Annotated in this window: 49 protein-coding genes; 17 read left to right on the top strand and 32 right to left on the bottom strand. The window is 54.2% G+C overall.

Annotated features, from left to right (window positions below):
* The first annotated feature begins 152 nt into the window (after positions 1-152).
* Together JE47_RS0100905 and holA are read left to right on the top strand one after the other, a co-directional pair.
* Positions 153-1,298 (top strand): hypothetical protein, encoded by a 1,146-nt coding sequence (locus tag JE47_RS0100905; RefSeq protein ID WP_031457958.1) that lies wholly within the window; start codon positions 153-155, stop codon positions 1,296-1,298.
* Positions 1,273-2,244 carry a DNA polymerase III subunit delta gene (gene holA, locus JE47_RS0100910; protein ID WP_031457959.1) on the top strand — a complete coding sequence of 324 codons (972 nt, stop codon included), beginning with the start codon at positions 1,273-1,275 and terminating at the stop codon, positions 2,242-2,244. Before JE47_RS0100905 ends, holA begins: the two co-directional genes overlap by 26 nt.
* A 155-nt stretch (positions 2,245-2,399) precedes the next feature.
* Here holA and rpsT read toward each other — a convergent pair whose 3' ends face one another.
* Positions 2,400-2,693: a 30S ribosomal protein S20 gene (gene rpsT, locus JE47_RS0100915; protein WP_031457960.1), complete on the bottom strand. Its 294-nt coding sequence runs from the start codon at positions 2,691-2,693 to the stop codon at positions 2,400-2,402.
* 101 nt (positions 2,694-2,794) lie between these two features.
* Between rpsT and murJ the strand changes: the two genes are divergently transcribed.
* On the top strand, positions 2,795-4,360 hold the full coding sequence (gene murJ, locus JE47_RS0100920; RefSeq protein WP_031457961.1) for a murein biosynthesis integral membrane protein MurJ: 1,566 nt from the start codon (positions 2,795-2,797) through the stop codon (positions 4,358-4,360).
* 85 nt (positions 4,361-4,445) lie between these two features.
* Here murJ and JE47_RS0100925 read toward each other — a convergent pair whose 3' ends face one another.
* Positions 4,446-5,930 carry a phytoene desaturase gene (locus tag JE47_RS0100925; RefSeq protein WP_031457962.1) on the bottom strand — a complete coding sequence of 495 codons (1,485 nt, stop codon included), beginning with the start codon at positions 5,928-5,930 and terminating at the stop codon, positions 4,446-4,448.
* Positions 5,931-6,678: 748 nt separating this feature from the next.
* Between JE47_RS0100925 and JE47_RS0100930 the strand changes: the two genes are divergently transcribed.
* The 6 genes from JE47_RS0100930 (at position 6,679) to JE47_RS0100955 (ending at position 12,330) form a co-directional block, all read left to right on the top strand.
* Positions 6,679-7,341 carry an SCO family protein gene (locus tag JE47_RS0100930; RefSeq protein WP_031457963.1) on the top strand — a complete coding sequence of 221 codons (663 nt, stop codon included), beginning with the start codon at positions 6,679-6,681 and terminating at the stop codon, positions 7,339-7,341.
* A gap of 14 nt (positions 7,342-7,355) precedes the next feature.
* A complete protein-coding gene (locus JE47_RS21505; protein ID WP_152555975.1) occupies positions 7,356-7,517 on the top strand; it encodes a hypothetical protein in 162 nt (53 codons plus the stop codon).
* The gene (locus JE47_RS0100940) at positions 7,514-8,002 is read left to right on the top strand and encodes a cytochrome c oxidase subunit II (protein WP_031457964.1); all 489 of its coding nucleotides are present in this window, start codon (positions 7,514-7,516) and stop codon (positions 8,000-8,002) included. The genes JE47_RS21505 and JE47_RS0100940 overlap by 4 nt, the downstream gene beginning before the upstream one ends.
* A 39-nt stretch (positions 8,003-8,041) precedes the next feature.
* Entirely contained in the window at positions 8,042-9,721 is a 1,680-nt protein-coding gene (locus JE47_RS0100945; protein WP_031457965.1) for a cbb3-type cytochrome c oxidase subunit I, read from the top strand.
* A gap of 472 nt (positions 9,722-10,193) precedes the next feature.
* Complete coding sequence (locus JE47_RS0100950; RefSeq protein ID WP_031457966.1) at positions 10,194-11,210, top strand: ABC transporter ATP-binding protein; 1,017 nt, start codon at positions 10,194-10,196, stop codon at positions 11,208-11,210.
* 16 nt (positions 11,211-11,226) lie between these two features.
* Entirely contained in the window at positions 11,227-12,330 is a 1,104-nt protein-coding gene (locus JE47_RS0100955; protein ID WP_031457967.1) for an ABC transporter ATP-binding protein, read from the top strand.
* Between the two features lie 137 nt (positions 12,331-12,467).
* Here JE47_RS0100955 and JE47_RS0100960 read toward each other — a convergent pair whose 3' ends face one another.
* Both JE47_RS0100960 and JE47_RS0100965 read right to left on the bottom strand, forming a co-directional pair.
* Positions 12,468-15,512 carry an ATP-binding protein gene (locus JE47_RS0100960; protein WP_031457968.1) on the bottom strand — a complete coding sequence of 1,015 codons (3,045 nt, stop codon included), beginning with the start codon at positions 15,510-15,512 and terminating at the stop codon, positions 12,468-12,470.
* Complete coding sequence (locus tag JE47_RS0100965; RefSeq protein WP_031457969.1) at positions 15,509-16,198, bottom strand: phosphoribosyltransferase; 690 nt, start codon at positions 16,196-16,198, stop codon at positions 15,509-15,511. Before JE47_RS0100965 ends, JE47_RS0100960 begins: the two co-directional genes overlap by 4 nt.
* 180 nt (positions 16,199-16,378) lie before the next feature.
* On the opposite strand from JE47_RS0100965, the gene JE47_RS0100970 reads away from it, so the two are divergent.
* Both JE47_RS0100970 and JE47_RS0100975 read left to right on the top strand, forming a co-directional pair.
* Entirely contained in the window at positions 16,379-16,621 is a 243-nt protein-coding gene (locus JE47_RS0100970) for a cyclic-di-AMP receptor (RefSeq protein ID WP_031457970.1), read from the top strand.
* 6 nt (positions 16,622-16,627) lie between these two features.
* Positions 16,628-17,809, top strand: a complete 1,182-nt coding sequence (locus tag JE47_RS0100975) for a glycosyltransferase family 4 protein (protein WP_031457971.1) — start codon at positions 16,628-16,630, stop codon at positions 17,807-17,809.
* Positions 17,810-17,997: 188 nt separating this feature from the next.
* Here the strand turns inward: JE47_RS0100975 and JE47_RS0100985 are convergent, their stop codons facing one another.
* From JE47_RS0100985 to pdxS, 9 genes are all read right to left on the bottom strand, one after another.
* A complete protein-coding gene (locus tag JE47_RS0100985) occupies positions 17,998-19,773 on the bottom strand; it encodes a peptide ABC transporter substrate-binding protein (protein WP_031457972.1) in 1,776 nt (591 codons plus the stop codon).
* Between the two features lie 404 nt (positions 19,774-20,177).
* On the bottom strand, positions 20,178-21,149 hold the full coding sequence (locus tag JE47_RS0100990; RefSeq protein ID WP_031457973.1) for a P1 family peptidase: 972 nt from the start codon (positions 21,147-21,149) through the stop codon (positions 20,178-20,180).
* Complete coding sequence (locus JE47_RS0100995) at positions 21,146-21,658, bottom strand: zinc ribbon domain-containing protein (RefSeq protein ID WP_031457974.1); 513 nt, start codon at positions 21,656-21,658, stop codon at positions 21,146-21,148. Before JE47_RS0100995 ends, JE47_RS0100990 begins: the two co-directional genes overlap by 4 nt.
* 4 nt (positions 21,659-21,662) lie before the next feature.
* Positions 21,663-21,989: a cyclic-di-AMP receptor gene (locus JE47_RS0101000; RefSeq protein ID WP_031457975.1), complete on the bottom strand. Its 327-nt coding sequence runs from the start codon at positions 21,987-21,989 to the stop codon at positions 21,663-21,665.
* Positions 21,990-22,019: 30 nt separating this feature from the next.
* The gene (gene tmk, locus JE47_RS0101005) at positions 22,020-22,700 is read right to left on the bottom strand and encodes a dTMP kinase (protein ID WP_031457976.1); all 681 of its coding nucleotides are present in this window, start codon (positions 22,698-22,700) and stop codon (positions 22,020-22,022) included.
* A 68-nt stretch (positions 22,701-22,768) separates the two neighbouring features.
* Positions 22,769-24,388 (bottom strand): R3H domain-containing nucleic acid-binding protein, encoded by a 1,620-nt coding sequence (locus JE47_RS0101010; RefSeq protein ID WP_031457977.1) that lies wholly within the window; start codon positions 24,386-24,388, stop codon positions 22,769-22,771.
* A gap of 6 nt (positions 24,389-24,394) precedes the next feature.
* A complete protein-coding gene (locus tag JE47_RS0101015) occupies positions 24,395-25,390 on the bottom strand; it encodes a hypothetical protein (RefSeq protein ID WP_031457978.1) in 996 nt (331 codons plus the stop codon).
* A complete protein-coding gene (gene pdxT / locus JE47_RS0101020) occupies positions 25,387-25,959 on the bottom strand; it encodes a pyridoxal 5'-phosphate synthase glutaminase subunit PdxT (RefSeq protein ID WP_031457979.1) in 573 nt (190 codons plus the stop codon). Before pdxT ends, JE47_RS0101015 begins: the two co-directional genes overlap by 4 nt.
* A gap of 43 nt (positions 25,960-26,002) precedes the next feature.
* Positions 26,003-26,884, bottom strand: a complete 882-nt coding sequence (gene pdxS / locus JE47_RS0101025) for a pyridoxal 5'-phosphate synthase lyase subunit PdxS (RefSeq protein WP_031457980.1) — start codon at positions 26,882-26,884, stop codon at positions 26,003-26,005.
* 785 nt (positions 26,885-27,669) lie between these two features.
* Between pdxS and JE47_RS21750 the strand changes: the two genes are divergently transcribed.
* The 4 genes from JE47_RS21750 (at position 27,670) to JE47_RS0101050 (ending at position 31,316) form a co-directional block, all read left to right on the top strand.
* A complete protein-coding gene (locus JE47_RS21750) occupies positions 27,670-27,840 on the top strand; it encodes a hypothetical protein (protein ID WP_160173269.1) in 171 nt (56 codons plus the stop codon).
* A 214-nt stretch (positions 27,841-28,054) separates the two neighbouring features.
* On the top strand, positions 28,055-29,017 hold the full coding sequence (locus JE47_RS0101035; RefSeq protein WP_031457981.1) for a CPBP family intramembrane glutamic endopeptidase: 963 nt from the start codon (positions 28,055-28,057) through the stop codon (positions 29,015-29,017).
* 258 nt (positions 29,018-29,275) lie between these two features.
* Positions 29,276-29,662 (top strand): hypothetical protein, encoded by a 387-nt coding sequence (locus JE47_RS0101045; protein WP_236631096.1) that lies wholly within the window; start codon positions 29,276-29,278, stop codon positions 29,660-29,662.
* A gap of 472 nt (positions 29,663-30,134) precedes the next feature.
* On the top strand, positions 30,135-31,316 hold the full coding sequence (locus JE47_RS0101050) for a thiolase family protein (protein WP_031457983.1): 1,182 nt from the start codon (positions 30,135-30,137) through the stop codon (positions 31,314-31,316).
* Between the two features lie 121 nt (positions 31,317-31,437).
* Here JE47_RS0101050 and JE47_RS0101055 read toward each other — a convergent pair whose 3' ends face one another.
* The 7 genes from JE47_RS0101055 to JE47_RS0101085 form a co-directional block, all read right to left on the bottom strand.
* The gene (locus tag JE47_RS0101055; RefSeq protein ID WP_051871040.1) at positions 31,438-32,604 is read right to left on the bottom strand and encodes a PP2C family protein-serine/threonine phosphatase; all 1,167 of its coding nucleotides are present in this window, start codon (positions 32,602-32,604) and stop codon (positions 31,438-31,440) included.
* Positions 32,605-33,378: 774 nt separating this feature from the next.
* Positions 33,379-34,521 (bottom strand): glycosyltransferase family 4 protein, encoded by a 1,143-nt coding sequence (locus tag JE47_RS0101060; protein WP_031457985.1) that lies wholly within the window; start codon positions 34,519-34,521, stop codon positions 33,379-33,381.
* Complete coding sequence (locus tag JE47_RS0101065) at positions 34,521-35,909, bottom strand: FAD-dependent oxidoreductase (protein ID WP_031457986.1); 1,389 nt, start codon at positions 35,907-35,909, stop codon at positions 34,521-34,523. The genes JE47_RS0101060 and JE47_RS0101065 overlap by 1 nt, the downstream gene beginning before the upstream one ends.
* A gap of 454 nt (positions 35,910-36,363) precedes the next feature.
* The gene (locus JE47_RS0101070) at positions 36,364-36,615 is read right to left on the bottom strand and encodes a hypothetical protein (RefSeq protein WP_031457987.1); all 252 of its coding nucleotides are present in this window, start codon (positions 36,613-36,615) and stop codon (positions 36,364-36,366) included.
* Positions 36,616-36,639: 24 nt separating this feature from the next.
* Positions 36,640-37,386, bottom strand: a complete 747-nt coding sequence (locus JE47_RS0101075) for a type 1 glutamine amidotransferase (RefSeq protein ID WP_031457988.1) — start codon at positions 37,384-37,386, stop codon at positions 36,640-36,642.
* Positions 37,387-37,388: 2 nt separating this feature from the next.
* Positions 37,389-38,657 (bottom strand): glutamate-5-semialdehyde dehydrogenase, encoded by a 1,269-nt coding sequence (locus tag JE47_RS0101080; RefSeq protein ID WP_031457989.1) that lies wholly within the window; start codon positions 38,655-38,657, stop codon positions 37,389-37,391.
* Positions 38,650-38,985 (bottom strand): hypothetical protein, encoded by a 336-nt coding sequence (locus JE47_RS0101085; RefSeq protein WP_031457990.1) that lies wholly within the window; start codon positions 38,983-38,985, stop codon positions 38,650-38,652. Before JE47_RS0101085 ends, JE47_RS0101080 begins: the two co-directional genes overlap by 8 nt.
* A gap of 489 nt (positions 38,986-39,474) precedes the next feature.
* Between JE47_RS0101085 and JE47_RS0101095 the strand changes: the two genes are divergently transcribed.
* Entirely contained in the window at positions 39,475-40,893 is a 1,419-nt protein-coding gene (locus JE47_RS0101095; protein ID WP_031457992.1) for a malic enzyme-like NAD(P)-binding protein, read from the top strand.
* Between the two features lie 2 nt (positions 40,894-40,895).
* Here JE47_RS0101095 and JE47_RS0101100 read toward each other — a convergent pair whose 3' ends face one another.
* The 6 genes from JE47_RS0101100 to JE47_RS0101130 form a co-directional block, all read right to left on the bottom strand.
* Positions 40,896-41,735 (bottom strand): hypothetical protein, encoded by an 840-nt coding sequence (locus tag JE47_RS0101100; RefSeq protein ID WP_031457993.1) that lies wholly within the window; start codon positions 41,733-41,735, stop codon positions 40,896-40,898.
* A 23-nt stretch (positions 41,736-41,758) separates the two neighbouring features.
* A complete protein-coding gene (locus JE47_RS0101105; RefSeq protein WP_031457994.1) occupies positions 41,759-43,765 on the bottom strand; it encodes an immune inhibitor A domain-containing protein in 2,007 nt (668 codons plus the stop codon).
* Positions 43,766-44,095: 330 nt separating this feature from the next.
* Positions 44,096-44,983, bottom strand: coding sequence for a zinc metalloprotease HtpX (gene htpX, locus JE47_RS0101110; RefSeq protein ID WP_031457995.1), 888 nt, complete (start codon positions 44,981-44,983; stop codon positions 44,096-44,098).
* 442 nt (positions 44,984-45,425) lie between these two features.
* Positions 45,426-46,385, bottom strand: coding sequence for a ring-cleaving dioxygenase (locus JE47_RS0101120; RefSeq protein WP_035418790.1), 960 nt, complete (start codon positions 46,383-46,385; stop codon positions 45,426-45,428).
* A gap of 25 nt (positions 46,386-46,410) precedes the next feature.
* Complete coding sequence (locus JE47_RS0101125; RefSeq protein ID WP_031457998.1) at positions 46,411-47,070, bottom strand: response regulator transcription factor; 660 nt, start codon at positions 47,068-47,070, stop codon at positions 46,411-46,413.
* Positions 47,071-47,154: 84 nt separating this feature from the next.
* A complete protein-coding gene (locus JE47_RS0101130; RefSeq protein WP_031457999.1) occupies positions 47,155-49,467 on the bottom strand; it encodes an RNA-binding domain-containing protein in 2,313 nt (770 codons plus the stop codon).
* 1,040 nt (positions 49,468-50,507) lie between these two features.
* Here JE47_RS0101130 and JE47_RS0101135 point away from each other — a divergent pair.
* Entirely contained in the window at positions 50,508-51,461 is a 954-nt protein-coding gene (locus JE47_RS0101135; protein ID WP_031458000.1) for a tyrosine-type recombinase/integrase, read from the top strand.
* 65 nt (positions 51,462-51,526) lie between these two features.
* Here JE47_RS0101135 and JE47_RS0101140 read toward each other — a convergent pair whose 3' ends face one another.
* From JE47_RS0101140 to lepB, 6 genes are all read right to left on the bottom strand, one after another.
* Complete coding sequence (locus JE47_RS0101140; RefSeq protein ID WP_031458001.1) at positions 51,527-52,351, bottom strand: alpha/beta fold hydrolase; 825 nt, start codon at positions 52,349-52,351, stop codon at positions 51,527-51,529.
* 3 nt (positions 52,352-52,354) lie between these two features.
* On the bottom strand, positions 52,355-53,839 hold the full coding sequence (locus JE47_RS0101145) for a S10 family peptidase (protein WP_031458002.1): 1,485 nt from the start codon (positions 53,837-53,839) through the stop codon (positions 52,355-52,357).
* A complete protein-coding gene (obgE, locus tag JE47_RS0101150) occupies positions 53,836-55,155 on the bottom strand; it encodes a GTPase ObgE (RefSeq protein ID WP_031458003.1) in 1,320 nt (439 codons plus the stop codon). The genes JE47_RS0101145 and obgE overlap by 4 nt, the downstream gene beginning before the upstream one ends.
* A gap of 244 nt (positions 55,156-55,399) precedes the next feature.
* On the bottom strand, positions 55,400-55,588 hold the full coding sequence (gene tatA / locus JE47_RS0101155; protein WP_028457550.1) for a twin-arginine translocase TatA/TatE family subunit: 189 nt from the start codon (positions 55,586-55,588) through the stop codon (positions 55,400-55,402).
* Positions 55,589-55,642: 54 nt separating this feature from the next.
* Positions 55,643-56,791 carry a glycosyltransferase family 4 protein gene (locus JE47_RS0101160; RefSeq protein WP_031458004.1) on the bottom strand — a complete coding sequence of 383 codons (1,149 nt, stop codon included), beginning with the start codon at positions 56,789-56,791 and terminating at the stop codon, positions 55,643-55,645.
* A gap of 15 nt (positions 56,792-56,806) precedes the next feature.
* Positions 56,807-57,517, bottom strand: coding sequence for a signal peptidase I (gene lepB, locus JE47_RS0101165; protein ID WP_031458005.1), 711 nt, complete (start codon positions 57,515-57,517; stop codon positions 56,807-56,809).
* Between the last annotated feature and the right edge of the window lie 154 nt (positions 57,518-57,671).

Here is a 57,671-nt window from a genome sequence, read left to right on the forward strand (position 1 = left end):
CTGTAAACGTCCAGCATCGCCACTCCCCGGCTTGCCAGAAAATCCGCTGACACCACCAGCAACCTCAACACCGATTAGAGCACCGTGGGTTACTAATCCAACGAATACTCCATTACCACCAACACCAACACCGTAGAGGTAGTGACAAAACAATGCCGGTTAGAATGACAGATGGCGCCGGCTTGCTGGCTGAGTTGTCCGAGCAAATTGGTCCGCGTATCGCAACCTCGGCGGCAGAAGCGATTGCCGCAGCGCAAATCAATGCCCGCCTGCGTCAGGTGGGCTTTAGTGTTGACACCAGATCGCTGTCTACCGTTCATCGACCAGGGGTTCGACTGGTACCGGTAGCGATCCTCCTGATGGGAGCGGTAATGTTGGCCGCCTGGCAACCACCAATGAGCCTGATCCTGAGTCTGTGGCTGATGGGGTTGCTGCTGGTTGACGGGCTGTACGCACCATTGCCGGTATGGCAACGACGGCATACCAGTCAACATATTATTGCCGCTCGCCCCATCGTAGAAGCAACGACTCAAATGCCGCGCCTGCCCCGTTATCGCTTTGTGATCCTGGCGCCACTCGACACACCACCGGCCTGGCGCGGGCTGAGCATCCTGATTGCACCGACCCGTGCAGGATTGCTTGCGCGGCTAGGGATAAGTTGTTTGCCGGTCGTTGTTGCGTGCGCAACAATGGTGGGTTCAGAGTGGCGCTGGCTCTTGAGCGCTGGCGCCTTTGGCGGTAGCATGAGCCTGCTATGGGCAGCCTGGAACCAACCTCCATTAGCACACCCTGATGGCGGGCTGGCGGCGCTGGCCGCCCTGGTGCGGATCGGTCAACAGCTCCCCGAAACCCATCACGTTGAGGTATGGGCCATCGCGGTGGGGGCAGCCCACTGTGATCCGTATGGAATACCGGCTTTGCTTGATCGCTACCCGTTTGATCCGACGAACACCCTGGTGGTTGGGCTAGGCCCTCTCGCCGGCGATCAACTCATCGTGATCAGTCGCAGTGGTCTTCTTCACCAGGAACATGCCGATCCGCTGCTCTACCACCTGGCGATGATGGCCGACCGCAACGACCCGATCATTGATCTGGAGCCACGCACTCAGGCACGTTATGACGGCATCTTATCGCCTTTTCGGCGACGTGGATTCCGCACACTGAGTGTCCAGGCTGTATCGCAGGCACAGCCGGTGATCGAGCCAACGGTAATCGAGCGTGCAGCCCGATTGATGATCGCAATTGTGAAAGCCCTTGATGCAGAGCGGAACGATGATCTACCTGTTCTACGGTCCTAATGAGCTGGCGCGGAGCGAGGAGATTGCCAGCCTCCGCGCCCGGCTACCGGCAGAAGTAGCCGACCTGAACATGAGTGTGCTCGATGGTCGAAAGCTGACCATCGAACACCTGGTAGCTGCATGTGAAGCGCACCCCTTTTTGGCCGAACGACGGCTGGTAATTGTCTACGATGCATTAAAGCACAGTAAAGCCGGAAAAGCGCGCGAAGAGCTGCGCGATTATTGCGCACGGGTACCGGCAACCTGTGATCTGGTGTTTGTCGAACAAGAAGAGATTGATCGCCGTCATCTCCTCTTTACCTATCTCAGCAAACATGGCGTTGTTCGCGAATTTCCCTTGCTCACCGGTCAAGAACTTTTGCGCTGGATTGAGCAACGGGCACGGCTGCTGAACGTAAGCATTTCCTCTACGGCAGCACAATGCCTCGTCGATCTGGCAGGAAACGATAGTCGCCTGTTGGTTAATGAACTGACCAAACTGGCTAACTACGTTGGCCGCAATGGAACAATCGATCAAAGTGCTGTCGAACGACTGGTTGCCGATCAACAAGAGCAAAACCTCTTTGCCTTTATTGATGAACTGAGTTCACGACGGCTGGCCTCAGCGCTCCGTGGTGCACGGGCACTGATGGAAGATGGTGAAGCACCACAGTATATTCTGTTCATGCTGGCCCGTCAGATTCGTATCCTCTTGCATGTCAGACACCTGATCAGCCAACGCCGCAAACCTGAAGAGATCGCCGGTGAACTCAATCTGAAACCGTTTGTAGCGCGAAAGGCAACTGAACAGGCACGTAATTTTAGCATTGACGAGCTGATCAATGCCCACGACCGTTTGCTTGAACTCGATCACGCGATCAAAACTGGGCGAATGCAGGCCGAAACAGCGCTCGAACTGTTCGTAGTGGAACTATGTCAGGCTCAGCAGCCGAAGGGGAAGCGGTAACGGGGTCAAGTGGGCCGGGCGTGAAGATTGCGCTGCCCTCGCCTGAAAGCGGTACGGTTCGGTAGCGAAGCATGGCAGCGTGAAAGGAACTTCGCTGGCAGAAAAAAGCAACGCACAGCGAACTGTGCGTTGCCTCTGCTGTCATCGAAACAGTGTCAAGCGGCAGAACCGGACTGTGCAGCCTGCGCAGCCAGCGCCACTCGCTTTGCTTTTTGGGCCAGCCGTGACTTGCGACGAGCAGCGTTGTTTTTGTGAATAATCCCTTTTACTGCTGCCTTATCGAGGGTGCTGAACGCCATACGCAGAGCAGCTTGATCAACAACACCGCTTGCCAGAGCCTGCTCGGCCTTCTTGATCATCGTCTTCACCCGCGAGCGGTACGACTTGTTTCGCAGATGCTTCCGCGCATCGCTCCGAATACGCTTTTTTGCAGACTTTGTGTTCGCCAAGGCTAAACTCCTCGGATATAATTGGCGCGTAATGTGACACGTGAAGCGGCGAGCGCTTGCTCGCCGCGCTAATTGTGAAGTATAGCATAGGAATGCCAACCGTGCAACTAAGCTCTATCCTACGACGCCTGAGCACACAACGCTATAGCCTGATCGTCATGGCTGGATTCATCTTGAGTCGGTTGACGGGGCTCATCCGCGATATTGTTGCCTCTTACTATTTTGGCACCTCAGCCGAGATGGCCGCTTACGGAGCTGCTATCAGCACTGTCGATCTGTTGTATCTGGTCATTATTGGCGGGGCGCTCGGCAGTAGCTTTATCCCGGTCTTTATCGAACTGTGGGAACGAGAACATCCAACACGAGCATGGGACCTGACCGGTGCTGTGGTCACGTGGGCGCTGATTGCTTTAGGCATCGCCAGTATGGTACTCTTTGCCGTTGCGCCCTGGCTGGTACCAATGCTGTACGGCGGTGAAGGTTTCTCGGCGGCAACGCTTGATCTGATCATTGCCCTCACCCGACTGTTCCTGCTCTCACCGTTACTGTTGGGATTAGGAGGTTTGGCAATGGCGATCCTTAATGCCCGCGATCGCTTTACGATGCCGGCCATAGCGCCTAGCATTTACAACCTTGGGATCACCGGTGGCGCCCTGCTGGCGCCCTGGCTAGGCATCTGGGGTATGGCCTGGGGTGTCGTCATCGGCGCAGCAGGATACTTGCTGATCCAGATCCCAGTCCTTATGCAGTTGGGGATGCGCCTACGGCCACATTTAGGGCGTAATCTGCCCGAACTTGTGAAAGTAGCGCAGGCGATGGGTCCAAGAGTGATCGGACAGGCTGCAGCGCATCTAAGTATCGTAGCCACGTTGGTCCTGGCAAGCCGTTTACCTGATGGAGACGCCAAACTGGCTGGATTACGCTGGGCATATCAGTTGATGTTGCTACCATACGGCATCTTTGCACTTAGCCTGAGCACCGTGGCCTTCCCTCGTCTAGCCCGCCTGGTAGCAGATCAACAGTTCAGTGCCCTGATCGATGATGTACGATCAACGCTGGAACGTATTCTCTGGCTCACCTTGCCGGCAACCGTTGGTCTGCTCACCCTTGGCCCAGCACTGGCACGACTACTCTTTGAACGGGGGGCATTTGACACGATTTCGCTGAGTTATACAGCGGCTGCCCTCACCGGATATGCGTGTGCCTTACCGGCCTTTGCCGCTTCCGAGATTCTGATCCGTACCTTTTATGCGATGCAGCGCACCTGGCCTCCAGTATTAATTGGATTGGCGCAAGTAGCAATGAACATCGGGTTAGGTGTGGTATTGCTTGCCGGTGGCGGTGACATCGGCGGTCTGGCGATTGCCTTCAGCATTGCGAATTCGGCCGAGGCGTTGTTGCTGGCGATAGTGCTCGGTCGGATGCTGCCGGGTATCTGGCAGGCGCCGGGGCTATGGCAGCGCGTGCTCTATGCGCTCGTAGCCAGTATCGTCATCGGGCTGGGCTGGTGGTATGGGCGCGAGTTTATTCCCGGTGCTACACCTTCGGCTGTCTACCACTGGCCAGATGATCTGATCAGTTTACTCGTCGGTTTGGTGGGATTGGGAGGTATTGGTATCGCGTTTTACGTGTTGTTCCATGAGGTAGGGAAGAGACGAGATAAGTAAGCAGCGTTTACTCGCTATACAGAGGGTATAGAACAGGAGCACGCGAGTGAGGCAGCAGTAAAATTACTGCCCCACTACGATAGGCTTACGAGTGTTCCTGACCCACAAGGTTGGCAACAATCGCACCTGAAGCAATTACACCGGGTAAGCCAGCACCAGGATGGGTACCGGCGCCGACCAGGTAGAGATTATCAATGTCCTCCGAGCGGTTGTGCGGACGGAACCACGCCGATTGCGTTAAGAGTGGCTGGATAGAGAACCCTGCCCCCAGATAGCTATTTAGTGCATCACGGTAATACCTCGGATCGACCATATGTTCAACCACGATATGACGCCGGAGACCAGGCATATAATGCTCTTCGAGGAAGGTTAAAATCGCTTCACGCAGGCGCGGCCCGGCTACCGACCAATCGATTGGTGCAGCCAGATTGGGAACCGGCGTCAGGACGTAAAGAGCCTCGTGCCCAGGCGGCGCCAGCGTCGGATCATTGTGCGACGGACGGTGCAGATAGAGCGAGAAATCGTCGGCTAATCGCTTGCGGTTGAAAATATCGTCGAGCAGGCCTTTGTAGCGTTCGCTAAAGATGATGTTGTGCTGGACCAACCGACCATCGTCATAGCGGCGATTAATGCCCAGGTAAATCACCGCCAACGACATACTGTAGCGCATCCGGCGTAGCCGACGGTCAGTTTGCACTTTACGGTACCGTGGTGGGATCAACGCCATGTAGGTTTGTGGCACATCGGCGTTCGATACCACTACATCGGCAGGGAACATCCGCCCGTCTTGGGTACGTACAGCTCGTGCTCGACGGCCGTCAATCACGATTTCAACTGCTTTGGTGTTCAATTCGAGACGACCACCCAATTCGGTGAAGAGCTGCACCATTGCCTTTACGATTGAGCCAGTGCCACCGCGTGCGTGATAGACCCCCCAACGTCGTTCGAGATAATGTACCATGGCATAGATCGACGTGGCATCAAAGGGATTACCACCGATAAACAACGGATGGAATGAGAAACAACGGCGGAGAAAATCATCTTGGAAAAACTGGGAAACGAAGCGGTATACACTCTGATGCGATTTGAGCCGGATCAAATCGGGGGTAACGCGCAGCATATCACTAAAGTGAAGAAAGGGCTTGTCAATCAGACTGAAACCCTTTTCAAAGATAGGTCGCGTACTGGCAATAAAACGGCGATACCCCTCAACATCGGCGGGATTCCACTGCCGAATCTGATCGAGTAAAGCCTGCTCATCTTCACCGTATTCGAGATAGCGCCCCTCGTGATTAAACAGGCGATAGAATGGCCGACATGGTTCGAGGGTGAAATAATCTTCACGACGCTTACCGGCCAACTGCCAGAGTTCATCAAACATAAACGGGGCGGTAATGACGGTCGGACCACTATCAAATGTATAACCTTTGGTCTGATACACGTAAGCCCGACCACCAGGACGATCACGCTGCTCGAGAATTGTTACTTCATGGCCCTGAGCTGCCAGGCGAATCGCAGCACTCAAACCTCCAAAGCCACTCCCAATCACAACAATCTTTTTTTGCGTCATATCACTTCCTTCTAGCCGATTACTGGCGTGCCGGAATGCCGTACAGAGACCGGCCATACCGATTGTAACGATGTGAAACGGTATGTACAGAGAGAGCTTATTCGTTCTGAGTAGAGAGACAACAACTGAGGAGCAAATGGTAGCGCGTTTCAACAGGCTTCTCCAATGGGAGCGAAAGGGGCAAACGGTAACAGGACTGAAAAATGCAGCTCACCGCACGCCAGCACAGAACGTTTGCACAACGATGACTTTTCTATATTGCAAATACGCAGTCTGCTCTGGTGTTCGCCCGACGATCGTTACGGAAGGAACAGGTGTCAAACCTGTGTCCCAAGGTGTGCTGAACGCGAGCGACACAGGCAACTGCCAGGCAGGAAACTCTCAGAGGGTGTCTGAAAAATGTTGAGTTATGTACAACACTGAGACTTGATTTCAGCAAGCCAATCATTCCGTCAATCCCTGGACAGCAAGGGCACCAGATACATTTCAGACACTCTCTCAGATACGCCCGCTACGGGCTACGTGTTCTCAGACCTGGGATCGAGTCACACTTCATTCCTCACATATTGATGTAGCCAACACGAGCTTTCGAGAAAAGGAATTACTAGTACATCGTATGTGCATTCACTGTGAATACAGACACAAATTGTTGCAAGACTACAACTGTTTGTTATAACCGCTTTACTCCGCAAGGGAAAAGAGGCGGGTATACTCGGTTTGCAAGCAATAGAGCTAGACAGGTCACCGCATGCGCCTGGGAATAGCACTCATTTCAACAGTACTGGTTGGTCTGCTCACAACGATGCTCTGGTTTGTCATTGCCCGACCGGTCAAGGTATTGCCGCGTGGTGAACAGTTTCCACCATTCGCGCTTACCGACCAGCGGGGCAGCCGTTTGCTCGACAGTGATCTACGCGGGCGTATGGTATTCGTGAGCCTGATGCACCGGCGATGCGGGGAGGAATGTGCAGAGCAGACCCGACGTCTGCTTGAGCTACGTAAGGTACTTCAAAGCAGTGGTCGATTGGGGAGTGAGGTCATTTTCCTGACTATCACGCTCGATCCTGTTCACGACACACCCGCCGACCTGTCGGCACTGGCCGGCGAACTGGGGGTTGACCCGCAGAGCTGGCGATTTGTTACTGGTGATCCCCGCGAAATCAAAATGATCGTCGGTGGTGGGCTGGGGGTGTACTACACCGAACCTGACGAGAACGGCAAACTGTACGCCGAACGGCGCACATTTCTGATTGATCCCAGTGGGGTGATCCGCACCTCGTACCCAGCCGAAGGTCCACCCCTGGAGATTGCACTCCGTGACATCGACCTGATCGCACGTGAGATGAGTAGCCAGGGAGCGATGCGGTTCGTGTACGAAGCGTCTCATCTATTTGTGTGTTATCCGGAATAGAAGAGGAGGACAGGATGTCAAGCTATCGCCGCCCATCGGAAGACGAGCATGATGACGATCATGAGCCACCACGTGGCGCACTGATGATCACGCTCGGTTTCTTGCTCGCCCTGAGTATCTTGTGGATGCAGGTGTATCTGACCTTGTTGAACAACGGAGGGATACCAGCGTCATGAAAGACAAAAAGTTTATCAGCTACCTCTTCGAGGTAGCCTGGATTCTGCCCAGTGTTGCCATCCCTGTCTCGATGATGGTAGCCATCTTAGTTACCGCCTTTGCAGTTGGGGTTCGAGTACCGACGTCAGCCGGCCGGGTGAGTATCAGTGCGGTAGTGGCAGGTACTGATTCCACCTTCAGTCAGACCGGTTTACGTGAGATTGCGCCTGGGCGTTATGAGGCCATCATGCTGGCGCAAACGTTTATGTTTGTTCCCAATACGATAGAAATTCCGGCCGGATCTAAGGTCACATTCGTCTTGACCAGCAAAGATGTAATCCATGGCTTCAAGATCGAAGGTGTCCCTGTCAATGTGATGGTCATTCCAGGCCAGGTTTCGCGTGTAACAGCCACCTTCGACAAGCCCGGTGAATATCTGATTGTCTGCCATGAATACTGCGGCGCCGGTCATCATGTGATGTTCGGCAAGGTTATTGTGAACTGAGCATACGACTTGCTCGGCTGGAATAAAGGAGAGAGTTGCATGGCCAGTATTGCAGCACGTGCCCGCCCGTTAGCAATCAGCGCTGATTTAAGCGTCGAGCGCAAACTTGCCGGGATTAACATTTTTATCGCCCTTGCCGCACTGGCAGTAGGCGGATTGATGGGTGTATTGCAAATTTTGCGCTACAACGGGCTTGATCTCTACACACCGGCAAAACCACTCTTGCCCGGGGGCTATTATCAGGGCCTGACCGTGCATGGGGTGCTCAACGTTCTCGTCTTCACCACTTTTTACATTATTGGCTTTCTAACGTACATTTTTGCCAAGGCTCTCAATCGGCCATTGGCCAGTAGTCGGCTGGCGTGGGCCACGCTCTGGGTGATGGTTAGCGGTCTGTTGCTAGCCGCCATCCCGTTGCTCACCAACAACGCTACCGTGATGTTCACCTTTTACCCACCATTGAAAGCCGACTCACTCTTCTACATTGGGTTGACAATGGTGGTCGCCGGGACGTGGCTCTTGTTGGTGAACATGATCCTGACTCGGAATGCCTGGCTGGCCGATAATCCCGGTCAACGCACGCCGCTGCCAGCGTTTATGGCCATCGTCACCATGCTGATGTGGACGATCGCGACCATTGGTGTAGCCAGCGAAATGATCTTCCTGGTTATTCCATGGTCACTGGGCCTGGTAGGAGGGACCGATCCAGTATTAGCCCGTACCCTCTTCTGGTTTACCGGACACCCGATTGTCTACTTTTGGTTACTGCCAGCCTACATCTCGTGGTACACATTGGTTCCGGCCCAAGCTGGAGGTAAGCTGTTCAGCGACCCTATGGCACGGGTTTCGTTCATCCTTTTCCTGATTCTGTCAATCCCGATTGGGATGCACCATCAGGTGACCGACCCCGGTATTTCGGAGATGTGGAAACTAGTACACGCTGTCTTTACCTTCGGGGTCTTCTTCCCCAGTCTGCTGACCTTCTTTAACGTCGTGGCCTCACTCGAGTATGCCGGGCGTCGGAATGGCGGTGAAGGCTGGCTGGCCTGGATTTTCAACCTGCCATGGGGGAAACCGGAAATCTCGGCCCAGCTCGTGGCCATGATGCTCTTTGCCTTTGGGGGAATTAGCGGTCTGGTTAACGCTTCGTACAACGTCAACCTGGTTGTACACAATACTTCATGGATTTCGGGGCACTTCCATCTAACGGTCGGAACAGCAGTTGCACTGAGCTTTATGGGCATCACATACTGGCTGGTCCCCCATCTGACCGGACGTGCGCTCTGGAGTAGGAGCCTTGGCGTAGCGCAAGCCTGGCTATGGTTCGTTGGCATGGGTCTCTTCTCGCACTTCATGCATGAGCTGGGATTGCGTGGAATGCCACGTCGTTCCGACATTGGCGGTGCGCCTTACGTGCAAGATGAATGGCGCTTCTTCCTCTTCTTCGCCATGATTGGGGGTCTGATCATGTTTGTAAGCGCCATCTTCTACTACCTCAACATGATCATGACCCTGACAAGAGGCAAGAAGCTAGCCGAAGTGCCCGATATTACCTTCGCCCGTGCTCTTTCTGGACCCGAAGACGCACCGAAGGTTCTTGATCGCCTACTGGTGTGGGTGGCAGTCGCCGCTGTCTTGATCTTGATCAACTATCTACCGACAATTATTGATATTATCAGCACGGCAACCTTTGATATTCCGGGCCGACGTGTCTGGTAATTGGGTGAGTATTCCTCACTGTGCCCCAGGCTCCCTTTCTCTCAATCTAAGAGAGGAAGGGAGCGTTTATGGGGTGAAACCCACCCTTACAAGAGAGAAAAGAGAAATGAAGGAAGGGGTGAGCGGATCAGGGCTGGTCGCACACCACGTTCGGAACAGAAAGCTATTCAGTGCCTATCCGGCATACCCTGTCGCAGCAGCAGATCGTTGGGGCACAGCAGTACTGCGCCCGTACAGCTATCAGGTGTCATCTGCCGTACCGTGAGACGATTGCTCTTTCCTCTGCCCTTCATACCTCACCACTGCCAAAGAGGAGGCACCTGTTGACAACGCCGTGAACGTTGCCCCCTCCCTTGACACTAACTGATTTTTTGTGGTACTATCCTCAATATCCGCGTCATAGCAAGGTAAATCACATTTTCTTGCTGACATCAGCGTGATGTACAGAGTGGTACAGTAAAGGATCGGTCTTATGGCCCCGTTGCTTGAAGTGCGTGACCTGCGCACCTACTTTTATACCCAGGATGGCATCGTCAAAGCGGTTGACGGTGTTTCTTTTTATGTCAATCGTGGTGAGACACTCGGTATCGTCGGCGAGTCGGGGTGTGGCAAATCGGTGACCTCCCTCTCGATCATGCGGTTGATCCCCAATCCGCCAGGCAAGATCGTCGGCGGGCAAATTTTGTTTGATGGTGAAGACCTGCTCCAGGCCAGTGAAGAAGAGATGCGGCATATTCGCGGGAATCGGATTGCGATGATTTTTCAAGACCCTATGACATCGCTCAATCCGGTTTTGACGATTGGCCGCCAGATTACCGAATCGCTTGAATTACATCTGAAGCTGAGTAAAAAAGAGGCCCGCGATCGCGCCATCGAGCTGCTTGACATGGTTGGGATCCCCTCCCCCAGTAAACGACTTGATAACTATCCTCACCAGTTTTCGGGCGGGATGCGCCAACGAGTCATGATCGCGATGGCCCTTTCGTGTAACCCCGAACTACTGATTGCCGATGAGCCAACGACAGCCCTCGATGTCACCATTCAGGCCCAGATTCTTGAGCTGATCAATCGCTTGCGTGAAGAGCTTGAAACCGCAGTGATCTTGATCACCCACGACCTTGGTGTTGTTGCCGGTATGACTGATCGGGTGACGGTCATGTATGCCGGTAAAGTTGTTGAAGAAGGTCCAACAAGTGAGATTTTCGCCAATCCACGTATGCCGTATACGATTGGATTGCTCCGTTCCATCCCAAGACTCGATGAAGAACGTGGTCGACGCCTGACCCCGATTCGTGGCCTGCCACCGAATTTGATCGATCTGCCGCCGATTTGTCCTTTTAGTCCGCGTTGTGACTACGCTCGCGAAGAATGTCTGAGCAGTGTGCCCGAACTGCGGAGCGTTGGCAACGATCATCGGGCAGCGTGTCATTTCGAGATTACGCTGGATACACCTGTTCCAAGACAAGCGACCACCGATGTTGCAGCTTGAGTAGATGAGGCAAAGCATGACAACAGGAACATCACCATCAGGCGAACATCTCATCGAAGTCAAAAATTTACGGATGTATTTCCCGGTCACCCGCGGAATCATTTTTCAACGGCGGGTTGGTACGGTGAAGGCGGTTGATGGGGTCAGTTTTAGCATTAAACGTGGTGAAACGCTCGGCCTGGTCGGTGAATCTGGTTGTGGGAAGAGCACGACTGGACGAGCAATTCTGCAACTGTACCGACCAACTGACGGTCAGGTGCTATTTGAGGGGATTGACCTCACGAAGCTGAGAGGGAATGCTCTGCGCCAGATGCGGCGGCGAGTGCAGATGATCTTTCAAGACCCGTATGCCTCACTCAACCCGCGAATGACGGTGGGTGATATTATTGCCGAACCAATTCGTGTCCATAAACTACGTGAGGGGCGGGCAGTCCGTGAACGGGTCGAAGAACTGTTACACCTGGTTGGTCTTAATCCAGCTTTTGCCAACCGTTACCCGCACGAATTTTCGGGTGGTCAGCGGCAACGCATCGGTATCGCCCGTGCCCTGGCCGTTGAACCAGATTTCGTCGTGTGCGATGAGCCAGTATCGGCGCTCGATGTCTCAATTCAGGCGCAGGTAGTTAACTTGCTTGAAGAATTGCAGGATAAACTTGGCCTGACGTACCTCTTTATTGCCCACGATCTGAGTGTTGTCAACCATATCTCGGATCGGGTTGCAGTAATGTATCTCGGCAAGATTGTCGAGTTGGCCGAAGGGCCAAAGCTCTATTCAATGCCGCTGCACCCTTATACCCAGGCCTTGCTCTCGGCAGTCCCCATTCCTGATCCTAAAGTAGAAAAGCAGCGCCGACGGATCATTCTTGAAGGTGATGTACCGAGTCCACTCAATCCGCCATCAGGTTGCCATTTCCACACCCGATGCCCGATCGCTATTCAGAAGTGCAAGGAAGAAGAGCCGCCATTTGTCGATTATGGCGATGGGCATTTTGCCGCTTGCTGGCGTGCCCGCGAGAGCATCACGTTGATGCCAGAAATAGCCCGCAAGCAGGCAGAGGCAGTAGCAGCACGAATCGCTGCTGAGGCAGAACGGGTGAAGAGTGTTTCACACGAGCACTAAGAGCCTATCCGGAATACCTTGTCGCAGAAGAAGATTCGGTTGGGGCGCAGCGGCGCTGCGCCCGTACACTTATCAGGTTTCATTCGCTGTACGGTGAGACAATTATTCGGATAGGCTCTAAACAGAGCATTCACCGATCAACGTATCGCAATTTCACGATCGGTGAACGCTGACCGCAGCCGCTCAATCTCAGCTAACAACAGGCGACGACCACCGATTTCAGCAATCTCGTGCGCCTCGGCGAGCAGGGTACGCGCTTCCCCTGCTGGTAAGAGAGGCGCAAGCCAGATACGAATCTGGGCCGCCAGATGGCGTGCCCCCAGCGTATCGGCTTGGGCCAGTGCCGAAGAGAGATAGTGAACGGCACAGGTCGTTTCGCCACGGCGCAACGCTACCAGCCCCAAATTCGCGGTGATACCGGCAATCCGCTCGGGAATACCCAACTGCGTGGCAAGCGTTAATCCCTGCTGAAATCGTGCAGCGGCAGTTGTCACATCATCCTGCGCCAGCGCCACTTCACCGGCAGTCGAAAGGAGATAGGGCTGCAACGACAGTGCTCCCCATTCCTCTGCCAACGCTAGCGCCTCGGTAATCATCGCCGCAGCCATCTCAATTTCACCGCGTAACAACCGGTGATACGCCTGATTATTGCGCGATAAGATCCGCCAGGTCATTGCCTGCGTACCAGCTTCATCGGCAATGCGGCAGGCCTGCTCGTAGCGGGCAATCGCCGTGTCGAGATCACCCTGCTGCGCCGCAACGTTCCCCAACTCGAAATTAACGTGGGCCAGTGCCGCCCCATCAGTGACGGCGTGGGTGCGGAGTATCTGTTCGGCCTGAAACAACCGCATAGCAGCCGCAGCCAGATCGGCACCTTCAAGCGAGAGTGCCGTTCCCCAGAGAAAGAGAGCGGTTGCCTGCGCGGACGGATCGGCGGCAGAGTCAAGCTGACTGACCAGTTCGATCACTTCGGCATAGCGACCTTGAGGGATCAGTGCCCGTGCCAGCGCCAGTCGGGCAACGAGCGCATCGTTTGGCATCTGCGCGGCTGCCATTGCATCACGAAAGGCCTCGGCTGCCGCAGCTGCTGCTCCGGATTGCAGCCGTGCATCACCCAGTTTCATCAAAACGGCTGCACGTTGATTCACCGGTACGCCCATCAGGGCCTGATGGTAGAACTCAGCCGCCTCCGACCACGCAGCTACTGATGCGGCACGCTCTGCTGCACGAAGTGCATAACCGGCTGCACGTTCTCGCCAACCGCCTTTGGTAAAATGAAGGGCAATTTGACCAGCGACATCATCAATCTGCTCGCGGTAGAGCACTTCAAGTGCTTCACCGATGCGCCGATGCAACATCTGCCGGCGCAGTCCTCCGCCATCACGACGCACAATCTCCATTGTCAAGCTATGCTCGAAACGGTATCGACCATCTGCAAGCGGAACAATCAGTCGGGCTACCAGCAATTCATCGAGCGCAGCGAGTGCAGCGTCGTCGGACAGAGCGGCTGCCCTGGCAACAACGCCAAATTCAAACTCACGCCCAACCAGGACGGCTGCATCAAGAACACGCCGTGCTGCTTCCGAAAGTCGGCTCAGACGAGTTTCAATCAGGTTAGAGACCGTCTGCGGTACGATCGGTTGCGCCGATAATGTGCTGATGTTGACCATCCCGTTATCGGTGAGCCAACCGGCAGTGCGGGCATGACGAATGAGTTCGACGATAATGTAGGGGTTGCCTTCGGCGCTCTGCTCGAGCCAATCGGCCAACGGGTGCGCGAACGGTTCACTCAGATGACGAGCGATTACCAACACGGCTGTTTGGTCAAGACGATTAATCGGTAAGCGAAACAGCCGTTCTTCGCGTACCAGCGAGCGGATGAGACTAGCGAGCGCGCTCCGTGGTTCAGGTGGACAACTGGTGGACACTACCAAGAGATCAACATCGGCACTCCGTCGCAAGAGATACCCTAACAGACCAAGCGTACTGACATCAGCCCATTGCAGATCGTCGAACAAAAACCTTACAGGAGTATGGCGAGCCAGTTCAAGCAACAGACGGGTCACTGCTTCCCAGAGGCGGGCCTCATCGGGGAAACCAGCCGGTGGTGGGGCCAGATCGGGTAGTAAGCGGCCCAATTCATGCCACCAGATCGGCGCAAGCTGTAATTGCGAACGCAGAAGCGGCCAGTCAGGGCGGCTGATCAGATCGTGTAATGCGTTCCTGATCGGCAAATAGGGCAGATGTTGTTCCAGCTCACGGGCAGCGCCAATCATCACCAAGCCACCCCGTCGTGTGAAAAACTCCTCTGCCAGCCGTGTCTTACCGATCCCGGGGACACCTTCGATGAGCACCAACCGGCCAGGACGTGCTTCTGAGTGCAACGTTGCCAATTCAAGCTCCCGACCGGTGAAAGGGAATGAGCCATTGGTCAAGGACGGACGCAGCCGCATCGGTATCGTCGGCGACGTAGCGAGTGAATCGGTAATAACGGCATCGTACAGAGCCTGGGTTTCGCGCATAGGTGGCACGCCCAACTCTTGATCGAGCAGATCGCGCAAGCGCTCGAAACGACGGATAGCCCCTACGCGATCACCGCTCAGGTACGCCAGACGCATCGCATCGCGCTGCACATCTTCTTGGAGCGGATCGATCTTGAGCACCTGATCGAGCGCGGCCAGTGCTGCCACCATATCACCCTGCTGTTCATACAAGCGAGCCAGCCGCAACCAACCGCGGGCAAGCAACGCTCGTGTTCGTTCACGCTCAGCCTCTAGCCAGAGCTGAAACGGCTCACAATCGGGGAGCGCAAAGCCCGCCAGGAACTCCACATCGCCAGTAGGCAACGCATTCAAGAGCATCGCTGCATCGACCTGTGCAGCGGCGACCAGGGTTTGTAAATGACGCACATCTACCACTGCCTCAAGTGCCAGCCACTCTTCGTCGGTAACTAAACCTTCCCGCAATACCCGCCGGATATCATACAGCGTTGAACGCAACATCTGCTGTGCTGCTCCCCGTTCGTGATCGGGCCAGAGGAGTGACAAAACCTGTTCGCGTGATACCGGACGGGTGTGCGTAGCGAGGTAGTAAAACAATGCCCGACTACGCCGACGTGGCAGCGAGATTGGTTGATCGTTAACGACAATTCGCGGCGAACCAAGTAGACAAACCGTGATCATGCTCCCTCGTGATCGGACACAGCACCTGCCGGTTGCGCAGCTTGTAACAATTCTCGCACCTCATCATCGGTGGTCTGGCGAAAATCGTCGTACCAGTAGCTAAGGGCGTAAAACGGTTCAACCGTCCACACTGCCACTACATCATCGGCCACCGAACGTACCATGCGCACTCCTTCTTTGCTAGCTACAGGCACCGCAACCGTAATCCACCGTGGTTGGTGCAACCGCACACAATCAACTGCTGCGTGCATGGTAGCACCGGTTGCCAGACCATCGTCAATGATAATAACCGTCTTATCGCGCAGTTCAGGTGGTGGACGCTGACCACGGTAGGTTTGAGCACGACGGGCGATCTCCAACTGTTCGCGAGCAGCTACCTCTTCAATCACCTGGGGCGCGATACACAAATCGGCGATAATCTCGTGGTTGAGCACCCGTACCCCACCTTCAGCAATCGCTCCCATCGCTAGCTCAACCTGACCAGGCACACCGAGTTTGCGCACGAGCAAAACATCGAGTGGTGCCGACAACGCCTTCGCCACTTCATAAGCAACTGGCACACCGCCTCGGGGCAAAGCCAAAATCTGCAATCCAGGACGTTCGGCATAGTGGCTCAGACTCCAGGCCAGTGCCTTTCCGGCTGCACGACGGTCGGCAAAGCGACGTAAACCTACCGGTATTGGCATAGCCGCCTCCTGCTGTAACTTCCAGATACAACATCGTGCTATCTCCGCCACGACACACCCGCTCACACCTACGACAATGATAGCACGCCAGTCATTGCCCAACAATACAAAACATTGACGATAACGCCAGCTCTCCGTATAATCTCGGCAGCAACTGCTTGCAGAAGCGAAAGGGTGAGTATGAAGTTGATTATCTTCGTAACCGAGGACGCCTACGCGGATGCCGGGGTCGATGCCCTGGTTACCGCTGGCTTCCGGGTGACACGTCTGGCGACAACCGGTGGTTTTTTGCGCCGTGGCAACACGACTCTGCTGGTTGGAGTGGAAGATTCACAGGTTGAGCGAGCACACGAGATTATGCAGCGGGCAGCACCAGGTACCCTCGCGATTACGATGGATCTCGAACGCTACGAGCGGTTATAGGTTGTTGTGCGCATCCTTTATCTTGCTTCTGGCATTCCAACGCCCGGTACATTAGGCGGTAGCGTCCATACCCTGGAAGTAGCTCGTGGCCTGACCCGTTTGGGACATGAAGTCCACGTGGTTGCCGCCAGTCGCGAGCTACCGCTCTATCAGTTTCATGTGCGGTCACTGATACGGCTGCACGGTCAACCGTATGCTGGGTTTACCCTTTACCATCAAGACATCCCCAAAGCATTAAGCCTGGCAGGTATTGTCGCTGTGGTCCGGTTGGCCGACCGGCTTCAGCCCGATCTGATTATGGAACGATATTACAACTTCGCCGGAGCGGGAATGATTGCTGCCCGACGGTTAAGGGTACCAACCATCCTGGAAGTGAATGCCCTGATCGTTGATCCGCCCGGTATCCGTAAACGCCAGATCGACGATGCGTTAGGCGGCCCGTGCCGACGTTGGGCCGAGCAGCAGTGCCGTTGGGCCGATCGGATCATTACCCCGTTGCATACTACTGTACCGGCAAGCATTCCACGAAGCAAGATTATCGAACTACCATGGGGAGCCAACGTTGACGCCTTTACCCCGCCTTCCGCTCTACCTCCCGGCCCGCCCAACATTGTCTTTATGGGTTCATTTCGACCGTGGCATGGGGTCACCGACTTCATACGGGCAGCGTGTATCTTACTTGAACGAGGTCGTCCTTACCACTTTACCCTGATCGGTGATGGCCCTGAGCGAACAGTCGCCGAAACGCTGGCAGCACCGTACCGCCAGCACTTCACCTTTACCGGTGCAGTACCTTACAAAGACATCCCTGCCCTCTTAGCGCAGGCCCATCTCGGCGTTGCCCCGTTCAATACCGCCCCGCATCCAGCTCTGCGCGCTGCCGGCTTCTTCTGGTCGCCGTTGAAAATCTACGAATATATGGCTGCCGGTTTACCGGTTGTTACAGCAGCTATTCCGCCGCTCACGTCCATCATTCGCGAAGGGCAAGAGGGGGCTGTCTTTCCTGAAGGTGACGTTGCTGGGCTGGCAGCGGCCATTGAACGAGTCTTGAGTGATCCAGCGGCAGCCTTCGCGATGGGCCAGCGTGCTCGCAAGCGAGTCGTGGCTGAATTTTCCTGGCAACAGCATTGCCGCGAGCTAGAACGCATCGCCAGCGAATTGGTAGCCAGCGATCATAGACGGTGTTAGGTTGTTGATGGTCGGTTTCTGAGGCAGACGCGGGTTCCCAATCCGGCCGCAGTACGTGAAGAAGCTGTCATCGTCTCGTTCCGTCGGTGGCGCCACGCCTCTATTGCCCCGCCGATCATGATCGTCACCGCATCGGTAGGTAGCGGTTCGGAACCCACCCCCATGGCCTAGTTGGGCTACAACTATCCTCACTCCTCCCCCAACCGCCAGCTTGCAATATTCCACGTAAATGGTGCGATCGGGTCCAGTTGCCAGCCCGAAAGACCAGAACGCGCAATCAGCACGTCAATGCGCTGAAAGAGGGGTAACACCGGTAATTCCTGGGTAAAGAGCTGCTGCTGACGGATATAGGCAGCAACTTGCTCAGACGGATCAAGAGAAGTCGTCGCAGTGTTAATCTGCTCATTAGCCTCGAAAAAGCACCAACCGGCAAAGTTATTCCCCGTCCAATTATTTGCTTCGTCTGGCACACCAGCACAACTCCACAATTCCCAGCCTCGTGGATGAAATCCAGCAATCCAACCAAAAAGGGCTAACTGGAAGGTTCGCTGATAGAGTGGCCCATCGACGCTGTACAATTCGGTCGGCGGTAACGGCGCTACTTCAATCTGTACACCAACCTGAGCTAGATCGGCGACGATCTGTTCGGCAACAGCTTCACGTAACGGCGAATTAGCTGTTGTCACTAACGACAAGAGAAGTGGCAGACCCTCATACTCACGCCAACCGTCACCATCGGTATCGAGCAGATTCGCTTCATCAAGCAAACGACGGGCCTCATCGGGGTTATACGGGTAACGAGTAATCTGATCGAGGGGCGGCTCGCCAAGCTGACCGGGCAGAATCCAGCTCTCTAATACACGACTCTGTCCGCCTAATAATTCTTTCACAATCCTGTCACGATTGATGGCATAGGCAATAGCCCGCCGCACGCGAATATCCTGTAACAATGGAATATCGAGGTTAAAATCAAGATGCTCCCAGATTGCATTGGGAGAAGTACTCATCTGGAGTTCTTGCCGGTCGGCCGCTTGTAAAAGTTCACCCAGCAATGCCGGTGTTGGTTGCTCGATAAATGCCAGATCAATCCCGCCACCACGTACCAGTTCGAGCAACTGCACCGGATCGCTGCGGAACGCAACGATGATTGTGTCGAACGGTGCAGGCTCGCCCCAGTAGTACGGATTGCGCACCAGTTCAAGCGTTCCCCCCTCAAAACTACTCACCATATATGGCCCGTAGCTTAATGGCCGACGCACAAATTCGCTCTTTGTTATCTGTTGCGGATCACGTGTTGCCAGCAGATGGCGCGGCAACGGTACCCAGTAACTGGTGATGAAGGCCGGATCGGTAACATCAGGACGCAAGACGGCACGAGTCGTATACTCATCGACCTGCTCGTAGCGCTCGATCATTGCCAGACGGCTATTTGCCGCTTGACCGAGATCAATGCGTTGTGCCAGTTCGTAGGCAAAGACCGAGTCGGCTGCAGTGACCGGCGTGCCATCCGCCCAGCGTAGCCGAGGATTCCAATGAAATGTCACGCTGACCTGCGTCACTCCATCAGTTGTAGCAGTCGGTGTGTCCGTAATCCGCCCCAGTTCATCGCGAAAAACGGTGACCGTCTTAGTAACGACATCACCGTTGGCGAAGTCGGGCAGGCGCGTTAACACACCCGTCGATTGTAACTTGAAATCCACGGCCAGCATCGGTGACGGGAAGAGCAGCTCGGTCAAGGCCGCAGTTAATCGCTCGTCGGTCGGATTGCTGTGATATGGCAACAAATCAGGTGGTTCAGCTACTAATCCAATGCGCAACACCCGTTTTTCAACAACTGTTGGCGTTGGCTCGGGTGTTGCTGTGGGTGCAGATGGACTAGCCGGCGGCACATCGGTAACAAGTTTACAGCCGGCTAACAAGATGAGCGCAAGCAAGGCGATTAGAGATGGAATAAAACGCTTCATGGCGTCACTTCAGTATATAGGTTGATAATCTTATGGAATAAACGGCCTGCTACTGGGGAATTATATCGTAAGTTGCGTTCAATGTCTGTATTCCACTACAAACAGGAACCACCGAGCACATCAAACGCGATGATTGAAGAGTGTGTCTGAAAAAGCCTTTTGTTGCCGGTCATCCTCACCTGATCGCTGTGAGAGAGGGAAGGTGAGGAATCTACTGCACCGAGGAGCGATCTGCGCGACCGCCGTCGGTCAACCGCCTCGACAGCGTTTTACCCGCTTACATCAAGAGGCAGGTCAACAGCTTACACTCTCCCGATATAGCGCATGGTCAGCCACTCGCTACCCAACTCTCTGTGGTAAAACTCTTATTTGCCGTAGATGGATAGCTTTATCAGCCGACTTGGTTAACTGCCTGCCAAATCACGAGCCGCCGGAACACCAGCCGCCGTTGTTGCCGCCTGAACTGCACGGACAATAGCCGTCGCCAATACATCGGCGGCAACAGCACCTAGTGTGACCAGTGGTGGCGCCTCGTGAACCCCAGTAGCCAATGCAAAGACAGTATCACCGTCAAAAGGCGAATGGGCCGGACGAATAGCACGGGCCAGCCCATCCTGGGCCATCATTGCCAGTCTAGTCGCAGCCGCCTTATCGAGGCGGGCATCAGTTGCGACCACGGCAATTGTTGTATTCTGCCCGACCGAATCGGCAAACGACTGTCGACTCAAGCCTCCTCGCAAAAGTGTACCGGTACCAATTAACGTCCGATCAGAAGTACGGGCACCTGCGACAATGCGACCCTGGTCATCAACCACATCACCAAACGCATTCACGACCACCAGTGCCCCGACCGTCACCCCGTTCGCCAGAGTTTCACTCCAGGTACCAACCCCACCGCGCATAGCGGTTCCCATGCCGCCAACCTTCCCTACGGTTGCCCCCGTACCGGCGCCAACACTTCCTTCAGCGACCGTCGTTTCTGCTGCAACACAAGCAGCATACCCCATAGTGGCATCAGGCCAGATGTCCGCTCGACCAATGCCCAGATCGAAGATCACGGCTGCCGGTACAATGGGCACCTTCGTTAACCCAACATCAAAGCCGTAGCCACGTTCATAAAGCCACGACACGACGCCAGTCGCAGCGGCCAGTCCAAAGGCGCTACCACCAGTTAAAACCACTGCATGCACCTGTTGCACCAGATTTACCGGATCAAGCAGATCGGTTTCTCGCGTACCAGGGGCACCACCGCGCACATCAACACCAGCCACTGCACCTTCTGGCGTCAAAACTACGGTCACCCCGGTCAGTGCCTCTTCATTGGTAGCATGACCAACCAGCACCCCCTGAACTTGAGTAATTGATGGTGTGTTCATGATTGACGTACCTCAACTGGAGGTGCAACCGAATAACCATCAGCACGTACCGTTGGCACATGACCAGCTTGCCGATGACCACAATACGGACAGATTCGCCAGGTCAGATCGATCACCTTACGACACGCTTCACAGTGTCGGCGTAACTGCGTATGGCAATGTGGACAGAGAATAAAATCAGGTTCGATAGGGCGCTGGCATTCAGGGCAGACAAACCGTTCTTCCAGGTCACGTCGTAGAAACTCTTCTTCGAGAGTACGCTCGTACTTCTCGGCCAGCGTCTGCGGTGGGCGCAGTATCAGGTGGAGAGGTATGCCAAGAAACGGCAGGAGCAACACAATACCCACGGCCAGCACCTGCACTGACACATCCTCAGTACGCCGACGAATATCGCGATACGCCCACAAGACTGATGCCGCCCACAACAGTACAGCATAGGCGCCAAGAAAGATTGCAGCGAGACGAACGAGCGGTAAGATATTGTTCAGAAATTCCTGTATTGCTTCCATATCCTTACAATTTGCGCGTTTCGGCGCGAAGCACGAAGACGGTTGCCCCGCCTACCTGCACTTCGAGCGGAGCCGGTGGATAAAACTCTCCCGACTCAGCAATTGGCGGCATCGGTGAAACGTAGCGTGTGCGTGTCGAGCAATGCTCACGAATGATATGGATCACCGGATTGACCTGCTGATCTTCCACACTAAGCATGAGGGTGACGTTTCCCTCACGCAAAAACCCTCCCTGACTGCTCAGGCGGGTTACCCGATAGCCATGTTCGGTGAGTGCTTCAACCAAATTGGTTGCGTCTTGAGATTGGACAACAGCAAGGATAAGGCGCATGTTCATTACCCTAACGGATCATACGGTGTATCACTGCGCGGCAATCGGCGTATCCTGCGCTAACCGCGACATCACGAGTTGCCAAATTTGTTCGGCCAGATCGTCTACTGATTGTTCAGCATCCAACACACACCAGCGTTCCGGTTCTTGCCTCACCAATTCGTTGAAGCCCTCGGCAACCCGACGGTGGTATGCCAGATCACGGGCATCGAGTCGATTCCACTCTGGTGGATGCCCACTACTACCCTCAACCCGTTCACGACCGACCCGTTTCCGTTGCAACCCAACCTCAACATCGATCCGCAAATAGAATGTCAGATCAGGTTTGAGACCACCGGTGGCAATGTTGGTAATTGCGCGTAACTCATCTATATCGCGACCAAGACCGTACCCCTGATACGCGAATGTCGAGTCGGCATAGCGGTCACATACCACGATCCCCCCGGTGGTCAGGTATGGGCGGATCAGTTCACTGACCAATTGCGCCCGTGCCGCAGAAAAGAGCAAAATTTCAGTAGTCGGAGCCATTTCCGTATGGCGCAAATCGATCAAAATACGACGTATTAACTCGCCAATCCGGGTACCGCCCGGTTCGCGGGTAAGTATCACCGGGTAGCCAGCAACTTGCAAGTGTTCATACAACCGGCGCGCCTGTGTACTCTTTCCGGCACCTTCAGGACCCTCGAATGTGATAAAGAACCCTCGCTTCATGGAGTTACTGCCAACCAGTACGATTCATCTTGCTGTATAAGGATAGCCGATCTTTGCCAATCTGTCGATTATCGAAAGATCTTCACGCGACGATTAGGGTCTTCGCCGCGACTTTCCGAGCGCAGATTATAACGATCGGCCATTTGATGCTGCAAGCGGCGAATATAACTGCTCTGCGGGGCCAATTCCACCGCATGACGTTCACCATTGATCACCTGCGTGATAGCCTGTTCGGTTTCCAGTAACGCCTCTTCCACAACCGAGTCACTTGTGAATCCCGGTGACTCTTCATCCATCAACTCACGCAACTGAAAGACCTGCGCGAGCTGACGTTCCATTTGCGTCATCGTGTTATTCCGTAACACGTAGACCGGTACGCCCTGCTCTTCAGCCTGACGCAACTGTTGCGAGCTTTGACGATAGTAGTTTTTCAGCGTCATGACCAGCGTGGCATCCTTCAAATCACGCACAATCACTGCCGGTACACGCAACCGATCAATAGCACTCTGCAAGCGATTGCGACTCACACCAAAGGGAAAGATGCGCTGGGGAGGGATCGCTACTGTTGAGGTGCTACTTCCATTGCGATCACGCAAACGCGGTCCACTCCCACCCATCTGACCCTGTTCACGAAACCCACGGCCCCGTCGCACACCGAAAGCTGGCGCATCGATCGGTGAACGATGGACCGGTTCACGGTGTACGACCCCGTTAGCATCACGAAAACGCTGCTCGCACGGAGGGTCTTCACCGCGCAGAATGGCATCAACTGCGGCGGCAACATCGGGATAGACGATCACTCGATCCCACGATTGAATCTCAACCAGAATATTGAAGGTCGGTGGTGCCTTGCGCTCTAAGACGGTTTTCTGCGTACCGCGTCGGCGAGCCTCTTCATCACCCAGCGTAACAGCCTGAATGCCACCCACCAGATCAGAAAGTGTTGGGTTGATCATCAGGTTATCGAGTGTATTCCCATGAGCAGTACCGACCAGTTGCACCCCACGCTCAGCAATTGTGCGTGCCGCCGCTGCCTCCAGCTCAGTGCCAATCTCATCGATCACAATAACTTCGGGCATGTGATTCTCGACTGCCTCGATCATCACATTATGTTGTTCGGCTGGACGTGGCACCTGCATCCGACGTGCGCGCCCAATGCCCGGATGGGGAATATCGCCATCGCCAGCAATCTCATTCGAGGTATCGACAATCACCACTCGTTTGCGCAATTCATCACCCAACACGCGAGCTGTCTCGCGCAGGAGTGTTGTTTTGCCTGTGCCCGGCTTCCCCAGCAGGAGAATGCTCCGACCAGTTTCAACCAGATCGCGGATAATGTCAACGGTACCGTAGACTGCTCGTCCGATACGGCAGGTCAGACCGATGACCACCCCACGACGGTTGCGAATACCAGAGATTCGGTGCAGCGTGCGCGGGATACCGGCTCGGTTATCTTCGCCAAACTCACCGATTCGTTCAATAACATACTGAATATCCTCGGCTGTCACCTCACGATCACTGAGAAACAGCTCGTGACCACGATAACGCGCCTCGGGCAATCGGCCAAGATCCATGACAATCTCCAAAAGATTGTCCTGATCATTCGCCTTGCGAATCGCCTCGCTAATTGCTGGCGGTAGCGCTGCTAATAACAGTTGAATGTCGTTGCTTGCATCCGTAACAGCCATAGCTGCTTAACACTCCTCACGCACAGTTGGGGGTAGTATATAGCGACGTACTGACACCCGTGGCTCCAGGCCAACTTCTAACGATGGTGTCAACACCATCCGCCGAATCGGAACAACCGTATGTTTGACCAGCAAGGTCTGCTCACCAACCGGTTGAAAACCCAGACGCATCGCCGGTTCAAACAATTCTTGTTGATACTCGCGCAACAAGAGATACACTGGACGACTATCACTGAGCTGGGCCAACCCAAAGCGTAGAACATCAACCGCCTGTTCACGGGCATCTGGTCGGATCAAGATCGAGAAGACATGCCCGCTTGGCCCACTGAGCAGACGCAAATTAGCGACCAGATCATCATCAGGCCCCAACACCCATGACTGGCGACGCAGGAATGAATAGGGGCGATAGATTGTCCAGTGACGGGCATTGCGCACTTCAGCCTGTTGTACCAGATGCGGGGTGGACATACCATAGAGCTTATGGATTGCCCAATGATCGCGGTGAGCCTGTAATCGCATCGGCGCCAGGCGTGTTCCCTGATCCCAATCCGGCCCAGAGAGGTGAAAGAGATGGCGATGGGTATACGCCTGGAAACCAACCTGACGGAAAATCTCGCGCAGCTCGTTATGTTGACTGGGTAATGCCGCATAGAGACGCTGCACCGAGTGATATGCCGCATCAGTGCAGAGTCGGTGTAATAGATGAAACCAGAGTTCGTAATCGCTTGGAGTATGCTCGCTGCGAGTACCGTTTGTCGCCAGATAAATCACATCCTGCTCTGGCCTGCCACGACGGCCCATTGCCTGCACTAACGCAAACCCACCACGTTCGGCCAGCACCAGGGTTGTTCGTTCGCGATGGTTTCCTGCCAGCATGCTTTGCACAGCAAACCAGAGTGGCCGATGGCTATACGCCAGCAGTCGTTCGGTGTAGAGCACCTGTTGGTAGCGAGGTTTACGCCGCAACGACCAGAGATCGCCCGGCGTGATCGTTCGAATCATAGTTCCAGAAAGAGCCGATGAACCCGATCATCATCGGTCAGCTCAGGATGGAACGTTGTCGCCAGCAAGCGACCCTGACGTGCAGCCACAACGCTACCGTCTTCTAGCCAGCCGACAGCTTCGCATCCTACCCCCAACGCAACGATACGTGGTGCCCGGATAAAGACGCCGCGGAGCGGCATCTCACCGATGATCGGCATCGCGACCGGCGCCTCGAAGCTATCGAGTTGGCTGCCATAAGCATTTCGCTGAATTGTCAGATTCATCAAGCTCAACGTAGGTTGACCACCCTGTTTTTGATCGGTCACAGTACTGGCAAGCAATATCGCGCCAGCACATGTGCCCCATATCGCCAGATCGCGCCCTGCACGAACACGGATCGGTTCCAACATCTGATAAATCGTCAGTAATCGACCGATGGTAGTACTTTCGCCACCGGGAATGATCAGACGCTCGACCTGGGCGAGCTGACGTGGCAAGCGCACCTCTATCGGTTCAACACCGAGTCGGCGCAGAACGGTACAATGCTCGCGGAAATCGCCTTGAAGTGCCAATACCCCAACTGTCATAGCTCACTCAACGTGGATGGGAGGATGTCCCATCCACACACTCTTACCAACCACGGCGTGCCATCAATTGTTCGGTCGGAATCTGATCGATATTAATTCCAACCATTGCTTCACCGAGACCCTTGCTCACCTCGGCAATGATTTCCGGATCATTATAATGGGTTGTCGCCTCAACGATGGCGCGTGCACGCTTCACCGGATCACCGCTCTTGAAGATACCCGATCCGACAAAGATACCATCAACACCCAGTTGCATCAACAAGGCTGCATCAGCCGGTGTCGCAATACCACCCGCAGCAAAGTTCACAACCGGCAGTTTGCCTTCAGCCGCCACCTGCTTCACCAGTTCGTATGGTGCCTGAATCTGCTTTGCGTAGGTAAACAGCTCATCTTCGTTCATCGACTGCAACCGCCGAATCTCGCGGTACACAGCACGCGCATGACGTACCGCCTCTACCACGTTACCGGTACCAGCTTCACCCTTGGTACGCAACATCGCCGCACCTTCGGCAATACGCCGCAGTGCTTCACCGAGATCGCGACAACCGCACACAAACGGGACACGGAATTTGTGTTTATTGATATGATGCTCTTCGTCAGCAGGCGTCAGGACTTCGCTTTCATCAATATAGTCAACACCAATTGCCTCCAAGACCTGAGCTTCAACGAAGTGCCCAATGCGTGCTTTCGCCATCACTGGGATCGTTACTGCCTGCTTGATCGCCAGAATCAGTTCTGGATCGCTCATCCGGGCCACGCCACCCTGAGCGCGAATATCGGCTGGCACACGCTCGAGCGCCATCACTGCTACTGCACCAGCTTCCTCGGCGATCCGAGCTTGCTCGGGGGTGACAACATCCATAATGACACCACCCTTAAGCATCTGCGCCAGCCCAACTTTTGTTGTCCACGTTGCTTTTTCCATACAGCCTCGCTCTATGCAAATCGGTGACGTTGATTTATCTCGTCATTTTATTGTACCACGCTGTTCCATGGTGGGCAATGCACCCAAAGGCTGAGTAATGCTTTATGATCATTTTTTGAGCGCCAAGTCACCGGAAATGAACAAAGGAACACAACGGTATAAGGACATCTCGTGGCTCACAACACCCCCAACCCACGCAGTTGTCTGAGCGCTCAGACCGCCGACCTACACCTCGCGGTGCGCAGGGACACGATTGCACGGTGCATCAGTAGACCTGCCACGACAATGCAGTGACGGCATCATCGGTGAATTGATGAGCGGTGACTGCAAGATGTTCGTCGGATCGGGGGGAAGCTGCGCACCTCCGTATGCACAGCAAACGGCTTGGAAAACCCTTTATTCCTCTCTCCTCACATCACCTTTAGCAGGTGGGGTGAAAACTTTGCCCCCTGACCTCTCGATACCACTTGACAAGAGGTCAGACGATAATTATAATTAATGATAACGATATTATATTAACATTTGTTATCATATCAGAAAATGTTAACACACGGTGATAAATATGCACCCCGCCAGTTATCAACGACGATACTTCACCTATTGCTTCCTCATCTCGTGCGAATATCTGCTGCTTGATCAAGCGACGATCTGCAAGGGAGTGATGTCGAACCAGTCAAGCACAAACGGTATTTGGAGCTAGGATGTCTGGCCTAATGCTCGGAGTATAGGGGTTGTCCGTCTGAACACACTATGAGATACGCTGCTTACCACACAGGAGATGTGCAATGTTACACCTTCGCTCGATAGCCTGGATTGGATTATTGATCGTAGTGGTTGGCCTGGTAGCGCCAGCAATGGTACGCTTTATCCTCGAAGGACACGGTCTGTTGATGGAAGAGAACCAGCTCTATGCTGCGCAAGAGCAGATTAGCTGGTTCCGGAGGCATCTCAAGTAAGGCGTGGGTCAGAAAGTGCAGGGTAATCCTGTGGCTTACCCTGCACTAACGGAGCAATCCTCAACGGAAGTCTGTCTGGCAAAATGGGATACAACAATCGTTCGATTCCAGAGATGTGCTTACGTGGAAAGTAATAATGATGAGACACCTGTCTAATTAGTAACTCTCGACAAAACTTCACACCGATTTTGGTATATCAGGAAAGGAGTCTCCCGTGATACCTCAGTGGCTTACACACAACCGTCTATACGATCTGGCGCGCAGCGGTCGACGCTTGACACCCTGGTGGGGCGTCATAGGTATTGGTGTCCTCATCGCCTTCGGTTCGCAAATTTTTGCTCTTCCTATCTCAATCGTGTTGTTTTTCCTCGGTATGGTCGAGGAAAACACGGTCAATCAACCGCCACTGGTATCAGGACTGATATTGTCGCTTGTACTAGCGGTTTCCTTTGGTGCTATGATTTTGCTGACCTGGCTGTGGATTCGTTTCTTTGAGAAGCGTTCATTCGTGACACTTGGTTTTGAGCCGGGTAGGGTCTTCTTTCTATACGGTCGCGGTCTCTTGATCGGCCTAGCATCGTTCACGGCGACTGTAGGACTGTTAGCACCACTGGGGTACATCACGGTAGAAAACAGCAATCCGGAGCAGGTTGGTCTGGCTGCCCTCGGTGGGGTTTTGCTTGTCTTCTTTCCGGGCTGGCTGATTCAGGGCGCTGCCGAGGAGGTTCTTACCCGTGGCTGGATGTTGCCGACACTGGCAGCTCGCTATCGTCCGTGGCTCGGACTGCTCATCTCGTCACTCTTCTTCGCTGTTATGCACGGTCTTAATCCTAACCTGAGCATTCTGGCAATGATTAACCTGGGGTTGTACGGTCTCTTTGCTGCGCTTTATGCGCTGCGCGAAGAATCGTTGTGGGGAATATGCGCCTTTCATTCCATCTGGAATTGGGCACAAGGGAACCTCTTCGGTCTGGAAGTGAGTGGTCAGAGTGTCAGTGGCGGTATGATCTTCAACTTGATGGAGAGCGGGCCTGACTGGTTGACCGGCGGGGCATTCGGGCCAGAGGGCGGATTGGCAACGACTATCGTGCTGTTGTTGAGTATGGCGATCATCTGGTGGTGGCCGACCAGCGGGCAGCAGATGATCACGCAACCAGTAACGACACATCAGTCGTAACTGCAAAAGTCTACCCATTGGCGATCTCAGGAGGGGGCAACACCAATGTTGCCCCTGTTCTTCGTTTCTTATCACCGATTGCGTCCCCGAACGTATCCGGCGCGAAAGGCAATTGCCGCAACGACGGCCACCAGCAGCAGGATGATCAGACATTCAATAAAGCTAATAGTTGACATAGATATTCGGAGCTGAGCTGACGGTAGTTCCGTCATAATGCCAGTATACTGCAACCGATCCACATCATGCTACAATGGCCGTATGATGGAACGGCTGTTCACACTGCATAGTCGCTTGCAAATCACGATTACGGCGGTGATAGTGGTTGGCCTGATCTGGGCGCTGATTGTAGCATGGCGTAACCAGGGTGGGATGCAGCCACTGAGTGGGATATTGCAACTCCTGATAATGGCGCAATCCGCCATTGGTCTTGTGCTACTCTGGCAGGCTGATGTGCTGCGGATGGCGCTCCATGTGATTTACGGGATCGTTGCTGTGGGTTTGATTCCGGCAGCAGAGATTGCGCTACGACATCGCCCCCCACGCAATGCTGGTCTGGCGTATGCCGGCATTATGTTGATGCTCTTGATTGTTGTGGGGCGGTTGTACGAGACGGGAAGGGTTGCCGTTTTTTTCAGATTTCACTGACCAGATGGATGCTATTAGCAGTATCAAGGATGTGAGTACCCTTGCATGCGATGGGTTGAGCATGCCGCCTGCTGGCTCGCCTTTGACATACTAGACCAGAAAGCGTGAACGGCGTAGATGTTTGCAAGGTCGTTGGTGCCCGTGCTGTGGAGTGTATCTGTCTACCGCTCTCCTTCGCTTCCACACAAAGAGCAGAAGAGAAGAAAACCCTGCCTCCAATCTTGCTGATGCGACGAACGATGGTCGTTGGTCGCGCACCCAGATGACTACGTAGATTGCGTGTCACTGTTAGCAGGCAGTATCTCTCGTTAATTGATCACGTTCGGCTTGTGCAGACAACGCGAAGCTGAAAACACCGGCAAACCCTGGAACGCGACGGGGATTGGTATTCTGTACCATTACTGGCTATAATATCCGGTATCTTAAGCGTGTGGTCTGACCTTTCTATTTTGACACCACGAGGAAGTAACCTATGGACGATGTAGTCATTGTTGGGGCAGCTCGTACCCCCATTGGGCGTTTTAACAGCGCCTACAGCGGACTGAGTGCCATTGATCTGGGTGCAGCCGCGATACAGGCGGCCGTCCAACGAGCCGGGATTGAACCAGACTCAGTTGACGAATGTATTATGGGCTGTGTAGTTACTGCCGGTTTAGGGCAATCACCAGCCCGCCAGGCAGCACTTCGCGCTGGCCTTCCGCACACAGTCGGCGGTTTGACCGTGAACAAAGTGTGTGGCAGCGGTCTCAAGGCCGTGATGATCGGAACCGCTCTGATCCGAGCAGGAGAAGCCGAGGTACTCGTCACCGGTGGTATGGAGCATATGAGCGGAGCGCCCTATGTGCTGCCACAGGCCCGCCACGGCTACCGGCTCGGCCACGGACAGATTATCGATGCTGTGGTACACGATGGCCTGTGGTGTGCGTTTGAAAACCATCATATGGGTGTCGCCGCCGAATGGATTGCCCGTACCTTTCACGTCAGTCGTGAACAGCAGGACGCTTACGCATTACAATCGCATCAACGCGCCATTGCTGCCCAAGACTGTGGCGCCTTTCAGGAAGAGATTGCACCGGTTGCAGTACCAGTGGCAAAAGGACAGGTCAATCTGGTAACCACCGATGAAGGGCCACGCCGTGACACCTCGATGGCTGCCTTGGCCAGACTCAAACCGGCCTTTGTCGCCGATGGTACTGTTACCGCTGGCAATGCCCCTGGCATTACCGACGGTGCAGCAGCGCTGGTCTTGATGCGGGAAAGTCGTGCTGTTCAGCTCGGCTTGCAACCGCTGGCACGGATTGGGGTTGCTGCTCAGGCGGCGGTGAAGCCGCTCGAACTCTTCACGGCACCTGCCTTCGCAATCGAAAAGTTGATGAAACGGGCAGGCCGCACGCTCGATGACTACGATCTCTTTGAAATCAACGAAGCCTTTGCCGCGCAGGTGATAGCAAATCTGCGTGCACTGACACTTGATACCGACCGGGTAAACGTTCACGGTGGTGCGATTGCCCTTGGTCATCCCATTGGCGCAAGTGGTGCTCGTGTTTTGGTGACGCTTATCTCCGCATTACGTCAGCGAGGTGGAAAGCGAGGCATCGCGGCGCTTTGTCTGGGTGGAGGTGAGGCAGTCGCGCTGGAAGTTGAAGTTATGTAGCGAAAGCACTAAACGTTCTACGTTTGCCATTTGTTGCGTCCCCTTCTGATTTCTGCCACAGAAACGGAAGGGGATTTCTATCAGCAACTGCTGCGCAACGGTGAACGGTTGCAGCGACAACTCATTCAACGCTCCCCAAGCGACATACGGCCAATAGCGTTATATCGTCATCAGGAAGCTGACGACCCGAATAGTCTAGTATTGCCTGCGTTATCGCTTCCAGGTGCAAAGCTCCGTTACGGTAATTCACGGTGACAGTCGCCAGCAGTCGTTCTTCACCGAACAGGGTACCATCTGCGGCACGAGCTTCGATACTACCATCGGTATAAGCAAATAAACTATCACCGACCTCTAACAACGTTGTGCCAACAGTAAAACGGGCATTGCCGATCCAACCTACTGCTGGCCCAGTTGGCTCTAGCGTTTCAATACCGCCAGCAGAACGAAAGATATATGGCGGCGGATGCCCGGCGTTGATATAGCTCATGGTTCCGTTGGAAGTATCAATAACCGCACAAAAGATGGTCGAAAACGTGCGACTGCCATGATGATGGCGAGCAATGTATTCATTCGTCATCATTACCGCCTGTAGTGGATCGTTATGATGAATGGCTACCGCTTGCTCGGCAAAGGCACGTAGCAGCGTCCGTGTCAATGCCATGAAGAGTGCCGCCCCTACCCCCTTATCACAAACATCACCGACCAGAACCATCCATCTCTGGTCAGATAGATGGAACACGTCGTAAAAATCGCCGGCCATTTCACGCGCCGACACAAGTTTAGCCGCAATGTGCCAGTTCGTAATTGAAGGTAATGTCGCGGGAAGAAAATCAGCCTGAGTGCGTCGCGCTAACTCTAGTTCATAGCGCATTGCCATCAGATAGGCTTGCTCTTGATCGCGTAATCTTTTTCGCTCAAGACAGGAATCTATTTTGGCATACAACAACGTTGTGTTAATCGGCTTGGTAAGATAGTCCTCGGCACCCGCTTCAATACAGTGCACAACATCGTCAATCTCGTCGAGTGCTGAAACGATGATCACCGGAATATGCTGTAGTTGGGGATCGTGTTTTAGCTGTGTCAAAACCGCTCGCCCATCCATTTCGGGCATCATCAAATCAAGCACGATAAGATCAAATCGCTGCTGACGGGCATAGGTCAGGGCTTGCAACCCCCTGCCCGCAGTCTGCACCGTATGCCCACGCCGGGTTAATTGGCGTTCGAGAAGCAAGCGATTATATTCGCTGTCATCAACAATCAGGATGTGTCCCGATACAGGTTTGTGCATTCTGATTTCAAAAGCATATATCGTTACATAGCCACTGCTATGATACCATATGGCATTCACGCTCTTGCTGATATGCCCTATGGCAAGGCGGTTGCGATACCTCACGGTTGTCGCACATTGAGGAGAGGGGTGCGCGGCACCGCCCTACCCCTCTGCGACTCCCGATGAGTTGGGTGATGGCACCGCCTCACCCCTGGGGGTATTGTGTCGGTGATGCCTGTCGGCACCCAAACGTGGTCTCGGATTGAGGGGAATGACACTTGCGGATGTTCTGCCAATGAGGTCCGTCCGATACTATTTCGACAATATGGAATCGTGCTGAAACCTTCATCACCATCAATGATACGCTGCGGACCTGGCGCGACACGCGCTGAATCGCGACTCGGAGCCATCGAACAGCGTCCTCGATTCCCAAGCCGTCACAACGACCGCAGGAGGTGGCACACGCGACGACGATATGCTGAGGTTCCAATAGGTTCTTGGTGCGTGTGCTCGTGCATCTAGCCGACAGCTCGGATACCGAAAGGGCAGGACGACTATTGGCAGCGCATCATCCCTCCGTTTCGCGGATGCATGAGTTTCACGGGACAAAGGGGAAAACAAGGGATCGCTGCATGGATGCACCAGCATTCAGCGATATGCCTGCACATCATTGTACTCAATGATTGCTCGAAGGCTATGCGGAGCAGCTAACAGACCAATTTGTGGTTGTAACAGAAAGGCAGGTTCGTTTTGCGCGTATACGATGAAGGATACCAGTTTTTCGGATAGGCTCTATGATCGTTCCCTGGCGCGCTGATAGGCCAGCTCAGCAATTGGGGCGAGCTGATCCCAGCGTAGACGTTGGGCTGCGGCAAGGACAGCAGTACGTAGACGTGTACGTACCGTCTCATCGGCAAGCACGTGAATGACAGCCGTCGCCAATGCGGTTGCGTTGCCCGGAGGAACCAGGATACCGGCATCAGGCGCAAGGTAATCGCGTGCCGCACCCACGTCACTGGCGACAATAGGGATACCGACGGCCATCAGCTCAACCAATTTGGCCATTCCCCGTGCCCGATTGATCAACGTATCACGTATTGGCACCAACGCGACATCGGCACTGGCGAGCAGGGCTGGGATAGCCGATGGCTCGAGCCAACCGCGATAATCGATCATCGCTGCACAATCAAGAGCTTTAGCAAGCGCCAACAATCGCTGCTCTTCTCCGCGCTCACCTTTGCCGATCAGAATAAGACGGGCATCAGGACGGGATCGATGCACAAGCGCTAACGCCATCACTACTTCTACCAGATCAAGCTCCCAAAAGCGGGTGTAGAGGACTATTGTTGGTTGCGATGATGGTTGCCAGCGGAATAAGCCCGGAGACGACGCACCATTGGGCAAATAGAAGACACGTTGCGGTGGGACACCCATGGCCCACACCAGGGTTTCCAGCGTGTGCGAAACAACGGTTACTGCTCTGGCTCGACGTGGCAAATCGCGCTCTTGCCAGGCAAAGAATGCTTTGGCCGGTGCAGGATATGGCAACAGTTCATTCCAGCCCCCTGGCCCTTCCCAATCATCGCAATCGACAACCAACGGTATCTGACCACGCGCTAATGCCGCCAACCCGCCAAACCCTTTTGGTTTGAAAAGATGGATAACATCGGCGTGAGTCTGCCGGGCAGCCCACCAGAGAGCTATCGTATGCCAGAGTGCTGCCGGTAGACCGGTAAACGGTGGGGAAACGGTATGAGTAACCGCTACCCCAGTAATGTAACGGGTTGTACCACCATCAGCAGGATTGTGAATCGGTGGCGCAACAATATTGACTGTATGCCCACGCTGCTGTAATGCTTGCGCTAATGGCAGCATGCGGGCAAGCAATGTGCCCTTCGGTCGAATACCGAAGGGCGCAATCATCGTAATCCGCATCAGCGACCAGCACGAATAATTTTCATCATCTCATCAACTCGAGTGACTTTGACCCTCGGTCGCCCCTGAGCTGCCCCCTGAGCCGTTTCATACGCATCGAGCCGTTGCCAATCAGCATAAGTCACAAAATCAATCCCGCGTTCGCGTAGCAGGTCGGCAATATCGTCGTTCTGGGGTGCGCCGGGTAAATTGGGTAGATCGGCCAGCATGCTGTTAACAGTTGCCACCGCATCCGGCTTGTTGGTCCCAATAACCCCCGAAGGACCACGTTTGATCCAGCCTACCACATATTCACCTGGTACCAGATCACCATTCGGAGCGGTCAGCACTCGTCCATCACGGTTGGGAATAGTGCCACTGGCTTCATCAAAGGGCACACCGGGTAATGGTTCACCCCGATACCCGACCGAGCGGAGAACCATCCCGCAGCTCAATTCCTCGGTAATGCCGGTCCCGCGTGGACGCAAACTTCCATCGGCGGCCTGCACCAATTGATTGCGCTCAATAGTCACTCCCGTCACTCGTCCATTAGCGCCGTGGATCGCAATTGGCGAGACCAGGAAGCGCATCACAATGCGGCGTGGCGCGCCCGTAGCGCCACGAGCCGCATAGGCCCGCAACAGCTCCACATTCTTCGCTGCGGTCTTATCCTCGGCGAGCGCTGCTTCACTCAGCGGATCAAGTTCAAGGTCGGCCGGGTCAACAATCACATCAACACCACGCAATTCACCAAACTCTTTTAGTTCAGGGTTAGTGAACGCAGCTTGTGCTGGCCCACGCCGTCCAAGCATAACCACTTCACGCACTTTGCTCTGTCGTAATGCAGTCAGAGCGTGGTCGGCAATGTCGGTTTTTGCCAGATCATCGGGATCGCTTACCAGAATGCGTGTAACGTCCATTGCCACATTCCCATTCCCGACGACCACAACTCGTTCGACGTTCAAGTCTACTTTCAGATCGCGATAGTCGGGACGACCGTTGTACCATCCCACAAAGGCAGTTGCCGGCATACTGCCGAAGAGGTCTTCACCGGGAATGCCCATCCGGCGATCCGACTGAGCACCGACTGCATAGACGATCTGGTCATAGCGAGCACGCAAATCAGCGTGTGTAATATCAACGCCAAAAGTCACATTTCCAAAGTAGCGCACACTGCTGTGAGCCGCCAGCTTGTCATAGACGCGGGTTACGGCTTTAATCGATTGATGATCAGGGGCTACCCCCTCGCGTACCAGACCGTAAGGGGTTGGGAAACGATTAAAGATATCGATCTGGCAGACGAGATTCTTCTGCTTGAGGAGGGCCTCAACGGTGTAAAAACCAGCCGGGCCGGCGCCGATGATTGCTACACGCAGCGGGCGCTGTGCGCTTCCAAGGGGTTCACTCACGGTGTACTCCTTTGCTGTCGTTTTGTTATGCTCTTCCTGATTGTGATTTACTGCACAGATTGGAAGCAATGTACCACGTATGTTACGTCATGTCAAATGATGCACATGAGCCGTAGAACGTTTCAACATGTCTACCTTGCCAGCACTGAGAAGGATGGCAAGGAATATTCTGATCTGTCAGCAGCGTGTGTGAAGATGCGCCGCTTCTCGTTCCGCCAGTGGTGTGGGGCCACGTGCCTGTTGCCTAGCCGGTCATGTTCTTTACCGCATTGGAAAGGGGGCGTTCTCGCCAGCCCCTCTTGCATGGAAGCGATGGTATCCCGATATACGACAAACGATAGTTCAATGCCATGCTTTACATGACAAACGCCAGCGGTCCGCTTTCCCAGCCACGAGAGGTCTGGAAATGTTGAAAACCGCTGGCGAATGTTGAGTGTCCAGCACTGCTGAACCGTTACATCCCCACAATACCCATCCCGCCGCGACCGGCGCGACGGATGCGCTCTATCGTTGACCAACGCGGTGGAACCGGTGTACGCATCGGTGGCATCCCCTGTGCGATCAGACGCATCGAGTCTTGCCAGCGTGTCGTCGATGCAGGTTGGTCGTTGATTGCAACTTCCTCTTCGGTCAGCAACGTCATAATTGCGGCCACTGCTGCCGCAGCCTCTTCTGCAGAGGGAGAACCTGTTGTTGTGAACTGCATCGGTTTACCTCTTCTGTAGGTGAATTACCGGCGTGACAGCAAACGTTGTACCATAACGCGCTGGGCTGTAAGCTCACGTTCGGCAGGTAACGGAGCTAGTTCAACCTGTGTGCCGTACCGTCGCCGTAGAGCCAGTTCGATTAAATGATCGGTCAGTTGAGGATTTTTAGGTAACAAGGCACCATGAAGATAACAGCCAAAGGTGTTGCGATAGATGGCACCACCCTTACGATCCTGACCGTTATCACCATAGCCAACCAATACACGTCCTAACGGTTGTACACCAGGGCCGTGAAAGGTGCGGCCACTGTGATTCTCGAAGCCGACCAATTGCCACGGCCCCTTCCCCAGATCGACCTCAATCACAATATTACCAATCATACGACGTTTACCGGCAATAGTGTAAACATCAAGCACACCCAGGCCAGGTAAGCGCTCGCCGGTATGGGTAAGAAAGTAATGGCCCAGCAATTGATAACCGCCACAGATCGCCAGTACCACCAGATCAGCGGCAATCGCTGCCCGCAACCCTGGTCCCTGGCGCTCGATCAAATCGCTGGCTATCAATGCCTGACCACTATCCTGACCACCACCGAAAAACGCCAGGTCCATTGTCTGCCAGTCAACGGTGTCGCCGGGATTGACCGGTATGACCTCAAGCGCAATATGACGGCGTTGACACCGTTGACGGAGGGCAATGATGTTTCCGCGATCACCGTACACGTTCATGTGATCTGGATAGAGATGGGCCAGTCGCAGGGTCAGTTGCATATTCACGCTCGCACGAGATAATCACCTTCGCCGATCCAGGTGTAGGTGGTGAGCTCGCGTAACCCCATTGGGCCACGGGCGTGCAAGCGATTAGTCGAAATCGCTACTTCTGCACCCAGGCCAAATTGACCACCATCGTTAAAGCGTGTGCTGGCATTAACAAAAACGGCAGTAGCGTCAACTTCACGGGTGAAACGTTTGGCACTGACCGGGTCACCGGTTAGAATAGCCTCTGAATGACCACCGTAGAGGGCAATGTGATCGAGCGCCTCATCGATACTGCCAACAATCTTGATAGCAACAATCAACGCCAGGAACTCACAACCAAAATCGGTTGGGCTGGCCGGTTTTACATTCCAGCTTTCGTGACCAGGGGCATCAGTCAGAATCGCCAATGCTTCGAGGTCACAACGCATTTCAACGCCATGTTGCGCGAGTGCGGCCGCGACCATTGGTAAAAAGACCGGTGCGGCATCACGGTGCACAAGCAAGGTATCGAGCGCATTACAGGCCCCTGGTCGTTGCACCTTTGCATTAACGATAACCGGTACGGCACGGGCGAAATTCGCACTTGGTTCGACGTAGATGTGACTGACACCCATACCACCGACAATCACAGGAACTGTAGCATTCTCAACACAGAAGCGGTGCAAACTGGCACCACCACGCGGAATAATCATATCAACGTAGCGATCAAGTCGTAACAACTGCCGTACTAGCTCACGATCAGGATCGGTGATACTTTGTACCGCGAATGACGGTAATCCGGCCTGTTCCAAAGCCGATGCAATAACCCTCGTCGTTACCGCAACACTCCGAGCAATATCGCTGCCACCACGTAAAATAACGGCGTTACCGGCTTTCAGGCACAGTGAAGCAATATCAATCGTAACGTTGGGGCGAGCTTCATAGATTGCGCCAATTACCCCAATTGGAACGCGCCGCTTATAAAGTCGCAAACCTGATGGGAGTTCACGTTGATCGAAGATTTCACCGACAGGATCAGGCAAAGCGGCAACATTGCGGCAATCCTTGGCAATGGTCGCCAGCCGCGATGGGTTGAGCAGCATTCGATCAATGATTGCCGGAGGAGTACCGGCTTTCTCGGCATCGGCAACATCAGCGGCGTTAGCTTCAAGAATCTCCTGTTGCTGTGCCAATAACCCATCAGCAATTGCATGCAATGCCGCATTTTTTTGTTCAGTTGATAATTTTGCCAATGCACGGGCTGCCGTTTTGGCCCGCCGCCCGATCATCTCCAGGTCAATCATGTTGGGAACCTCCCCCATCTTGTTCATCGTACCTGCGACGCTCTACTTCCAGGTAGTTACGGGCTCGTTCAAAGCGATCTTGCAGCTCACCGTGTCGGTACGCTTGCCAGAGAAACCAAACGGCTGCCAGGGTCAGGCCACCGCCAATTACCATGAACGGTACCAGAGCTGCTGAAAAGAGATTAGAAGTGGCAATGACCAGCATCGCGGCTGCACCCAGAGCAAATGCTCGGCGACGGCGTGAACCAGCGGTGCTGCGTCGGTATTGATCAACGAGCAGGACACCGAGAATAAATGCCACAATTGCACGAATGATTTCAAGGCCCATACTGATTCCGTGGTTTGTTATTTGTTGCATTGTACCACGAACGAACGCTAGGGTTGTGTCTGCATGGTTCGTTTTGAGATAGGAGGGGAGGGGGGAGGTTGGTTCCCTCACCTTCCCCCCACCCCCCTTCCTCTCCCGCGCTGCGGGAGAGGAAGGGGGGATGGCTACCCCCGCACCTTCCCTTTTGCCCCCTTGCCTCTTCTACAACGGGAGAGGAAGGGGGAAGTTGGTCCCCTCACCTTCCCCTTTGCCCCCTTCCTCTTCTACAACGGGAGAGAAAGGGGGGTGGGTGGCTCCTTCTCACGCGATGGTCGCACAGGTACGGTACGTGCCCAATGAGAAAGCTGAGTTTCTGATCACCCTCTGCGACAATCGGAACCAGATGCACTCTAAACTCACAGTTGTGGTACTATGCAATAATAAGGCAGTGATGCCCGTCGCCGTGACGGGCATTTTTGTGTATTTCATCCAGAATAAGAGGTGAAGGTTATGTCGGTTGGGGTGGCTTATACGCTGACCTTGCGTTGTCAAATTGAAAACCGTCCGGGGATGCTTGGACGATTAACAACCTTAATTGGCGAGGTCGGTGGTGACATTGGTGCGATTGATATTGTGCGTGCCGAGCGTAACATCATAGTGCGCGACATTACCGTGCGCGTACAAGATGAGCAGCACGGCGAACAATTGGTAGCAGCAATCAATTCGTTGCAAAACATCAAAGTGCTTCAGGTAAGCGACCGTGTCTTTCTCACGCACCTTGGCGGTAAGTTAGCCACCCAGAGTCGGGTACCTCTCAAGACACGCGATGATCTTTCGCTGGCCTACACGCCGGGCGTTGCGCGTGTTTGTCGGGCTATTGCCGACGATCCCGAAAAAGTTTACTCACTGACATGGAAGGGTAACAGTGTCGCTGTGGTCAGTGACGGTTCGGCTATTCTTGGTCTTGGCAATCTAGGCCCAGAAGCTGCTATGCCGGTGATGGAGGGCAAAGCAATCCTTTTCAAAGAGCTAGCCAATATTGATGCGGTACCAATCTGTCTGCGCTCGCAAGACCCTGATGTGATTGTACAAACGGTCGAACAGATTGCGCCGAGCTTTGGTGGAATTAATCTGGAAGACATTGCCGCGCCCAATTGTTTTATTGTCGAAGGACGGCTGGAAGAGAGTCTTGATCTGCCGGTGATGCACGATGATCAGCACGGTACTGCTGTTGTGGTATTGGCTGCTTTGCGTAATGCGTTGCGAATCGTTGGCAAGCGGCTGAACGATGTACGAGTGGTTGTTAACGGTGTTGGCGCAGCTGGGACCGCGATTATCCGTACCCTGATTGAAGCCGGGATTGGGGAAATCACGGCGGTTGATCGGTTTGGGATTCTGGTTGAGGACGATTACGCACGACAGACGCCGATGCAGCGAATCATTGCCTCGCAGACCAATCGTGATCGACGGCGTGGTAATCTGGCGGTGGCGCTTCAGGGGGCTGATGTGTTTATTGGGGTTTCACGTGGCAATATTCTCACACCTGATCACATAACAGCAATGGCAAGCGATCCAATCGTGTTTGCGCTGGCAAACCCCATTCCCGAAGGTGATCCCGATATGCTCCGTCAGTATGCGCGCGTGGTTGCTACCGGACGCAGTGATCAGCCTAATCAAATAAACAACGTCTTGAGTTTCCCTGGCATCTTCCGCGGCGCACTTGATGTACACGCTCGCCGAATTACCTCAGCGATGCGTTTAGCTGCGGCTGATGCTCTGGCCACGGTGATCCCACCTGAAGAGATGAACGAAGATTACATTGTGCCCAGCGTGTTCAATCGTCAGATTGTACCGACAGTCGCCGCTGCGGTTGCTCAGGCAGCAATTGCCGATGGTGTGGCCCGTCGCAAATATATGCCGGGTGATTGAATTCAAGGGGCAGGTTGAGCTTCAGTGTTTATGCTGAGCCAAACCCGCCACTGTGCTTCGAGGGTAGAGAGATCAACACCGTAGACCTCTTGATAAGCGGCACTGCCAACGTCGTCAGCGCCGCTCTGATAAAGTCTGTCAAAGGCGTCTCGTCCATACGTCTTGAGCAGGTATTCGACAAAGCAGGCCCACTGGTAGTAGAGGGTGTTCATTTCATCTGCGGACCGACCACGATGATTGCTTACCAGTGGCAAAGTTGCATAACCGCTCAGGAAGGTGCGGAAGTCTGGTTGACTCCCCAGCCAGTAGTAACCTGCGCCCCAGGTTGCCCAGCCTTCAAGCAAGATAGGATCACTTCGCAGGTGTGCAGGACCGTAGTGGTCGTGAGCCAGTTGATGTACAAACTCATGAGCGAGGATGGCAACGGCGCGAGACAGCGGCAGGTTAGCACAAGTAAACACTTGAACTTCGCGAATATCAGTGTAGGCAACGCCATGCAATGCGCAATCCGGGCTAGCAGTAATGACGACGGTGATTGGCCCGTTGAGTCGGGTTGCAGTACGGACACTCACATACGCCAGTGCTGTGTAAAGTTCGGCAGTTATTGCGTTGATGCTCACATCGTCCGGTACGGCGTGCGATCCTACCCTGATTCGTAAGAGTTCATTACTTGTCGGTTGTACCGTATCATCACTGCGTGCTGGAATGTTCCCAACCGGGTTGAGATCACCGACTAGCCGGCCCAGTTTCGGTGGCTGGTTCATCTGCATGAACACAATCAGCGTCGCCAGCATTGTTATACTCAGTACTGCCAGCCAATGGATTTTTAGTTCCCGATCCATTCCAGCCCCGCCTTACGATCCCATTATTCCGCGCAGCTCACCTCATATTGTGACCGTTCACTACTGTGCGGCGTAGCCGCAATGACAATCAACACACCTTGCTCGTTGGAGTTGAGCGTTGCAGTAGCGGTACCGTCGGCGTCTGGCACAAGTGCTTCCACCGTGATACGACCGTCGGAAGCCGTGCGTACCAGTCGTAATTCCCACAGTTGAGGCAAATCACCGTCTATCCGTACAAAACCGGCAGCCTCCCAGTCTCCGGTACCAGATTCTACATCATCGCGAAACCCAATTTCGGGAATAGCGATATTATCGATCAACATACCTGGTGCATGCACGCCCTGATCGTTAATTGACCAGAAACGTAACAGAATTGCTTGGCCCGCAAAGGGGGTAAGATCCATCTGCTCAGTCACCCAGAGACCACGTAGACCATCCTCCAGATTTGCGTCCGGTCGTCCCGATACGCCGGTCAGCCCATGACCGTAATTGACCCCCTGCGGATCGTAGTCGGTTGTCCACTTGCCGGGCAGTGTCTCCCAGGTTTGCCCCCCGTCAGTTGAGACAGTCACGAAGGCGTAATCGTAATCATCCTCAATCTCAAACCAGGTATCGAATGTGAGCGTTGCCGAGCTTACGTTGCGTAGATCAACGACCCGCGTCAGGGTCGCAATACTGTCATCGCCACGGTTGCTCCACCAGGCGTAGCGCCCACGTGGCATCTGACCCGCAATACGCACCGTCTGATCGCCTCGAAATATGACTGTTCGCGTCTTGCGGGGAAGAGCGAGATAATCGATCCCAAATTGAACAACGTCATCACGATAGAGATTGCCAATCGGTGTCGGTCGTACTTTACGCGGGAGCAGATTGGATAGCTCAGTGCCGGTATCGTAGGTATATCGCCCATCGCCAACCCGTGGATCATTGATCAGGTTCGCAACGGCCCAGTCGGCGACGATCTGACGGAAATGACCAATATCAGGGCGTACTTTGGCCGCTAACTCGACAAATGCTTCCAAATTATTACCGGCATCAGCCCGAATCAGAGGGCGTAACTGCTCTTTACCGGCATATTGAGCGTAGATGTAGCGCATGAAGAGGTGCGCTGCACCGTAATGTACACCTGACTGACCGGGTGCAAATCCCCAACCGGTCAACTGAATATCAGTGTTGCGCAGGTAAAGCGGAATAAAGCCCTCGCTCTGGAATCCGTTCAAGTCTTCCGAAAGCTGTGACATTCCTTCATTGAACCAGAGCGCACTGCCGGGTTGTTCATTCTGATGGATCATGTGTTGGAACTCGTGAGCTAGCACATCGAGATAGGTATCACTATCAAATGGCATCAGATCGATGTTCATAAAAAACATCTCACGCTCGTTGCTGTAGCGATTGACCTGGCGGGGAAGCGAGTCGCTCGATGAGTAGTAGCCAAGAATCTGCTTGCTCCGCTCGACGGCATTGAGAATAGTGATTCGGTTATCACCATCAACACCAGGTTGAATTTCGCTGCCGAAAATCTCGCGTGTGCGCGGGTAGATCTCCCTTTCAAAAGTACGGGCAGCCCGCTCAAGCGCAGCCTGATTGTAGGGTACACCAACTTCGACATACATCAGCACCACCGGCCCAGCGTAGCGCAATTCGGCAGTAATCTCGTATTGAGTGTCGGTACCGAAATCGGTGACAAAAAACGTGCGACGCTCGCCAACCTGTACCTCGAGCGGTTCAGTTCGCGCCACATTCGGACACTCATCAGGTGCTGGTCGGCAGCTTCCGAGTTGTCGTGCCAGCTCTATCTGATCACGCGGCAGACGCCTGGCTGCGTCGAGCAAGGCGATCTCGTCGATCTGAGAAGAGGGTTCGGGAGTGCTCTCTGCTACAGCGGTGGACGGACGGGGAGGGGCATTCGTCGAGCCGACAACCGGTTTCGATACGGCAGTAGGTGTTACCGGCGCAGAATCACCCGGTGCCATACAACCTACCAGTGCCAGGAGGATGAGAAGAAGGGAGCTGAGGAGATTGCGTTTCATAATATCGTTTATTCCTTATCAGAAGGATTGATGGGCAGGCAACCCTCGTCATAGGGGTTCACCATCATTATGGTTGATCTTTGCGCACAATGCAACCCACGTACTGCGGTGGAACGAGAGTGCAGCGCCATGCTGTCTCTTCATCGATTTCAACACCAAGTGGTATAGGATCGAGGACGAAGGTTATCTCGTCACTCGGCGTAAGTAGGTCGGTACATCTGCGATGCTCATCACAGGAAGCCAAAAACGGGCATCACTCGCCATTGAGTAATGCCCGTCGAAGGGGGAGGGGGGAGCTATCTATGTGAACGCGCTACATACTCCTGGCTACTAAACCGCTATGGCAGTATTGTTGCCCCGGTTCGCCATCGCACGCAGACGCGAGATACGCTTATGGGTCTCAGGGTGAGTGCGGAAGAGACTGGCCAGGCCACCAAGGACCGGATTGACAATATACATGTGTGCAGTTGCTGGACGCACATCTTCCATAGGCATACGACCTGCTGCCCACTCTAGTTTCTCAAGAGCGCTTGCCAACGGTAGCGGGTTGCCGAGAATTTGCGCACCGCCTGCATCGGCCATGTACTCACGCGAGCGCGAGATAGCCATCTGAATAATCAGAGCCATGATTGGCGCCAGCATTGCTGTTAGTATGCCACCGACCAGACCAGCAATGCCACCATCCTCTTCTTCGTCACTACCACCAAGACCGGCAAAGATCATCCCCCACATGACCATATCGGCCAGCATACCAATAGCACCGGCGATGGTAGCTGCAATTGAAGAAATAAGGGTGTCACGATGCTTAATGTGGGCCAGTTCGTGAGCGATTACACCAGCAAGTTCCTCACGAGTCAGCAATCGCGCAATTCCAGTTGTCACTGCAACTGCACCATGAGCGGGATCGCGACCGGTAGCAAAGGCGTTTGGTGCATCGGTGTCGATAATGTAGACACGCGGTTTGGGAATACCTGCACGCCGTGACAGTTCTTCAACCATGGCGTGAAGTTCTGGCGCCTCATCAGGAGAGACTTCCTGGGCGCCACTCATTTTGAGTGCCAGCGTGTCAGAGAACCACCAGGCACCCATATTCATCGCTACGGCCAGCACAAGAGCAATAATCATACCGAGCTGGCCGCCAATAGCACCACCGATGACGATGAACAGACCGGTGAGCAGACCAAGCAAACCAACAGTCTTCAAGCTATTGACCAACATTGTCACAGCGTTTCCTCCACATCTATCAATACTATCCGAGACAGGATGCTTTCACATGCACTACCAGTATAACCAGCGCTAAAGCGCAAACCAAGGGATGGCATTCCTGACTGAATGGGGAGAAGTTCCCACTAGAAAGAAGGAGGGGACCTGAATTGCCGTCTCTGCTGACCGCAGGATGTGGGTATGGGAATCCCCACGCCATAAGTGATGAGGTGCTGGTTTGCCAACCGATGGGTGCAAGCCACCCACCGCACAACGCGGTTCGGCGGCCCGCGTACCTGGGTGACTACAGGTTGGGAGTTATCGGCACCAGGTACGAGATGTTCGCCGGTGTTACGTCGCTGTTATACTGTCTGCTAAGCAAAGGTTTGCTGAAGCAGAGCACGCTGAAAGTCGTGCTATGATCCGCGATTCTGCCTGACAGAATGATGAGGTGTAGTCAATCCGTATCTAGCGGCTTCAATCCTGCCTCGATCTGTGCTCGTCGTGGTTCGAGAAAAGGTGGCAGTGCTAATCGTTCGCCAAGCGCATCGGCCGGTTCATCGACAGCAAAACCCGGTTCATCGGTAGCCAATTCAAAGAGGATGCCGTTGGGTTCGTGAACATAGATGCTGCGAAAATAATAGCGATCCACGATCCCGCTATTGGGAATCCGCAACTCACCGAGCCAGCGCGCCCACTCCTGATGTTCGGCAAAGGTAGAGACCCGAAAGGCAACATGATGAACACCGCCAGCGCCCGCTTGAGCTGGCGGTAAACTGGGTTGAGCAACAACATGAACTTCGGCTGCCGGGCCACCTTCCCCCATCGTGTAAACGTGTACGGGCTGTCCAGAGAAGTCGGGGTGCACATATGTGCGATGGTGCTGCATGCCAAATACCACACGGAGCATGGCATCAGTCAACTCGAGGCGAGGCACACTCAATAACACCGGTCCCAGGCCACGAATCTGATATTCAATAGGCACCGGACTGTGTTGCCACGGCACAAACTCACCAGTCTCGCCATCATCAATGAGCATTAGCCGTTGCCCTTCGGGATCCTCCAGGTCGAGAGTCAGACGGTTATCACGTTGCACAACTTCACCGACCCATCCCACTGTTGTGCGCAGACGCTCAGCCCACCACATCAGAGCTTTAGCTCCGTTGACTCGCAGTCCAGTACGGACAATACTGCGAGTACCACGTTGTTCAGGCGGCAATGGCCAATCGAAGAAGGTCAGATCACTACCGGGAGTACCTGCGCCATCGGCGTAGAACAGGTGATAAGCGCTGGTATCATCTTGGTTGACGGTTCGTTTAACCAGCCGCATCCCAAGAACGCGACTGTAGAAAGCGTAATTTTGGCGAATAGTGGCTGAGATAGCAGTAACGTGATGAAGGCCGGTGAGTTGTCGCAAGATTTTCGCTTTCACGTCGGGCATGCTAGCGAAGTTCTGGTGGTGGCACCAGACCACGCTGCACCGCGACGATGGCCGCCTGGGTGCGGTTGCTTACGCCTAGTTTCTGAAAAATTTCGCTCAGACGATTACCAACCGTCTTTTCGGCCAGACTCAACTTGAGTGCAATTGCCCGGTTATCATCACCCTGCGCAACCAGCGCCAGAATATCACGTTCACGTGGCGTCAATACTTCATTCAAGGCTGGCATTGTATCATTGCGACGGAGAAGTTCAAGGACACGTGCCGCAGCACTTCCGGCCAATGCTGCTTCACCACGATGTACCACATGAATGGCTTCAATCAGTTCGGTTGCATCAGCATCTTTCAACAAGTAAGCATTAGCGCCGGCGCGCAGTGCTTCGAGCACTGTTTGCTCATCGCGGTGCATCGTCAGGACGACACAGCGTGTCTGTGGACTAACCTGCGCAATCTGGCGAGCAGCCTCGATACCGGTCATCACCGGCATTGAAACATCAAGCAAGGCGATGTCAGGAGAGGTGGTTTTAGCTGCCTCAACGGCTGCCGCGCCATCGCGTACTTCGGCGACAACCTGAAACCCGCCTTTACGCTCAAGAATCTCGCGCAGGCCTTGCCGGAACATGGTATGGTCATCGGCGAGTAAGATAGTTATCGGCTTACTCATCGTGCCTCCGAAATCTAGTCGAGCATAGGCGCTAAACCTTTCGCCTATGCTACCGATACGGGCGAACACATCCGCTTGTGCTCACTACTCACCGTACAACTGGAGCAGCTCGCGCCATTCGCCGGTCAACTCATCGCGTCGGGCTGCATAGTAGATGTGGGTAGTTCCCTGCTCATCAACGTACACCAGATCGACCTGTGAACGCATCGGACGCAGATAGCCAATGTTCCCCCACCATCGCACCTTATCTTCATCGAGTGGAATATCCTGGTGGTACATTCGTGCTGCATATTCACGTACCGTACCAGGCTCGATGTCTTGTAAACGCCACGGTGCGCCACTCACATCGCCTGTGCGCAGATTACGGAAGGTGTAGAGCCAGTCACCATCTTCTGCGCGGACGGCATTCACAACTTCAATTCCGGTGCGCGGGCGTGGTACACGGATGAGCGCCAGCCATGCCTCTGACAGCTTCTCACGTGGGACGCCATTGTATTCCTGTACCACGCCCGTGTCTTTATCTTTCATCACCAGATCGAACCGTGGCAGACCATCATTGTCAACGGTAATGCGGACAATGCCGCCGCGACCGCGCCAGCGAATGCGCCGTTCACCCCAGGATTCGATGTCAGGTGGGGGTACTGGCTCGAGCGGCTCCTCTTGATCGAAATCGGCGGTATCAGTCTCAATGCGGGCCCCTGCTTCCTGTAAGAGACTCATCCAGGACTCACCGAGACCCCAATCACTGACACCGTAGAAAATATGGTCAATCACACCGTTCTGATCGCGGTGTACGAGATCATATTTCACCCGTGATCCCTGCCGATAGGCCCGCCAGAGACCGAGCCGCCCGCGCCAGCGTACCTGGCTTTGGAGATCAATCCGACCTTCCCGTAGGTCTTCGTGGCGTCCAATCGCGTAGGCCCACAACCCCTGTGCCCGATCACGAGTGACACCGACAGTTGTACGGAGATCGCGTACTTCGTACACCCATGATCCACCACGTCGCTGACTACTGACAATCTCGACGCCAGAACGGGGCAATTCAAGCGTTTCACCATTGTCGAGCGCTGAAGGTTCTCCGACCGCTATGGCCTGACGGCAGAGCTGAATGATCTCGCTCCGATTGGCGACCACGGTCTCATTGTCGCGACGGATGTAGATGGCGCCGTTACTCCCAACGTAGGGTGGCGGGTCCTGCATCTTAACTTCTACCCGAATGACATCACGACCTTCGTAGTGCATCAGCTCAAATGACAGATAGGGTTGAGGTGTAAGGTGCTCGGCAATACTCTGGCGGAGTGCTTCGGTCACCTGATCAGGGCGTTCAACACCAATCACCTGGCCGCCCGGTTCGCAGCCGATGATCAGAACACCGCCGCCAATATTGGCCAACGCAGCAATGTCGGGCCAGAGTGACACAGCCGCCGCCGCATCATGAACGGCGTGCAGTATCTGACGTTCACTGTTGCCACTGAAACGGGCGACATCGATTGACCACTGTTTCTGATCACGTTTCGGTACACGTACCCGATCAAAATCCTGGCTAGAAAAGAGCGCCTTCAGCGCCTCGAAGCTTCGTTCGGGCAGGAGCGCCTCGAAATACCGATCACCGATCCCGTGACGATGGAGCGCTTGGGCGTCTGATTCGGGTAGGCGACGGAGGCGATGGGCATCACTACCCTGAATGCAAAACATCCGGCGCTCGTAATGCTCGGTTTTCCCATTGTAGAAACCGGGCGAGGTAAACTTTTCGTGATCGGTATAGAAATTAATAAACTCCAGCGCATGCAGATACGGGCTTTGCGTGACAGCCACCCGCGCCTGACCGCTCGTTCCTAAACGGAGCGTTTCGGTAATGACACCGTTTGGTCCATTGGCATGAGCAGCGATCACGATACCTCCGGCACGATGAATAATCTCGTAGGCTTCGGTTACATGGCGAGTATTAGCTACACTGCACACACCATTCTTCAGAACTTCGGCTGGAATACCGAGTTGTAACAGAGTTGCTTCAATCAGACTCAGCGGCCGATTTGGTGGAAAGATGCCAAGAATATGGGCACCAAAATGTGACGTGAACTCAAAACCTGGCAAAACGGTAATCTTGTCGAGTAGACGCCGATATTCTGCCAGTCGCGTTGCTTCCTCTCCTGTCAGGCGACCGGCCTTTTCCAGTACGGTCAGAAACTCAAGTTCACGTTGAAACTGCTCATATCCTGCGACTGTATTATGGTCGGTGAACGCGATAATCTCAAGACCACGGCGCTCGGCTTCTTGCAGAATGTCAAGGTAAGAAACGTTCGGTTCAGCGTAATCCTCTGAAGCTGGTGTGTGCAGGTGCAAATCAACCCGAATCCAACGCATTTCGCTGCGTTCTTCTCCTGTTGTGTTCATATTGCAAAAACCTTAGACTTTCAGAACTTTTTAACATGCTTTTAGATTGTCTCTCGTTTTTGAATGGTCTATTCTGATAGTGAAATGGAATGATGCGAAAGACCTCCTCTGTAGCAACTACCGTCAGCTTGACCTCAAGGGTTGCTGTGTCTATTTAACCCTGTATTGATAGTATACCAGATTCGGGCAAGCTCCATGATGATGCCAATGAGGAAGGCGGGGATTTTCAGAGGTCTCAGTTTTTGGTCGTATTCACCGATGAACGTCTTTCACACCCGCCGAGCAGCCTCGCTCTGCGCAATCCACCACAAGCACGAGCCGCTAACCCGCATGATGCAGTGCGTAACAACAAATTGGTTGGCGTCCCCCGCCCCCCGCAAGCACGGGCAAGGAGGAACTTTCCCTACAATACACTGACGAGCATTATCGCCGCGCTCGTGGGAGGTCGAACCGTAGACCTCTGTTCGAGCAGGATGGTACCTCTTCAGCGTTCATTCCTCTTTTTGCGCTCCAATCTCCAGGGCCGGGTGAGAACGTTAAAAAGCCCTCATTGCCGGGAAGAAGGTATTGCAGGATTGGTTCTGTTGTGTCATAATGCGGACGGGTATTCCCAACAATTTAATGATGTCAAATATGTCGGCCCTGCCTTACTTCGATGGCTTGTTCAATTTCTTGCCGACATGCAAAATATTCATTTTTAGAACTAGCATGATGTCGAAGCATTTGCTATAATGCAATTAGATGCGCATGGTGGTAAATCTGTTCAGGATTGCGCTGGGAATACTATGCCTTCCACACGCGCCGAGCGTCTTTCTGGGAAGGGGATGGGTAAAGGCAATTCGTACCCGGGTATCCTCGCGTTATCAGCAACGAGTGCTTTACCGAGTATGGAATGGTCAGCTCTTCACTCCCAGTGTGGGGCTGTGCAATCGGCATAACAGAGAGGAACCGCTTACAGCACTGATCGACGTGCTGTGAGCTGCTTGCTGTGGATGATGAGAAGAAGAGGTTGTCATCACAGCAGGAAAGAGGAGTGTCCTATGCCAGATGAAAACGGATTTGGTCGCCAGTGTGTGCGGACCATCAACAGCGAGTTAGAACAATTTCTGCGCGATCTCAAGCACGAGGATGGCCTGAGTGACAATACCATTACCTCGTACCGTTGTGATTTACGAACCGCCGGTGCTGTCTTACGCCAGGAATTGTCTGCCATTACCACCGCCGACATCCAGCAGTTTCTCGCTAATCGCCAGGAGCAACCGGGAACAACGAATCGGCGCATTGCCAGTCTAGGCCGTTTTTTCCGCTGGGCCCAGACGCGCGGTTACGTGACACACAATCCGGTCGATCAGATTAGTTGCCGACTTCCAACCGAACATCGACCGCAACCGATTACCAATGAGACCGACTTGCGGGCACTGGATCAGGCAATTGCTGCCGCACCACAACCGTACCGTCTGATCTTTACCTTATTGCGCGAAATCGGTATTCGTGCCGATGAGGTCCTGAATCTGAATCTCGGTGATGTGATCCTTGAACCTGGACGTGAGATGTTGTTGGTCCGGGATAGTAAGAGTGGGAAGAAACGGATGATTGTCTTGACCCCTGATGCGATGCCACGCTCGCTACGTGGATTGCGGTATTGGGTGCGCGACATGGAGCATTTACCCCCTGAGACGCCTCTGTTTCGCTCATCACGAGGAACGCGGACATCTTACGACACGCTCCACCGTCGTTGGGTAGCAGTCTGCAAGGCGGCCCGCCTGGTGGATGTGGTTGATGGACGCGAGCAACCGCGCTATACGCTGCATCACCTTCGCCATACAGCGGCAGCCGCTCTCATTACGTTCTATCCCGAACAGGTAGTACGTCGTATTCTCGGTCATCGTGATCCACGTTCGACCCGTCGCTATAGTGAATTTGTGCGCAAACAGCATCATACCGCCGAACAGCCGTCAAGCCTCCAGGCGCCATCACGGCGTGAGGCGATGTAGCGCCCTGTCTGCGCCGGTCATTGTTCGGATTGATGGTGGTGGCTCATTGCCACCACTTTTTTTATCTATCCCAGAAACTGGCGGATGGCCTGGTACGTCGGCCTATACCCTGGCCCGCGCAGCATGTTGTGCGTTGTACCAGGAATGACCTGAATCTGGACCTGTTCTGACGGTGCGACAGCACGCAGTTCGGCTTCGAGTGCCGGTGGAATAATGGTATACGCCGGATCGGCCAGCAAGAAAAGGACTGGTACATGGACCTGCGCCAGACGCGGGATGAGCGTCCAATCCTCTGGCATAAGGAACAGACCGGCGACCTGTTCATAACGACACTCGGCCAACGCCTGTGCCTTCCAGTAATGATCGCAGGGGTGCCAGTCAGGATTCAGCTCGCGCAACCGTGGCAGCGTCTCTGCTGGCGGTTGACCGACACCAACTGCAAATTGGGGTAGCCACCCAGGTGCGACAGCCGCTTCTTGCCTGAGCAACGGATCAAGTAAGATGGCGCACCGTATCTGCGTGCGTACCGGATGCGTCCCAGTTAGCAGAGCCAGCGTTGTGGCGCCGCCCCAGGAATGACCAACCAGGGCCAGATCGGTCAGACCAATCACCTGGATCAGGTCACCAACGATCCCAGCAATGGTGTCTATGTCATGAGCTGGGCTGAGATCGCTCTGGCCGTGACCAGGTAAGTCAACGGCAATGACTCGCCAGCCATCGGCTGCCAGATCGGCACCTAATCGCCAGAGAGTGGCGGCACTGCTGGTAATGCCATGACAGAGCAAGACAGCAGGTCCATCGCTCGACCATTCGAGAAAACTGACGTTTCCGTGGGCCAACGCTATTGTGTTGCGTTGGGCTGTAATCTGGCAATCCTCATGCGTGTGCACTGTTCACCTTTCGGAAGCGGTAACAAAATCGGCCAACACGGTTTTGAGTTCGGCTAATGATGGTTCGTGAATGTACATCATATGACCGGCGGGGTAAAAGCTCTCGCTAATCTGGCTGCGCAGAGCCGGATCGAGGGCGAGATGATTGAGTGTGTAGCGAGTGGCAAAGTAGGGTGTAGCCAGATCGTAGTAACCACTCGCGACGTGAACCCGAAGGGCTGGATTCCGGTGCATAGCCCGTCGGAGTGTCTCAGCAACATCAACGTAACGATTCTGATGATCGGTGAAGCTCCAAGGCCAGACCCGTTCGGTGAGGATTTCATAGGGAAGATCGCTGCTAAACCCTAATTGACGACGCACGTAGTCGTTCAGGGCGGCCGTGTAGGGGCCAATAATAGCACTGAGACTCGGATCAAACTCAACCGTCTCACCAACTGCATCACGATCACTACCGGTAAAGCGACTATCGAGGCGGCCAACCGTTCGTTGTTGGTCACGCAGCAATTCTTTGACGAACCGGTCATCACGGATGCGCAATCGCGACCACCGAATATAATCGCGACTGAGACCAGTGTAGCGGGCGAGTTGGGTAACAATGTGCTCGCTGGTAGCCGAGTCGAGTTGATCGCCTTGCAACAACGCCAGTGCGTATTCACCGAGAGCAAAGGCTTCAGCAGCGCGTAACGTGGTTGTCAGGTCGCGTTGTAGCTCCGGTTCGAGTCGTTGGTGATAGAATGCGGTAGCCGTGTATGATGGCAGGAAGAGTAGGTACGGTAAGTCGTTACCATGATCGAAGGAGAGGGTTTGGAAGTGGAGCACAGCCGAGATGAGGATGAGACCATTGAGATAGAGGCCATGGCGCTCTTGCAGATACCCGGCCAGACCGGCCGCCCGCGTGGTACCGTAGCTTTCTCCGGCCAGGTATTTTGGCGATAGCCAGCGTCCATAGCGGCTCACGTAAAGCCGGATAAAGTCACCCACCGACTCAATATCTTTACGAAAATCGTGAAACTGCTTGGCCGATTCACCGGTCACTGGGCGACTATAGCCGGTACTCACCGGATCAATAAAGACTACATCACTGACATCGAGCAACGAATACTGATTGGGGATCAGTTGTCCTGGTGGCGGAAGCGGCCAGCCATCTTTTTGCATCCGCACACGGTGCGGCCCAAGCAAACCGAGATGAAGCCATACCGATGATGAGCCAGGACCGCCGTTGAAGGCAAATGTGATCGGACGCCGACTCAGATCGGTAACATCATCACGAGTATATGCAACAAAGAAGATACCGGCTCGTGCCTGTTCGCCAGTTCGTACACCGTCTTTTTCAACCTCTTCCTTCAAGATCATGATCCCAGTTGTTGCCGTATAGTTCACGGCAACACTGTTGATCGTCACGGTATGATGGGTTTGCACGATCTGATCGGTCGGCGGTGCGGATGGTGTTGGAGGCGTAGAAGCCGGTGCGTTATCAGTTGTCGTCATAGCGCATGTCGTCCACTATCATCCCAGACCAACTCTGCTCGTCCAATCCGCACGACATCACCATCCTGAACGCCTGCTGCGATCAGGGCTTCGTTGATACCACTGGCTTCAAGGACACGTTGAATCCGGTCAATTGCTTCATCCTGATCCAGATTACTCATCGCGATAAGGCGTTCGATCTTGATGCCACGCACCCGAAAGCCATCGTCTTCACGCTCAATTGTAAAGGCATTCTCATCAACTGGCGGCAACGGCCACTGCAACGGTGGTTCATCAGGATCGACCGGATCGCGTTGTGGGGGGGGATCGGCGCGGAGTAGTTCGGCTACCCGTTGCAGCAGTGGCTCGATACCACTGCCGGTCGCCGCCGAAATGACGAAGAGGTCTTCCGGGGCGACCGGTAAACGCGCCCGGAGAATTGGCAAATTCTCTTGTGCGGCGGGCAAGTCGGCTTTGTTAAGCGCCACCACTTGCTTACGTTGAGCGAGTTCGGGCTGATAGAGGCGCAGCTCGGTGTTGATCTGCTCGTAGTCTTCCCACGGCTTACGGCCATCGACACCTGCGGCGTCGATGATGTGGATCAGCAGGCGCGTCCGCTCAACGTGACGTAAAAAGTCGTGACCGAGGCCAACACCCGCATGAGCACCTTCGATCAGACCGGGAATATCGGCGACAACGAAGCGTTGGAGACCAACTTCAACGATACCGAGATTAGGCGTGAGTGTCGTGAAGGGATAGGCGGCAATTTTGGGACGGGCAGCACTGATCACTGAGAGCAGGGTTGATTTTCCGGCATTCGGAAAACCGATCAACCCCACATCAGCCAGCATTTTCAGTTCAAGCTCAAGTGTCAGCTCCTGACCGGGTTCACCCAATTCGGCAAGGCGCGGTGTCTGTCGGGTTGATGTCGCAAAGTGAATATTCCCCAGTCCACCACGTCCGCCGCGAGCAGCGAGCAACCGCTGACCAGGGCGGGCCAGATCAACACTGTAGGTCACGCCGTCGATAGTTGTCCGTACTACGGTACCTGGCGGAACCGGCACATACACATCAGCACCGTTTCGCCCGTGCATCGCATTCTTACCGCCGTGACCACCATTTTCGGCAACGAATTTGCGCTGATAGCGGAAATGGAGCAGCGTATTGTATTCAGGATCGGCAATTAAGTAAACGTGCCCGCCCCGACCGCCATCGCCACCGTTAGGGCCACCACGCGGGACATACTTTTCGCGCCGAAATGTGGCGGCGCCGTTTCCACCGTTACCGGCACGGACAATAATGGTTGCCTGATCGAAAAAATCAGTTTCGGATTTCATAGGGCATTATTGCAGGGTCAACAGGGGCAGGTCGCTGACCTGCCCCACAACCAGATCATGCGAGTCTACGCTCCAGGAACAACGTGCCGCAGCATACGCTCAGCACCATTCCCGTCGCGTTACGAATATTTCTCCGATCTGGGTCAATACACACCGACACAGCAATTTCTGCTGAGGTGGCAATGAGAAGACTTATCCAGAGAGGAATACTCTGGTAATAACAGAAACACCCATCTGCTGCCGTTTAAGCCTTCGTTTCACCCTCGGTCTTGGTATCGTTCCGTGGCTCGTCATCACCTCTGACTGCCTTGCGGAACTCGCGAATGCTGCTGCCGAGTGCACCACCCAAACCGGCCAACTTTCCAGCACCAAAAATCGCAATCACGATAATAAGGATGATTAAAAGCTCACCCCAACCCAGACCACCGATCATAGCCGTGCTCCTTCCCTGTGCGATCTCGCTGTGGGTATTACATATCTCAATTCATTATATCCCATCAGAGGGGGTTGTCAACGCAGCGTGATACGCTGCTAACGTCGCAGCCGCCGTTTTAGCCCAGGAAAAGTGTTTGGAACGCGCCAGGCCGCGTGTACGTAACTCGTTCCGCAAATCAGGATCGGTCAGGAGCTGATAGATTGCCTCAGCCAGAGCCTGCGTATCGGTTGGGTTAACCATTAGACCGGCATCACCGACAACTTCAGGTAAACTTGAGGTATTAGAGGTAATGACCGGTGTACCACACGCCATAGCCTCAAGAGGAGGCATACCAAACCCTTCGTAGATAGAAGGAAAGACAAAGACCGTTGCCGCTGCGTACCAGAGTGGCAATTCTTCTTCAGGAATATAGCCGACGAATTTCACCCGATCACGCAACTGTAACTGGTCAAGGCGGGCAAAGATCGGCTCGTACATCCAACCCTTACCACCCCCGATCAGTAGGGGGATCGACGGTATACGGCGTTGCAGCAGAGCAAACGCTTCGAGCAAGGTTGTCAGATTTTTGCGTGGTTCGAGCGTACCGACATAGAGAATGAACTGATCGGGTAGTTGATGACGGATACGGAATTGAGCCAGCACTGCCGCTTCTGGTGGGCGAAAGTGGCTACGTGCAGCGTTGGGCGTCACAATCACACGGTTTGGATTAACACCGAGCAACCCAACGACCTCACGTTTGGTATGTTCAGATACCGCAAGAATCCGGCTGGCCCGGCAGGCGCTGAGTCGAGTTGCCAGATCGAGGTAGATACGGTTGTAGGCGCGAAAGGTCTGTGGGAAACGAATGAAGGCTAGATCGTGGATGGTAATGACCGTCGGTACCGGACTCAACAATGGAGCCACGTTGAGACACCCATGATAGAGATCGGCATTGCCGCGCAATATCAACGGTGCAATTCCCTGTTCCCATGGGATACGAATGCGTGGATTGATAGTCGGCAATCGCGAAGGTTTCACGACAAAGTTTGCCGGTAGGCCAAGGGCTCCCTGATCGAGACCCCGTGTTGTATACACCGTGTAGCGGTTGACATGATCGATCTGCGCCAAATGAAGGAGCACTTGTTCGATGTAGTGTGAGACACCAGCCCGACGAAACGAATGGGTATGAGCAAGCAAATGAGCGTTAATTGCAATGTGCATAAGGAGAATAACTTTTCAGCGTGTGGCTACAGTGTCGATATCGTAGCGATGGTGCGGAACTAATCCCCAGTCACTAAACGGAAAATAGATGAGCCAGGCTTGCCCAACGACCCGATCAAGCGGTAGCGCATCCCATTCACGTGAGTCAGAACTATTTCCCCGATTATCGCCCATTACAAAAATACTTCCAGGCGGAACAGTGATCGGTCCCTGGGCACAGCGATACCCGCTAAGGCAGTACGTTGAAGCGCCGCGCAGGTACGGTTCATCGAGACGCTTTCCGTCGATGTACACGCTTCCCTCTCGAATCTCGATCACCTCACCCGGTAAACCGATGACCCGTTTGATATAATCTTTTCGTACATCGCGGGGATACTCAAAGACAACAATATCGCCCCGCTGCGGTTGACGAAAGGGGTATACGATCCGTGGCGGTAAATCAGCTTGACCGGGAAGCAGGCGCAGAGGTGCATTCAGGTCGAAATGAAAGTAGATGAGCTTGTTCACTAAAATATACTGACCGGTGTGCAGCGTTGGCTCCATACTTGAGCCTTCAATTTTGAAGTTTTGCACGACACCGCGCACAATCAAAAAAACGAGCAAAATAAAAACGGCAGTTTCCAGAAGTTCACGTACTACGTAACGAACAGGAGTATGGGGCTGACGTACCGAGGCTGCTTCCAGGTCGGTCATAAGCGGTTCTGATGGTGGAGGATAGTCGTTCATAATATCATATTGCGTGCTCTATGCTACACTAATACGTAACAGATAGTGCACGGAGGGAATCTTTCCCTCCGCTGCCTCTGGCATTATACTCGAAGATATGGCAAATTGCCAGTAGGAAGACGTGACGGCCGAGCAGTAAGAGAGGCAAAGAGGA

This window comes from Chloroflexus sp. MS-G (assembly GCF_000735195.1).
GTDB lineage: Bacteria > Chloroflexota > Chloroflexia > Chloroflexales > Chloroflexaceae > Chloroflexus.

Bases quoted from the DNA above. Each gene is read 5' to 3' on its own strand.
- JE47_RS0100905 (WP_031457958.1), top strand. From the start codon at position 153: ATGCCGGTTAGAATGACAGATGGCGCCGGCTTGCTGGCTGAGTTGTCC.
- holA (WP_031457959.1), top strand. From the start codon at position 1,273: ATGATCTACCTGTTCTACGGTCCTAATGAGCTGGCGCGGAGCGAGGAG.
- JE47_RS0100925 (WP_031457962.1), bottom strand. From the start codon at position 5,930: ATGACGCAAAAAAAGATTGTTGTGATTGGGAGTGGCTTTGGAGGTTTG.
- JE47_RS0100930 (WP_031457963.1), top strand. From the start codon at position 6,679: ATGCGCCTGGGAATAGCACTCATTTCAACAGTACTGGTTGGTCTGCTC.
- JE47_RS21505 (WP_152555975.1), top strand. From the start codon at position 7,356: ATGTCAAGCTATCGCCGCCCATCGGAAGACGAGCATGATGACGATCAT.
- JE47_RS0100940 (WP_031457964.1), top strand. From the start codon at position 7,514: ATGAAAGACAAAAAGTTTATCAGCTACCTCTTCGAGGTAGCCTGGATT.
- JE47_RS0100945 (WP_031457965.1), top strand. From the start codon at position 8,042: ATGGCCAGTATTGCAGCACGTGCCCGCCCGTTAGCAATCAGCGCTGAT.
- JE47_RS0100950 (WP_031457966.1), top strand. From the start codon at position 10,194: ATGGCCCCGTTGCTTGAAGTGCGTGACCTGCGCACCTACTTTTATACC.
- JE47_RS0100955 (WP_031457967.1), top strand. From the start codon at position 11,227: ATGACAACAGGAACATCACCATCAGGCGAACATCTCATCGAAGTCAAA.
- JE47_RS0100960 (WP_031457968.1), bottom strand. From the start codon at position 15,512: ATGATCACGGTTTGTCTACTTGGTTCGCCGCGAATTGTCGTTAACGAT.
- JE47_RS0100965 (WP_031457969.1), bottom strand. From the start codon at position 16,198: ATGCCAATACCGGTAGGTTTACGTCGCTTTGCCGACCGTCGTGCAGCC.
- JE47_RS0100970 (WP_031457970.1), top strand. From the start codon at position 16,379: ATGAAGTTGATTATCTTCGTAACCGAGGACGCCTACGCGGATGCCGGG.
- JE47_RS0100985 (WP_031457972.1), bottom strand. From the start codon at position 19,773: ATGAAGCGTTTTATTCCATCTCTAATCGCCTTGCTTGCGCTCATCTTG.
- JE47_RS0100990 (WP_031457973.1), bottom strand. From the start codon at position 21,149: ATGAACACACCATCAATTACTCAAGTTCAGGGGGTGCTGGTTGGTCAT.
- JE47_RS0100995 (WP_031457974.1), bottom strand. From the start codon at position 21,658: ATGGAAGCAATACAGGAATTTCTGAACAATATCTTACCGCTCGTTCGT.
- JE47_RS0101000 (WP_031457975.1), bottom strand. From the start codon at position 21,989: ATGCGCCTTATCCTTGCTGTTGTCCAATCTCAAGACGCAACCAATTTG.
- tmk (WP_031457976.1), bottom strand. From the start codon at position 22,700: ATGAAGCGAGGGTTCTTTATCACATTCGAGGGTCCTGAAGGTGCCGGA.
- JE47_RS0101010 (WP_031457977.1), bottom strand. From the start codon at position 24,388: ATGGCTGTTACGGATGCAAGCAACGACATTCAACTGTTATTAGCAGCG.
- JE47_RS0101015 (WP_031457978.1), bottom strand. From the start codon at position 25,390: ATGATTCGAACGATCACGCCGGGCGATCTCTGGTCGTTGCGGCGTAAA.
- pdxT (WP_031457979.1), bottom strand. From the start codon at position 25,959: ATGACAGTTGGGGTATTGGCACTTCAAGGCGATTTCCGCGAGCATTGT.
- pdxS (WP_031457980.1), bottom strand. From the start codon at position 26,884: ATGGAAAAAGCAACGTGGACAACAAAAGTTGGGCTGGCGCAGATGCTT.
- JE47_RS21750 (WP_160173269.1), top strand. From the start codon at position 27,670: ATGTTACACCTTCGCTCGATAGCCTGGATTGGATTATTGATCGTAGTG.
- JE47_RS0101045 (WP_236631096.1), top strand. From the start codon at position 29,276: ATGATGGAACGGCTGTTCACACTGCATAGTCGCTTGCAAATCACGATT.
- JE47_RS0101050 (WP_031457983.1), top strand. From the start codon at position 30,135: ATGGACGATGTAGTCATTGTTGGGGCAGCTCGTACCCCCATTGGGCGT.
- JE47_RS0101055 (WP_051871040.1), bottom strand. From the start codon at position 32,604: ATGCACAAACCTGTATCGGGACACATCCTGATTGTTGATGACAGCGAA.
- JE47_RS0101060 (WP_031457985.1), bottom strand. From the start codon at position 34,521: ATGCGGATTACGATGATTGCGCCCTTCGGTATTCGACCGAAGGGCACA.
- JE47_RS0101070 (WP_031457987.1), bottom strand. From the start codon at position 36,615: ATGCAGTTCACAACAACAGGTTCTCCCTCTGCAGAAGAGGCTGCGGCA.
- JE47_RS0101075 (WP_031457988.1), bottom strand. From the start codon at position 37,386: ATGCAACTGACCCTGCGACTGGCCCATCTCTATCCAGATCACATGAAC.
- JE47_RS0101080 (WP_031457989.1), bottom strand. From the start codon at position 38,657: ATGATTGACCTGGAGATGATCGGGCGGCGGGCCAAAACGGCAGCCCGT.
- JE47_RS0101085 (WP_031457990.1), bottom strand. From the start codon at position 38,985: ATGGGCCTTGAAATCATTCGTGCAATTGTGGCATTTATTCTCGGTGTC.
- JE47_RS0101095 (WP_031457992.1), top strand. From the start codon at position 39,475: ATGTCGGTTGGGGTGGCTTATACGCTGACCTTGCGTTGTCAAATTGAA.
- JE47_RS0101100 (WP_031457993.1), bottom strand. From the start codon at position 41,735: ATGGATCGGGAACTAAAAATCCATTGGCTGGCAGTACTGAGTATAACA.
- JE47_RS0101105 (WP_031457994.1), bottom strand. From the start codon at position 43,765: ATGAAACGCAATCTCCTCAGCTCCCTTCTTCTCATCCTCCTGGCACTG.
- htpX (WP_031457995.1), bottom strand. From the start codon at position 44,983: ATGTTGGTCAATAGCTTGAAGACTGTTGGTTTGCTTGGTCTGCTCACC.
- JE47_RS0101125 (WP_031457998.1), bottom strand. From the start codon at position 47,070: ATGAGTAAGCCGATAACTATCTTACTCGCCGATGACCATACCATGTTC.
- JE47_RS0101130 (WP_031457999.1), bottom strand. From the start codon at position 49,467: ATGAACACAACAGGAGAAGAACGCAGCGAAATGCGTTGGATTCGGGTT.
- JE47_RS0101135 (WP_031458000.1), top strand. From the start codon at position 50,508: ATGCCAGATGAAAACGGATTTGGTCGCCAGTGTGTGCGGACCATCAAC.
- JE47_RS0101145 (WP_031458002.1), bottom strand. From the start codon at position 53,839: ATGACGACAACTGATAACGCACCGGCTTCTACGCCTCCAACACCATCC.
- obgE (WP_031458003.1), bottom strand. From the start codon at position 55,155: ATGAAATCCGAAACTGATTTTTTCGATCAGGCAACCATTATTGTCCGT.
- tatA (WP_028457550.1), bottom strand. From the start codon at position 55,588: ATGATCGGTGGTCTGGGTTGGGGTGAGCTTTTAATCATCCTTATTATC.
- JE47_RS0101160 (WP_031458004.1), bottom strand. From the start codon at position 56,791: ATGCACATTGCAATTAACGCTCATTTGCTTGCTCATACCCATTCGTTT.
- lepB (WP_031458005.1), bottom strand. From the start codon at position 57,517: ATGAACGACTATCCTCCACCATCAGAACCGCTTATGACCGACCTGGAA.